Raw genomic sequence first — 56,324 nt, forward strand, 5'->3', positions numbered from 1 at the left:
GCTGATCAACAGGATCACCACCAGCATCTCCAGCAGGGTAAAGCCGCGCTGGAACATGGCGGCGTTACTCCCAATTGCCCAGGTCGGCGCTATAACCTTCGCCACCCGGTTGGCCATCCTGGCCGTAGAAGATCAGGTCGAAGGCGCCGTGCTCGCCGGGAAAACGATAGCCGAAGGCATGCCCGAACGGGTCCTTGAGGTCTGACGGTTTGGCATAGCCGCCGGGTCTGTCCACCAGCTGTTGCAGGCTGGTGGGTGGTGCGCCGACGTCGAGGGCGTAGCTGTCGATCTTCATGCTCAAGCTGGCCAGTTGCGCCTTGCCCGCGCCGTACTTGCCCTTGTCCACATTGCCGCCGACCTGGCGCACGACAATGGTGGCGACGATGCCCAGCAGCACGATCACCGCGAGCATTTCCAACAGGGTGAAACCGCTTTGGCGGCGGGGTTTTCTCATGGGTCAAGCTCCTTCATATATTGCTGGTCAGGCTCATCAGCGGCAGCATGATCGCCAACATGATCACCGCCACCAGCACCGCCATGACCACGGTCAAAGACGGCACCAGTGCGGCCAGCAGGCGGTCGATGCCGCGCTTGGCTTCGACGTCGAAGATGTCGGCCACCTTGAGCAGCATGCTGTCGAGTTCGCCGGCCTGTTCGCCGACTTCAATCATTTGCAGCGCCAGTTCGGGCAACAGCGGCTGGCTGCCAAACGCGCTGGCGAGGGTGCCGCCGCCTTTCACCGATTCCGCCGCATGCGCCACCTGAGCCTGCAACGCGCGGTTGGTGCAGACTTGCCGCGCGATCACCAAGGCGTGCAGCAACGCCACGCCGTTGCTGAGCAGCGTGCCGAGGGTACGCGTCAGGCGTGCCGCCTCGACCCGTTGCAGCAACGGGCCGATCACACGGATGCCGAGCAGGCGTCGATCGTATTGTTCCCGAAATGCTGGATTGCGCAGGCGTACGGCCCAGCACCCACCGCCGACGATCAGCCCGGCCAACACCACCAGGCCATAGGCGCCAAGGAACTCACCCAAGGCCAGAATTACTTCGGTGATCAATGGAATCGGTACGCCCAGGTCCTGGAAAATCGGCACGAACTGCGGCACCACATACGCCAGCAACAACGCCAGGGAACCGAGCACGCCCACCACCAGGAAGGCAGGATAGATCAGCGCATTGATCACCTCGCCGCGCAGCCGCTCGCTGCGTTCCAGGTAATCGCTGAGCTGACGCAGGGTACTTTCCAGCGCGCCACCGGCTTCACCGGCACGCACCATGCTCAGGTACAACGGTGAGAAGCTGCCGCCCTCTTGTTCCAATGCGGCGGACAGGGGTTTACCCGCCTTGACGTGATCGCGGATGCGTTCGATCAGTGCACGCACCTGGGGTTGGCCGGGTTGCTTGAGCAACAGTCCAAGGGAACGCTCAAGGGGCTGACCGGCACCCAGCAACGTGGCCAGTTGCTGGGTAAAACTCACCAACGCCGCGCCCTTCAACTGCCCGCGTGGGTTGCGCAGCAAGGGGCTGCCGGCAGCTTCAATCTGCAACAGCAACAGGCCGCGCTTGTGCAGGGCCGCGACGGCGGCGACTTGATCCTTGGCTTGCAGCGTACCGTTGTGCGGCACACCGTGGCTGTCCAGGGCGCGGAACTTGAACAGGCTCACGCGCCGTCCCCACGGGTAACGCGCAGCACTTCTTCCAACGAGGTAATACCCGCCAGCGCTTGGCGCAGTCCCTCTTCATACAGGGTGCGCAAACCAGCGCGGCGAGCAGCCTGTTCCAACGTGGCGGCATCGGCGTGACGCATCAACAGGCCGCGCAGTTCGTCGTTCATCACCAGCAGCTCGGTCAGGGCACTGCGGCCGTGATAGTCACCGCGATAGAGCAGGATCGGCCGTTGTTCGGTCAGACGATCCAGCCCATGTTCTGCGATCAGTTCCGGCGGCGCTTCAAAGGCCACGCGGCTGGCCGGGTCCAGGCGCCGCACCAGGCGCTGGGCGAGAATGCCGCTGACGGTCGAGGCGATCAGGTAGCTTTCCACCCCCATGTCCAGCAGCCGCGTGATACTCGCCGCGGCGCTGTTGGTGTGCAGGGTGGAAAGCACCAAGTGACCGGTCAGCGACGATTGAATGGCGATGCGGCAGGTTTCCAGGTCGCGGATCTCGCCGATCATGATCACGTCCGGGTCCTGGCGCACGATGGAGCGCAGCGCCCCGGCGAAGTCCAGGCCGATGGCGGGCTTGACCTGGATCTGGTTGATGCCTTCGAGCTGGTACTCCACCGGGTCTTCCACGGTGATGATCTTGCGCTCGGCGGTGTTGAGCCGCGACAGCGCGGTGTAGAGCGTGGTGGTCTTGCCGGAACCGGTGGGCCCGGTGACCAGCAGAATGCCGTGGGGTCGTTCCAGCAGGTCGAGGAAAGTGGCCAGGCGCTGGCCGTCGAAGCCCAGGCTCGGGAAGTCGAACTGCACGGTTTGCCGGTCCAGCAGGCGCAGCACCACCGACTCACCGAAACTGGTGGGCACCGTGGACACGCGAAGGTCGAGTTCCTTGCCCTGGATACGCAGCATGATGCGCCCGTCCTGGGGCAGCCGACGTTCGGCGATGTCCAGCCGCGCCATGATCTTCACCCGCGAAATCACCGCCGCCGACGAACTGGCCGGCGGCGCTTCGGCGTCGTGCAGTACGCCGTCGATGCGATAGCGCACCTTGAGTTGGTTTTCGAAGGGTTCGATATGGATATCCGAGGCGCGCTGCTCCACGGCGCGTTGCAGGATCAGGTTGACCAGGCGGATCACCGGCGCTTCGGAAGCCATGTCCTTGAGGTGTTCGATATCTTCCTGGGTGCCGCCCTGCTCATCGAGGTTCTCGATCAGCGTGCCCATCGCCGAGCGGCCCTGGCCGTAGTAGCGCTCGATCAGGGTATCGACTTCGTTGCGCGGGCCGATCGCCAGCCACACCGGCACCTGGCACGCATAGGCCAGGGCCTCGAACGGATAATGTTGCGCAGGGTTGGCCGCCAGTACCCGCAGGCCGTTGTGGTTCCAACCCATGGGCACCACTTGATAGTGACGCATGAAGCGTTCGGTCAGTGCAGGCAAGGGATCGAGCAACGGCGGTGCGGCGTCGGCCAGCAGCAGCGGCGCGTCGAGCAACGCGGCCCAGGCACGCGCCAGTTCGACTTCGGAGACCAGGCCCAAGCGCGTCAGCAGGCTCAGCAGGTCGTCCGTGGACAAGCGTCGGGCGCGCTCCAGATCCACCGTTTTCAGCCCGGCATGCTGCATCAGCCACGCGCACACCTGTTCGGGGTGCGGGATTTGCATCTGGCAGGCATCGATAGGCGCTGACGACATAATGTTCAGGTATCTAGTGTTGCGAGAAAGTATGGCTATTTGAAACTACGGAAACATGCCATTAGTTAGCCACAACCCCGTATAGAGTAAGCCGGGGTTATCGACTGGAAGTTATAGACCTAGTTCCTGAAGGAGGGGAATAAAATAAACATAAGCGCCAAGACACTCGCGCCAGAGCCTTAGCAGCTAATAGCCATCACTCGACTAGTTGCAATTAGCCACTTAGGCGCTTTCACGCGCGATCAAACGGCACTCCAATAAATTCAAACGCGTTACTTCATCTTCTACAGGCAGCACACCCAAACTTTCCAGGACACGCGTGGCGGCCAATACACCTATTTCCAATGCGGGCGGTTTGATCGTACTCAGGCTCGGCAGCAGCATTTCGGCGAACGGGTAATCGCCGAAACCGAGCACTGCGCACTGCTCGGGGATCTTCAGTCCGGCCCGCTGCCCAGCCAGCAAACCACCGGCCGCCAGGTTGTCATTGGCGAAGAAGATCGCATCCGGCGGCGTGGCATGGCTCATCAATACTTCCATGGCCTGTTTACCCGCTTCGAAGGGTGCGCGATCTGGGTCGGGAGAGAAGACCCAGGGCTGCACACCCAACGCGATCAAGGTCGCGGCGAAACCCTCGCCCCGCTCCATGGCGCTGAAGTCCCCGGCTGCACTGTTCTGCACGAAAGCAATGCGCCGATAACCCTGCCCATGCAGATAGCGCGCAGCGGTGACGCCCACTTCGAAGTGGGAAAACCCGATCTGCAACGGTGCGCGTTCGGGCACGTAGTCCCAGGTTTCTACCACCGGGATATCCACGTCGGCGATCATCTTTTCAGTCGCCGCGCTGTGGAAGCGGCTGGTCAGCACCAGCGCCGCCGGCGACCAGCCAAGGAACGCACGCACCGCGCTCTCTTCCTGCTCGGCGCTGAAGTAACTCGACGCCAACAACAGTTGATAGCCATGCCGGCTGAGGGTGTCGCTGAAGCCTTGGATGGTATTGGCAAAGATCGGCCCCGAGATGTTCGGGATCACCATCGCCACAATGCGCCCACGCGCCGACGCCAGCCCGCCGGCCACCAGGTTGGGCACATAGCCCAGCTCGGCCACCACCCCGGCGATGCGCTCGCGGCGCTCGGGCGACACCTGCTCCGGCTGGTTGAAGTAACGCGACACGGTAATTGCCGACACCCCGGCCTGACGGGCCACGGTGCTCAAGGTGACACGCCCGGCGCCACGGCGTTTGCGCGGTTTGTCTTCGCTCACGGGATGATCCTGTTAAAAACCAAAAAGAATATAGGACTAATTTTTCAGTATTTGACGTTCTAAACCAGACCTACCAATAATGCCGATGTTAGCGCTAACAAGGCGCGTTGTCTGCTACTCGCTCGAGCGAATGCCAAAGACATTTCACAGGCGCTGACGGTCGCAAGAACCGCAGCGGTTCAGGGCATTCTTTTCGAGCGGGCACAGCATGCACAACTTCCAACGCAGCACTTTCCTGATCCTGGCCGGGTTGACCGCCCTTCCCGCCCCCGGTGCCTTTGCGGCCGATGCGCAGGAGCCGACACTCAAATCGGTGACCGTCACCGCCACCCGCCGCGAAGAATCACTGCAAAAAGTCCCGGTGGCCGTCTCGGTCCTCGATGGCGAACAGCTGGAGCGCGACAACCGCAACGGCGTGGCGAGCATCGCGCAGCAGGTGCCGTCGCTGAACTTCCGCACCGGCGCCTCGAACAAGGACACCTCGTTGTTCGTGCGCGGCGTGGGCACCATTTCCACCTCCCCCGGCGTCGAGCCGACGGTGGCCACGGTGATCGACGGTGTGGTCTACGCCCGCCCCGGCCAGGCCACCCTCGACCTGCTCGACCTGGAACGCATCGAGGTACTGCGCGGCCCCCAAGGTACGCTGTTCGGCAAGAACGCCTCAGCCGGCGTGCTGAACATCACCAGCAAGGCGCCCACTGCTGAAACCCACGGCTATATCGACCAATCCTTCTACAGCGGCAACGAAAGCCGCACCCGGTTCGGCATCGGCGGCAGCCTGGTGCCGGATGTGCTCAAAGGTTCGATCAGTACGCTGTTCGGCAGCTACGACGGTAATGTCGACAACCAGCACAATGGCCAGGAGGTCAACGGCTACAACCACAAGGGCATTCGCGGCAAGTTGGAATTCACCCCCAACGACGACTTGAAACTGACTCTGATCGCTGACTACATGCAGTCCCACGACGACGCGCCAAATGGCGTGGTCAGCAAGTCCCTGTCACCGGCATTCGCCAACGCATTGCGCCCGGTGCAGGCGTCCAGCGACAACCGCGACATCAACACCGATACCCGCAGCCACGTGGAAGACACCAACAAGGGCCTGTCCGCCCAGTTGGACTGGAACCTCGGCGACTACACCCTGACGTCGATCACCGCCTGGCGCGGCTGGGACAACACCCAATACCAGGACGGCGACCGCCTGGGCACCGTAACGGCCGCCTTTCCCGGTACCGCCGACAAAGGCCAGTTGGAGTTCAACCAGTACTCCCAGGAACTGCGCCTGGCCTCGCCCAAAGGTGAGTTCCTGGAATATGTCGGCGGCCTGTTCTACATGCACGGCAAGGACGAAGAAACCTACCAGCGCACCCTCACGACCACCACGCGCACCGACCGTGGCATCGCCGACTACAGCACCACCAACGACAGCTACGCGGTGTTCGGCGAGACCACGCTGAACTTCACCTCGCGCTTTCGTGGCATCGCCGGTCTGCGCTACACCCACGATGACCTGAAATACGATCACCGCCGCGTCTCCACTTCGGCCACCACGGTCAGCGGGATTCAACCGGCCACGTCCAGTTCCGGTTCGGTGGACGAAGACGGTTGGTCCGGGCGCCTGGGTGTGCAGTACGACATCAGCGACAGCGTCACCAGCTACCTGACCTATTCGCGCGGCTACAAAGGCCCGGCTTACAACGTGTTCTTCAATATGCAGCCGCGTGACACCGACGCGCTCAAGCCGGAAACCTCCAACACCTGGGAAGCCGGGATCAAGGCCACCGCCTGGAACAACCGCCTGACCACCAACTTGGCGGTGTTCCACAGCGATTACGACAACTACCAGGCCAACTTTTTCGACACGGTCGCCGGGCAAGTGGTGACGCGCCTGATCAACGCCGGCAGCGTCAGCACCGAAGGCGTCGAGCTGGATTACGCCTTGCAGGCCACCCAGCAACTCAAGCTGTCCGGTGCCCTGGCCTACACCCGCGCGCGCATCGATGAATTCGCCTGCCCGGCCGGTGCCGCCGCAACCTGCAACGTGAATGGCAAGCCGCTGCCCTTCAGCCCGGACTGGAAAAGCTACGTGCGCGCCGACTACACCCTCCCGCTGGATAACGGCCTGGACATCGAACTGGGCACCGACTACAGCTGGCAGAGCGAAGTGCAGTACGACATCAGCCAGAACCTCGACACCAAACAAGGCGCCTACGGCATCTGGAACGCCAGCGTGGCCCTGGCCGACTACAGCAATGGCTGGCGCGTCGCCTTCCTGGCGAAGAACCTCGCCGACAAATCCTACTCACCGCTGCTGGCCAGCGGCGGCAACTACATCTACCGCGCCGTGCCCCGTGACGACGAACGTTACTTCGGCGTGCAACTGCGCAAGGATTTCTAAGCATGAGCCGTCAACTCAAACTCGGCGCCTTTCTCATGGCCACCGGGCACCACGTCGCCGCCTGGCGCCACCCGGACGTGCCGGCCAATGCCGGGCTGGATTTTGCCCAGTACAAGCATTTGGCACGGGTGGCTGAAGCGGCCAGGTTCGATACGCTGTTCGTGGCGGATAGTATTGCGGCGGCCACGGGTGAAATCGCCAGCCATATGGCGCGTTCGGATCACTTCGAACCACTGACGTTACTCGCGGCGTTGAGTGCGGTGACGGACCACATCGGCCTGATCGCCACGGCGACCACCACCTACAACGAGCCCTACCACGTGGCGCGCAAATTCGCCTCGCTGGATCACCTGTCCGGCGGCCGTGCCGGCTGGAACCTGGTGACGTCGGATGCCGCCGCTGAAGCGCAGAATTTCGGCCGCGATGAACACCTCGGCCATGCTGAGCGCTACAGCCGCGCCAGGGAGTTTCATCAGGTCGTGACCGGGTTGTGGGACAGCTGGGAAGACGATGCCTTCGTGCGGGACAAGGCCAGCGGCAACTACTACGACCCGGCGAAGCTGCATGTGCTGGACCATGTCGGTGAACATTTCCGCGTCAAGGGCCCGCTGAACGTGGCGCGCTCGCCGCAGGGCCACCCGGTGATCGTGCAGGCGGGTTCATCGGAAACCGGCCGTGAACTGGCGGCGCAAACGGCAGAAGTGGTGTTTACCGCGCAAACGTCGCTGGAAAATGCGCAGGCGTTTTATGCAGATCTCAAGGGGCGCCTTGAAAGATACGGGCGTGAGCCGGATTCGCTGAAAATCATGCCAGGGGTGTTCGTAGTGGTCGGCCAGACCGAGGCCGAAGCCCAGGCGAAATTCGAGGCGTTCCAGGACCTGGTCGAGCCCGAAGTGGGCGTCGCCCTGTTGGGCCGCATGCTGGGTAATTTCGACTTGTCCGGCTACCCGTTGGACGGGCCGTTGCCGGAGTTGCCGCTGACCGACAGCGGGCAACGCAGCCGTCAACAATTGCTCAGTGACCTGGCTCACCGCGAACACCTGACCCTCGCCCAGTTGGGCCGACGGATTGCCGGCGGGCGCGGGCATTACAGCCTGATCGGCACGCCCGCGCAGATCGCCGATGAGCTACAACGCTGGTTCGAAAACGGCGCTGCCGATGGTTTCAACATCCTGGTGCCGCACCTTCCGGGTGGGCTGGAGGATTTCGCCCAATGGGTCGTGCCGGAGCTGCAACGGCGCGGCCTGTTTCGCACCGAATACACCGGCGCCACCTTGCGTGAAAACCTCGGCTTGGCGCGCCCCGAAAACCGCTTCAAAAAGGATGATGCATGAAGATTCCGGCGCTGTTACTCGCCCTGCTGGCCGTCACTCAAACCGCACTGGCGGCCGACCCCACCACCTTGCGCATCGGTTACCAGAAAGGCTCTATCGCCCTGGTACTCGCCAAGGAACATGGCCTGCTGGAAAAACGCTTCCCGCATACCGACGTGAAGTGGATCGAATTCCCCGCTGGCCCGCAGATGCTGGAAGCACTGAACGTGGGCGCACTGGACGTTGGCTCGACCGGCGACATCCCGCCACTGTTCGCCCAGGCGGCGGGTGCGGACCTGGTCTACATCGGCGCCGAACCGCCCAAGCCCAGCGCCGAAACCATCCTGGTGCGCAACGATAGCCCGTTGCATTCAGTCGCGGACCTGAAGGGCAAGAAAGTCGCCTTCCAGAAGGGTTCCAGTTCCCACAACCTGATCCTGCGCGCCCTGAACAAAGCCGGCCTGAGCTACAAGGATATCCAGCCGGTGTACCTGCCACCTGCCGATGCGCGCGCGGCGTTTGAGCGCGGCAGCGTGGATGCCTGGGCGATCTGGGAGCCCTATTCATCCTTGGCGTTGAGCCAGAGCCCCAGCCATGTGCTGGCCAATGGTGAAGGCCTGGGTTTATCCGGGCCGGTGTATACCGCGCGACGCGACTATGCGAAGACCAATGGCGTGTTTGTACATGACCTGCTCGATGAGCTCAGCGCTGCCGAAGCGCTCACCCGCAGCCAGCGTGAAGACAGCTTGAAAGTGCTGACAGGGTTTATGGGGCTGCCTGCCGAGGTGATTGCGCGTTACATGGATAACCGCCCGCCTTCGCCGATCTTGCCGATTGACGACACGATCATCGCGGCGCAGCAGGCGACGGCGGATCTGTTTTATCAGAACCGCCTGTTGCCCAAGGCAATCGACGTGAAGAAAGCAGTGGAAATCAACTGAACTCCCACATTTGACCCGCGTCAGGCTTGAAAACGGGTGCTTTTTTCAACCACGCACATCGGTGTGCCGGACACCGGTTCATTGATGATCTGCACCTGCACATCAAACACCTGCCTCATCAACTCAGCAGTAATCACTGCCTGCGGCGCACCATCAGCCACCAACTTGCCGCCGTGCATCACCGCCAGGTGGTCGGCATACCGACAAGCCTGGTTGATGTCGTGCAGCACCGTGATCACGGTCTTGCCTTCAGCGGCCAGTTCGCCCATCAAGTCCATGAGTTCGACTTGATGGCTGATGTCGAGGTAAGTGGTGGGTTCATCCAGCAACACCACCGGCGCATTCTGCGCCAACACCATCGCCAGCCAGGCGCGTTGACGCTGGCCGCCGGACAGATCGGCCAGAGCGCGATCAGCCAACACGTCCAGTTCCAGACGCTGCATGGCTTGGGTCACGTGAGTTTGATCACTGCCGCTCAAACGCCCCCACAGCGAGTTATGCGGGCTGCGGCCATAGGCGACCAACTCGCGCACGCTGACGCCCTCGGGCACCGGCAGCACCTGCGGCAAGAACGCGATCTGCCGTGCCAATTCGCGGGCAGATAGGCTGGCATAGGCCTGGCCATCCAGCGTCAGTTCGCCCTGGGTCGGTTTAAGGATGCGCGCGAAGGCCTTAAGCAGGGTCGACTTGCCGCAGCCATTGGGACCGATCAAGGCGGTGACCTTTCCGGTCGGCGGCGCAAAGGACAGGCCTTGCATGATGCGCGTGGTGCCGTAGCCGATATCCAGCTCGCGTGCGTGAAGAATACTCATGTGATCAGCCCTTGAACCGTGCCAGCAACCAAAGAAAATACGGTGCGCCAATCACCGCCGTGAGCACCCCGGCGGGGATTTCGCTGGGCGCGATCAACGTGCGTCCCAACGTGTCGGCCAGCACCAGCAGCAACGCACCGATCAGCATCGCCGCCGGCAACAGGTATTGGTGGTGCCCGCCCACCAACCGCCGCGCCATGTGCGGCGCGACCAGGCCGATAAAACCGATCGGCCCGATCACACCCACGCCCAGGCTGGTCAGCAGCACCGCGCAGGCCATCGCCAGCCAGCGTGTGCGACTCAGTGGCGTGCCGAGGCTATGGGCGGCTTCATCGCCGAGGGCGATCAGGTTCAGCGGCTTGGCCAGGCACAGCCCCAACGGGATCAGCACCAGGAACGGCAACACCAGCGCCACATGGTGCCAGTTGCGGCTCCACAGGCTGCCGGTGAGAGCGAGCAACGCGGTGTTGATATCCAGCGGATGGGACAGGATCAGAAACTCGGTAACACTGGACAAAGTCACCGCAATCGCCACCCCGGACAGGGCAAACCGCACCCCGGAAAAACTCACCCCGGTGTTGTACAGCGCCAGCAGCAACGCGCCGCCCGCCCCGCCCAGGCAAGCCACCAGCGGCAGCCACACAATCGGCAAATGCGGCCAACTGATGATCGCCACGGTCAGTGCCAGCCCGGCGCCTTGGGTCACGCCGAGGATTTCCGGCGAGGCCAGTGGGTTGCGGATCACCCCCTGCACAATCGCCCCGGCCAGGCCGAAGGCTGCACCGGCAAGGATCGCGATCAAGCTGCGTGGCAGGCGGTGGTTCCAGACTTCGAAGTCGAGGGCGTCGTGGGTCAGCAGGCGGTCCAGCACGGTGTCAGGCGTGAGCCACACCGTGCCGGCACTGAGGCTGATCAACGTCGCCAGCAGCAACAGGCCGAGCAGCAGCCATAGGCGCAAGGGAGGCCGGGTCATAGGGCGCGCCTGGCAAGAAAGAGGAAGAACGGCGCGCCGATCAGCGCGGTGACCACACCCGCCGGGGTCTCCACCGGAAACGCCACGGCGCGGCTGAGCAGGTCGGCGCCCAGCACGATCACCGCCCCCAATGCCGCGCTCAGCGGGATCAGCCAGCGGTAGTCGTTCCCGAGGAACTGGCGAAGGATATTCGGCGCGATCAGCCCGACAAACCCGATCGGCCCCACCGCGCAGACGCTCGCGCCCACCAGCAACAGGCTGGCGATGAACACCTGCAAGCGCAGGCTGGCAATGCCCACGCCCAGGGAGCGCGCGGCGTCTTCGCCAAGGTTGATCAGGTTCAGGCGCGGCGCACACCACAGCGCCCACAGGCCGCCGATCAAGGTGCACGGCCACAGCAGTTGCACCTGCGCGGCGCCGACATTGGCCAGGGAACCGGCTAGCCAATTGAGCACGCTTTGCGCCTGGGCCTCGACCAGGATCACCGTGAGCCGGGTCAATGCCGCGCACAACGCCGCCACGGCCACACCGGCCAGTACCAGGCGCCCTTGGGCGGTGGTTGGTGACCAGGCGCCGCCGAGGCTGAACACCGTGACCCAGGCCAACGCGCCGCCCAGGCACGTCATCAACAACGCACCACCGGCAAACAGCGGCGCGACCAACCCGGTGGAAAACAGCGCCAAACCCAACGCCGCCCCGGCCGTCACACCAAACAAGGACGGCGAGGCCAGGCGGTTGCGGGTAATGCCTTGCATCAACGCACCGGCCAAGCCCAGGCAGGCGCCGACCAACGCAGCACACAGCGCCCGCGGCACGCGCAATTGGGCGACGATGTAGGCCATATTGCCGCCCACGCTACCCTGGTGAACCAGGCCATTCCACGCATCCGTCGCCGTGATCGTGAACGGCGACCAGCTGTACAGCGACAGCCAGAACAACCCGGCACCCAGTAGCACAATGCCGGCCGTCGCGAGACTTCGACCCATGCTTATTGGCTCAGTACGGCTTTACCGCCCTTGAGAATCGCCAGCGCGTCTTCGGCGATCTGCTCCGAGGCCAGCACACCGCGATTGCGCGCCCAGCTGTCGCCGTCCACTTCCGCGACCTGTTTATTACGCACCGCACCCAGCACTTGCCACAGCGGCTGCTTGCTCCAGTTGTCAACGATGCTCGGGCGACGGTAATGACCGACCAGCAACCAACCGGGGTCGAGGGCGAGCAGTTGCTCCAGGCTGACAAACTCGGTGGGCGCGGCGTTGGCGCGCACCGAGGGCACTTTCAGGCCAATGGCTTCGAGCACGCTACCGGCGTAGGAGTCCGGGCCGTGCACGGAGAAACTGTCTTCACGGGCGACACCAAACAACACGCTGGCGCCGGCCGGGATCTGTTGCGCGATGGCTTTGAGGTTTTCGCGGTTCTTCTGGATGCGCGCTTCCATCTGTTCGCTCTTGCCCAGCGCCTTGCCGATCAGTTCGGCGGATTTCAGGCTGCCCTGGTAATCCTCGCCACGTGACGGCAGCAACAGGGTCGGCGCGACGCTCGCCAGGTCGTTGTACAACGCCTGGTGACGGTTGAGGTCGGCAACGATCAGGTCCGGCTTGAGCCGGGCGATTTCCTCGATGCTCGGCTGCGAACGCAGGCCCACGGACTTCCATTGGCCAATGGCCTGGCGCACGCGGGGCAACACGCGGTTGGCATCGCCATCATCGGCAGCGCCAACGGGCGTTACCTCGACGGCGGCCAGGCTGTCGAGAAAGGAGAATTCCAGCACCACGACGCGCTTGGGTGCATCCGGCAGATGCACGGCGTGCTGGCCGTCGTTGAGGTCGATGGGCGCGGCGCTCAGCAGGCTTGAAGACAACGCCAACACACAGGCGGCAAGAGTGGGGATGGAGCGCAGCATTCGCATGACAAGGACCTCGGCGTTAAAACACCCCGGCTAGACAGGCTGGGGAAAACGGCGGGTACTATTCCATATCGGGGCGGCGTGATCAAAAAACATTCTCATTAACGCCGAAAATCCAGTGTGAGAGCTGGCTTGCCTGCTCCCACATTTTGATCGACGTACAGCCGTTAGAAGTCGACGGTAGCCGACAGCAGATAGGTACGCGGCGTGGACAAGGTCAGCCCCGGCTCGCTGTCATCCGACGCGCCGGCCGAGCTCCAGTAGCGCTTATCGGCGACGTTCTCCACATTCGCCCGCAAGGTGATGTGTTTGTCGTCCACCTTGAACGCGTAGCGCGCACCCAGGTCAACGCGGTTCCAGGCGTCGATTTCCTTGACGTTGGACTGGTCCAGGTACTGCGAGCTGGAGTAGATGCCACGGCTGGTCAGCGTCAGGCCTTCAAGGCCCGGCACATCCCATTCGGCGCCGAGGTTAACGTTGTACTTGGGCGTCGCCGGGGCGCGGTTGCCGTCCCAGGTGCCGTTGGTGGTGTCTTTCAGTTCACTGTCGATGTACATCACCCCGCCGAGCAGGCGCAAGCCCTTGAGCGGTTCGCCGAACACACTCAGCTCTACGCCTGAGTTCTCGCGTTTGCCATTGGGGCCGAAGAGCCGCGTGGTGGCATTGGTTTCATAGGCTGGCTGCTTGATGCGGAACACGGCGGCAGTCACCGCGAACGCGCCGGCGTCGTACTTGGCGCCCACTTCCACCTGGCGACTGATGAACGGCGGGAAGATCTCGTCTTCGTTTCGCGAGGTGGACGGCGCGATCTTGCCTTGGCTCAGGCCTTCCATGTAGTTGGCGTACAGCGACAATTTGTCGGTGGCCTTGAACAGCAGGCCGCCGGACGGCGAAACCTTTTCTTCGTCGTAGGCCGTGTCGCCTTTGACGCCGTTGCTCCAGTCATCCACCTTCACGCGCTGCCAGCGGGCACCGAGGGTGAGCAACAGGCGGTCGTCGAAGAAGCCCAGGGTGTCGGACAAGGCCACGCCGCTGAATTTGTTTTCGGTGTAGACCTTGGCGTCCTGGCGGGTAGCTGTGGACGGCGTCGGTGTTTGTACCGGGTTGTAGAGATTGCTCGGCGCCGCCCCATAGCGTGCGCCACCGTTGGTGAAGTCCATATCGAAGTAGCTGGCGGCGAGGTTGACCTCATGGGTGACTGGCCCGGTATGGAACCAGTTACGCACGCCAGCGGTGTAGGTGCGCACGTTTTCATCGCGGGTGAAATCCCGTGGCTGCACGCTGAAATCACCGGCCGCATTGGACACGGACACCGCGTGGCGCAGGAAGTCGTGGTTGCTTTTGCGCGCGCCCACGCCGCCGTAGAGCATCACGTTGTCGCTGAGGTCGTACTCGGCATTGACCGTGCCGAACGTGTCGTTGGTGCGGGCCTTGCTCCAGGATTGCGCATAATTGCGGCGCACGTCGTTAGCGCTGGGCACCGGCGCTGCGGCCGCCACCTGCACGCGCTCTTGCGGTGCATCGGTGTCGCGCTCGGTGTGGCCGATGTCGGTGGAAAGGCGCAGGCGTTCGCCACGGAAATCCAGGCCCAGCACGGCCATTTCGCGGTCGACGCTCTGGTGGTCCCAGGCGGTGTCGCCGGACTGCTTCACACCGTTGAAACGGATGCCGTACTGGTTGTCTTCGCCAAAGCGTCGACCAATGTCCACCGCACCGCCGGCCTGGCTGTCGGACGCCCAGTTGCCGGTGAACGAGTTGATGTCCTTGTCGGTGGCGCGCTTGGGCACCACGTTGATCCCGCCGCCCACGCTGCCACGCGGAGAGATGCCGTTGATCAACTGGCTCGGGCCTTTGAGGATGTCGACGCGGTCGGCCATTTCCATGTCGATGGTGTAGGTCGGCAGCACGCCATACAGGCCGTTGTAGGCTACGTCGCTGTTGAACAGGCTGAACCCACGAATGGTGAATTGCTCGTAACGCCCACCGGCCGGGTTGGTCGCGCGCACCGAAGGGTCGGCGGCGATCAGGTCGCCGAGGGTGCGGGCCTGTTGGTTCTTCACCGCATCCGCGGTGTAAGTGGTGATGCTGAACGGGGTTTCCATGAAGTCCCGCGTGCCGAGCATGCCCTGGGCCGTGCGGCGCGCCACCTGGCCGCCGGCGTAGGTGTCGCCGTCATACAGGCCGGTGGTGCCGAGGATCGACGTCGGGGCCAACTCCAGCGTGCTGCCGTCCGGCGCCGGCACCAGCATGTAGCTCTGTGCGCCCATCGGTTGCAGTTGCAGGCCAGAGCCTTGCAGCAAGCGCGCAAAGCCCTCCTCCACTCCATATTCGCCGGACAAACCACTGCTGCTGCGCCCGCTGACCAACGCCGGGTCCACCGACAGGTTGACACCCGCCAACCCGGCGAAGCGGGTGAGCGCCGCACTCAGGCTGCCGGCGGGCACCTGATAACTACGGCGGGTGGCGGTGTCTTCGGCATAGCTGACGGCAGCGAAAAACGGACTGGCGCTGAGGCTCAGCAGCAGGCTCAGTTTGAGCAAGGGACGGACGACGGGCATTGGCGGAAGCTCTCGATAGTGTTCACTTGCCTGGAATGACAGGCGAGATGAAAAAAAGGGACAGGCTCCGCCAATTTTTTTCGCTTACCACACGGCGATCGTTGAATCCGCCCTCGGCTCCGTTCCGCCGCACAATACACCACTGACCGGATCACGCAGAATGATCTGCCCGCGCCCGTAGTCGGTGAGGTCGCTGGCGATCTGCACCTGATGCCCGCGCCGTGCCAAGGCGTTGGCCAATTCGCGGGACGCGCCCTGTTCGATGCCCACTTTCATGTCGCCCAGCCATTGCCAGCGCGGCGCATCCAGCGCGGCTTGCGGGTTGAGGCCGAAATCCACCAGGTTCATCACCATCTGCACATGGCCCTGGGGCTGCATGTAGCCGCCCATCACGCCGAACGGGCCGAGAGCCTGACCGTCCTTGGTGAGAAAGCCGGGAATGATGGTGTGGAAGGTTTTTTTACCGGGCGCCAGGCAGTTGGCGTGTGCTGGATCAAGGCTGAACTCCTGCCCACGGTTTTGCAGGGCGATGCCGCTGTCGGGCAGCACCACGCCGGAGCCGAAGCCGTGGTAGTTGCTCTGGATGAACGAAACCATATTGCCTTCGGCGTCGGCCGTGGCCAGGTACACCGTGCCGCTGGCGTGAGGGTCGCCGGGTTTGGGCGGCTGGGCCTGTTCGCCGATTTGTCCACGGCGGCGCGCGCTGTAGTCATCGCTGAGCAGGTCAGCAACGGCCACGCGCATGTGCAGCGGGTCGGTGATGTAGTGCAGGCCGTCGCTGTAGGCGAGTTTCATTGCCTCCAATTGGCGGTGCCAGGTCTGCTGGCTGTCGCGGTGATCGAAGCTGAAACCTTCAAGGATTTTCAGCGCCATCAACGCCACCAAACCCTGGCCGCTGGGTGGGATTTCCCACACGTCCACCCCCCGGTAGTTGACGTGGATCGGCTCCACCCACTCGGCGCGGTAATTCTGGAGATCGCTGGCGCGCAGGTAGCCGCCGCTGGCCTTGGAATGCGCGTCCAAGCGTTCGGCCAGCGCGCCGCGATACAGGCTTTCGCAGCGGGTGGCCGCCAGCTCTTCGAGGGTACGGGCCTGGGCCGGGTTGCGAAACATCTCCCCGGCCTGTGGCGCACGGCCGTCGATCAGGAAGGTGTCGAACCAGGCGTCCAGCGCCGCGTCGCGATGGGGCGCGAATTCTTCCAGGGTGAGTTGCCATTGATAGGCAACCACCGGCGACAGCGGGAAACCGTCGCGCGCCAGGCGGATGGCCGGTTGCAGCAACTCGGCAAACGGCAACTTACCGAAACGCTGGGACAGCTCCGCCCAAGCCGACGGGCAACCGGGCACCGTGACCGGCGTCCAGCCATACAGCGGCATCTGGTCATGCCCGTCGGCCTTGACCGCCTCGATGCTCAAGGCCGCCGGCGCATGGCCGTTGCCATTCAAACCGTGCAACTGGCCCTTGCACCAGACCAGGGCAAACGCATCGCCGCCGAGGCCGCAGCCGGTGGGCTCCACCACCGTCAAAGCGGCCGCCGTGGCAATGGCGGCATCAATGGCATTGCCGCCCTTTTGCATGACCTCGATACCGGCCTGGGCGGCCAGGGGCTGGGACGCCGCGACCATGCCGCGCTGGGCAAACACACTCTGGCGCTGCGAGGGATAAGGGTACTCGTGAGCAGAAAATTTCAACATGGCAGAGGCTCTTCGATTCATTGGCCGGACTTGATGCGGTTCCATTCCCGGGTCATCAGACGCTGGATATTTTCCGGCAGGTCGGCGGAGACAAAGGTGTGGTTGATCACGTCATCGCCAGGATAAATACCGGGGTTGCCGCTGACTTTCGGGTCCATCAGTGACGTGGCGTCTTTATTCGGGTTGGCGTAGCCGACGTAGTCGCTGATCGGCGCGATCACCTCGGGGCGCAACAGGTAGTTGATCAGGGCGTGGGCATTGGCCGTGTTGCCGGCGTCCTTGGGAATCGCCAGCATGTCGAACCACAGGTTCACGCCTTCCTTGGGGATCAGGTAGCGGATGTCGATATTTTTGCCGGCTTCCTTGGCACGGCTCTGGGCCTGCATCACGTCGCCGGAATAACCGACCGCCACGCAGATATCGCCGTTGGCCAGGTCGGCGGTGTATTTCGAGGAGTTGAAGTAGGTCACCGAGGGCCGCAGCGCCATCAGCCGGGTCGAGGCCTGTTTGTAGTCGTCGGGCTGAGTGCTGTTGGGGTCCAGGCCGAGGTAGAGCATGACCTGCGGGATGATCTTCACCGGGGCATCAAGGAAGGCCACGCCGCAGCTTTTGAGCTTGGCCAGGTTGCCTGGCTCGAAGACCATCGACCAGGAATCCAGCACCGCGTCCTTGCCCAGCACGGCGCGCACTTTTTCTACGTTGTAACCGATGCCCACGGTGCCCCACATGTAAGGCACGGCGTAGCGGTTGCCAGGGTCGGCGGCTTCCAGGCGCTGCATCAGGCGCGGGTCAAGGTGCTTCCAGTTATCCAGCAAATTTCGCTGCAACGGCTGGTAGGCGCCAGCGCGGATCTGCTTGGACAGGAACTGGCTGGAGGGCACCACCACGTCATATCCCGAGTGCCCGGAAAGCAGCTTGGCTTCGAGCATTTCGTTGGTGTCGAAGATGTCGTATTGCACCTTGATGCCGCTGTCTTTCTCGAAGTTCTTCAAGGTGTCGGGGCCGATGTAGTCGGACCAGTTGTAGACCTTGACCACAGGTGTGGCAGCCTGGCTCATGGGTACAACGGCGGCGCAGCACAGGGCTGCAAACAAGCTGGATAAACGCATGGCACATTTCCTTGGAAGGGTCATAACACGCGACTGAGAAAAGCTCGGGTACGGGGATGGCTGGGGTGGCTGAAAATCTGTTCCGGTGGCCCCTGTTCGATGAGCTCACCTTGGTCGAGCACCACCACGCGGTCGGCCACTTCACGGGCAAAGCCCATTTCGTGGGTGACCACCACCATGGTCATGCCCTCCTCGGCCAGTTCCTTCATCACCTGCAGCACTTCGCCGACGGTTTCCGGGTCGAGGGCGCTGGTGGGTTCGTCGAACAGCATGGCTTGGGGTTTCATCGCCAAGGCACGGGCGATGGCCACCCGTTGCTGCTGGCCACCGGAGAGCATCGACGGGTAATGGTTGGCCTTGTCCGCCAGGCCGACCCGAGCGAGTAATCCACGGGCCTGTTCCAAGGCTTCGGCGCGGGGTGTGCCGAGTACCTGGATCGGCGCTTCGATGATGTTTTCCAACGCGGTCATGTGGGGGAACAGGTTGAAGCGCTGGAACACCATGCCGATGTCGCGCCGCTGGCGGGCAATGTTGCGCTCCGAGTCGCGTACCAGGCTGCCGTCGCTGCGCTCGCGATAGCCCATGGCGCGGCCGTTGACGCGGATGCGTCCGCCCTGGATGTCTTCGAGCAGGTTGATACAGCGGATGAAGGTGGTCTTGCCCGAACCCGAGGCGCCGATCAGCACCACCACTTCTCCGCGCCGCACTTGCAGCGAAATACCCTTGAGGATCTGCAGCGTGCCAAACGACTTGTGGATATCCAGCGCTTCGATGATCAGTTCTTCACTGTGGTGCGCCATGGTTATCGTCCCCTCAGCAGTTTCAAAGTGCTGCGCCCGAACATGCGGCTGGACGCCGGTGGCGGCGCGGAAGGCCGGTCGGACTGGCCGAAGCGCGCCTCCAGCCAACGCTGGAAGAAGCCCCAGAGCGTGGTGAGCATCAGGAAATAGATCGCCACCACCAGGTACAGCTCAAACACGCGGAACGTCGCCGAGGTGACCATTTGCGTGCTGAGCAGCAATTCCTGCACGCCGATCACGCTGACCAGGGTGGTGTTCTTGAGCATCACGTTGAACTCGTTGCCCAGCGGCGGCACGATCACGCGAAACGCCTGGGGCAGTACGATGCGCCGCATCAGCTTGGCGAAGCCCATGCCCAGGGAGCGCCCGGCTTCGTATTGGCCCTTGTCGACGGCGCCAATGCCGGCGCGGATGATTTCGGCCATGTAGGCGCCTTCGTTGAGGCCCAGGGCGATGATCGCCGCCTGGATATTGCCGGGCACGACCAGGCCGAACAGATCGATGTCCTCAAAGCGGAAAATCCCCCCGGCCGCCAGCGCGGTGTAGAGAAACACGATCTGCACCAGCAGCGGCGTGCCGCGCATCAACCACACGTAAAACCGCACTGGCAGGTGCAGCAGCGGGTTCTTCGACAGGCGCAACAGCGCCGCCGCCAAGCCCAGTACGCAGCCCAGCAACATCGCCGACACCGCGATCAGGCACGTCAGCCACAGCCCGGTGAGGTAGACCCCGCTGGGCTGCAACAGGTACTGCCAGAACACATCCCAATTGAAGTTCATTGCGGGCAACCTCAGTCGAGAGTGTCACTGCTGACATGCCATTTGTTCAGCAACGCCACATAACTGCCGTCACTGCGCATGTCGCTGATCACTTGCTGCACGGCGGCGGTGAGTTGCGGGTCGTCCTTGCGCATGCCCAAACCGGTGAGGATGCGGCTGAAGGCCGGTACACCTTCCTGGAACAGGTCCGGGGCCATCGCGGCGTAGTAGCCGGCGGTTTCCACCGTGGTGCCGTAAGCATCGACCTGGCTGATACGCAGGGCCTGGAAGGCGTCGGTGTCGGTGTTGTAGACCACCAGCTTCATCGGGGGCTTGCCGGCCTTGGTCAGGTTGTCGTTTTGGGCGTCCAGCAGGGTCTTGATGGTGGAGCCGTTGAGCACCGCCACCTTGTGCCCGGACAAGTCATCCAGGGCCTTGATGCCTTTGGGATTGCCCTTGGGCACCACCACCGACTGGCTGGAGTACATGTAGTTGACGATGTCGATCACCTGGCGCCGTTCGGGCTTGTCGAACAGCTGGTCGACGATCATGTCGCACTGCTGAGCAAGCAACGCCGGCACCAGACCGGAGAACGGAATCACCCGCCACTGCACGGGTTTGTCGCCCAGGCGCTTGGCGATCTCGAGCCCGAGGTCGACGGTGAGCCCGCGCGGCTTCTGCGCTTCATCGAAAGACACCAGGGGCGGCGAATCCATCCCCGAGCAATACACCAGTTTATCGACGCTCTTCAGGCGCTCCGGTACCTGGGGCGCGGCAATGGCCCATTGGGTACAGAGGCCGAGGGAGACAGCCACCAGCAAGGCGCGGCGTTTATGCATGACCAGACACTCCAGTTCGTTGGTTAACGGGGCAGGACTCAAAGTCAAAACACAGCAGGTCTTTCTTATTTTTTGGTTTGCAGGAATTGGATCAGCGCTGGCACGGTCCCCTCGATGTGCTCGCGCACCACTGCCTCGGCGCGGGCCGCGTCACCGGAACGGATGGCATCGAGGATCACCGCGTGTTCCTGGCGGGCGCTGAGGGGTTTCTCGCCGTGCTGCAACCACAGGCGCATGGGCGCTTCCACCAGCGAGTACAGCGCCGAGATCTGTTTCATCAAACGTGGGCGGCCACTGAGGCTGCACAGGTATTCGTGGAAAGCGCGGTGGCGGCTGACCCAGGCGGCGCTTTCATCACGGTAGTCATCCATCTCGTCGAGCATGCGCTCCAATGCGGCCAATTGGCGTTCGCCGATGCGTGCGACGGCCACGCGCACCGCCAGGCCTTCGAGGGCACTGCGCATCTCGAACACTTCGTGCAATTCATCAATATCCAGGCCGCTGACGACGGCGCCCCGGTTAGGCCTGAGGGTTACCAGACCCTGGGCATCCAGGCGACGGAAGGCTTCGCGCACCGGCATGCGGCTCATGCCGATCTCGCTGGCGATGTCTTCGGCAATCAGCCGGTCGCCCTTGCGGTATCGGCCACTGCATATGGCGTCGAGCAGAAAGTTGTAGGCCTCCTCCTCGGCGGTGAGGGGCTGGCGGTCAACGTAAGCGGGGGCAAATTGCATCGGCAGCACCTTTTGAATTTTTGTATCCAATTATCCACGAATGCAAAAAAGCAGAATGTGTGCCAACTGACCTCGCGGTGAGGCAAGTGATTGATTCGGATGAAATAGCGACGAAATATCGATCGGTGAATAGAACGCATGCGTAGGAAATTGCTACCCAATAGCTCAGAAACCGCCCCATCTGTGGGCAGAAGTAACGGTGCGTGGCGTGAATACTGCCAATACTGAGAAACATCCCACTCAAAAATAGGATCTCAGATTGATGAACTTTGCTTTAAGAAGGAACCCAGCGACGTCCTATAGGGTCGGGTGATGTGAGTACTTTCTTCTAACTGCAAGGTTGGGCCCGATGAAACAGCCATCCTTCGTCGCCATGGAGCATGCCGGTAATACTCAGCAAGCTCTGCACGCCCCCTGGCTCTCGAACAAATACCAACTGGACCTGAGCGATTTTAACGCCTGCCGGAACACCGAGTCGGGCGCGGTCTTCATCATTGCCTCCGGACCATCGGCTAAATCGTTTCCCATCGAGAAATTTGCGCATGTGCCAATGATCACGATGAACGGCGCCATTTCGATGTTTCTCGATACTGGCGTTAAGCCGTACTTTTACGCCTGTACGGACAGAAGTTTCTCCGAACAACAGCCGGAACTGTTCAAGCAGGCAATGGCGATCAGCCAAAGGGTTGCGCTGTGGGAAGATCACGCACGCTCCTCTCATGCTCGACCGACTGGACGGCTGTACCCATTATCCAAAGCCCAGCGGCCCTCCTGGCTGGAATCTGTTCGAGGCAAACACAGTGCGCTGGTCGTCAATCATCCCTTGCTGCCTAGCCGCGAAAGACCGCTGGGATTCAGCAAAGACATGAGCGAGGGCTTTTTTGACGCTCGAACCGTGGCCTATCTGGCCATACAGCTGGCATTCCATGTCGGATTTACTCAGGTTTTTCTGGTGGGCGTTGATCTGGACGAGCGCTCAGGCAGGTTTTACGAAAGTGCTGATTCCACCCACTCACCCTGCGGGCTCGATCAGCACTACTTCACGCGCATACTGCCGTCGTTTGAATTGATGTCCGATAAGGTCATGTGTGATGACTTCAGGGTTTACAACCTGTCTGACATCTCACGAATTCCGGACAGTGTTGTTCCTCATGCCACCCTGGCGGATGTTGAAGGAATGCTCGTGTAAAACTGCGAAAGCTCGGAAAGACAAAGGAAGTCCACTACCGACTGAGTGGGCCCCCGTGTTGATGGTGCATCGATCAACCTCTACAAATGGCAGATACAAGAAGCCCGGCGCTGGGCCGGGCTTCAATGTGACACCGTCAGAGCCTAACGATGCTTGTTCTTGTGTTTGTGCTTGTTGTTGCCTTTGTGCTTCTTGCCGTCTGATCGATGACCACTCTCATCATCTGCCAGGTTATTCCCCAGCGCGCCGCCTGCGGCACCACCTACACCGGCGCCAATAGTCGACCCCGTTGTGCCTCCGAGACGATTACCAATCAGCGAGCCGCCGGCTGAGCCGATACCACCACCTAGCGCGGCTTCCGCTCGGTTGCCCCTTTGAGCCCCGACAGCACTGCCAGCGGCACCACCAACGCCTGCGCCTACCGCCGCGCCCGTCGAGCCACCGAGCTGTTGACCTACGATATTACCAAGGGCACCACCAACGCCGCCTCCAAGGGCTGCTGTGCCATCTCCGGCTGCCATCGCTCCTTGCGAAATGAGGGCGCCCAAAATCAGGACGGGCAGTGTCATTTTCATTCTGTGAACCTCTATGGGTTGTCAGCAGGCGCTCACGGTTTGAAACACGCCTGGAAATTGGATGAGAACAGATGACTGAAGTTCTATACCGACTGCACCCTGGGGCGAATGGTTGTAACAAGGTGTGCCGTGATGGTGCGGGGGGGGGGACGATCCTGAGGGGTGAATGTGGTTTTTTCCGGGCATGAAAAAGCCCAACCTGCAAAGATTGGGCTAAGACATTGAAAAATATGGTCGGGACGGAGTGATTCGAACACTCGACCCCTAGCACCCCATGCTAGTGCGCTACCGGACTGCGCTACGCCCCGACTAGGCGTGTTACTGGGTTTGCTTCTTGACGAAGCGATCCGGAATATACCGCAAGCTTTTGAAATGTGGAAGTATTTTAAAAGCTTGAATCACTTCTTCAACACCACCAGCACATCTTCGAGTTCGGCGATCATCTGGCGGATCATTTGCTTGTATTGGGTAGTGTCGTCTTTGGCTTCATCACCGGACATACGCTGGCGCGCGCCGCTGATGGTGAACCCTTGGTCGTACAGCAACGCGCGGATCTGTCGGATCATCAGCACATCCTGGCGCTGATAATACCGACGGTTCCCGGTGCGTTTGACGGGGTTGAGTTGAGGAAACTCCTGCTCCCAATAGCGCAGCACGTGCGGTTTTACCGCACAGAGCTCGCTGACTTCACCAATGGTGAAGTAGCGTTTGCCTGGGATGACGGGTAGCTCGTCGTTATGACTTGGTTCCAGCATAAGCCTCAACTCGGGCCTTCAACTTCTGCCCTGGACGAAAGGTGACCACACGGCGAGCCGTGATCGGGATTTCTTCTCCCGTTTTTGGATTGCGGCCAGGCCGCTGGCGTTTGTCCCGCAGGTCAAAGTTGCCGAAACCGGACAATTTGACCTGTTCGTTGTCTTCCAGAGCGTGTCTGATCTCTTCAAAAAACAGCTCAACCAATTCCTTGGCCTCGCGCTTGTTCAGACCCAACTCTTCGTACAGACGTTCCGCCATCTCAGCTTTCGTCAAAGCCCCCATACGTCACTTCCTTAACGTGGCGTTCAACCTTTGTTCGAGCGAGGTGAGGATATTTTGTGTCGTGGTATTCACCTCATCGTCATTAAGAGTGCGCGATGGATGCTGCCAGGTCAAGCCAACTGCAAGGCTTTTTCTATGCGGATCAATACCTTTACCCTGATAGACGTCAAATAGCCTGAGGTCTGTCAGCCATTCCCCTGCATTTTCACGGATTACATCCAGAACAGCAGTGGCGGCCACTTCACGGTCGGCGATCAAGGCCAGGTCACGGCGCACTTCAGGGAAGCGCGACAACTCGCTGAATTTAGGCATCTTGCCAGAAGCCACTTCAGCCAGAACCAACTCGAACACGAAGACCGGACGGTCGAGACCGAGGGTTTTCGACAATTCAGGGTGAATGGCGCCGACGAAACCGACCAAGCGACCTTCACGCTCGATGCGTGCCGTCTGGCCTGGGTGCAATGCAGGATGGCTGCCCGGCACGAAAGTGAAGACGTCCAGAGCACCGGCAAAGCCCAGTACCGCTTCCACGTCAGCCTTGACGTCGAAGAAGTCCACAGCGTCGCGACCCTGTGCCCAGCCTTCCGGCAGACGGCTGCCGCAGACCACACCGGCCAGCATCGGCTCTTGCTTCAGGCCGTCCAACTGACCGACGAAACGCAGGCCGCTTTCAAACATGCGCACGCGGTCTTGCTGACGGTTCAGGTTATGGGAAAGGGCTTTCACCAGGCCTGGCCACAGCGAAGAACGCATGGCCGCCATGTCGTTGGAGATCGGATTGGCCAGCAACAGCGGTTCGACGCCTGGGTTGAACAGTTCGAACTGCTTCGGATCAATGAAGCTGTAGGTCACCGCTTCCTGATAACCACGGGCAACCAGCAGGCGACGCAGCTCAGGCAGGTGCGCACGAGCCTCGGCCTTTGGTTGTGGCGCCAGGCGCGCTTGCGGGTAACGGACCGGCAGGCGGTTGTAGCCGTAGAGACGGGCCAGCTCTTCGATCAGGTCGACTTCCAGGCTGATATCGAAGCGATGGCTTGGTACTTCAACGTGCCACTGCCCTTCCCCACTCGAGGAAATAGCCAGGCCGAGAGCCGACAGCAGTTGCTCGATTTCAGCCGGCTCGATGACCAGGCCAAGCATCTGCTCAACGCTTTTGGCACGCAGGGTGATCGGTGCAATAGAGGGCAGGAACTGTGCGTTAACAGTTTCGGTGATCGGGCCGGCTTCGCCACCGGTGATTTCCAGCAGCAGGCCAGTGGCGCGCTCCATGGCTTCACGGGCGAGGTTCCAGTCCACACCGCGCTCGTAGCGGTGAGAGGCATCGGTATGCAGGCCGTAGGAACGGGCCTTACCGGCGATGGCGATCTGGTCGAAGAACGCGCTTTCAAGGAACACATCGCGAGTGGTCGCGGATACGCCGCTGTGCTCGCCACCCATCACGCCGGCAATCGCCAGGGCGCGGGAATGGTCGGCGATGACCAGGGTGTCGGCACGCAGGCTGACTTCCTGACCGTCGAGCAGTACCAGCTTCTCGCCTTCTTCTGCCATGCGCACGCGGATGCCGCCGTTGATTTCGGCGAGGTCAAAAGCGTGCAACGGTTGACCCAGCTCCAGCATCACGTAGTTGGTGATGTCGACGGCGGCGTCGATGCTGCGTACGTCGGCACGGCGCAAGCGCTCAACCATCCACAGCGGCGTTGGCTTGGACAGGTCGACGTTGCGAATCACACGACCCAGGTAACGCGGGCAGGCGTTTGGTGCCAGCACTTCGATCGGGCGTACTTCGTCGTGCACAGCAGGCACGGCGGCAACCACTGGACGGGTGACCGGGGCGTTGTACAACGCGCCGACTTCACGGGCCAAACCTGCCAACGACAGGCAGTCGCCACGGTTCGGGGTCAGGTCGACTTCGATGCTGGCGTCTTCCAACTCTAGGTAGACGCGGATGTCCTGGCCCACTGGCGCGTCGGCCGGCAGCTCCATCAAGCCATCGTTGCCCTCACCGACTTGCAGTTCTGCCTGGGAGCACAGCATGCCGTTGGACTCGACACCACGCAGCTTGGCCTTCTTGATCTTGAAGTCGCCTGGCAGCTCGGCACCGATCATAGCGAACGGGATCTTCAGGCCCGGACGCACGTTTGGCGCTCCGCACACGACCTGGAAGGTTTCCGCGCCATTGCCGACCTGGCATACACGCAACTTGTCGGCATCGGGGTGTTGTTCGGTGCTCAACACCTCACCCACGACCACGCCACTGAAAACACCGGCGGCCGGCGTAACGCTATCGACCTCAAGGCCGGCCATCGACAGACGGGCAACCAGCGCGTCGCGATCTACCTGCGGGCTTACCCAGCCACGCAGCCATTGTTCACTGAATTTCATCCTGCTCTCCTAAAGATTCGTTACGACTAGCGAAATTGCGCGAGGAACCGCAAGTCGTTGTCGAAGAACAGACGCAAGTCGTTCACACCGTAACGCAGCATGGCCAGACGCTCAACGCCCATGCCGAAGGCAAAGCCCGAGAATTCTTCCGGATCGATGCCGGACATGCGCAGCACGTTAGGGTGAACCATGCCGCAGCCCATCACTTCCAGCCAGCCGGTCTGCTTGCACACGCGGCAGCCTTTGCCGCTGCACATCACGCATTCCATGTCGACTTCAGCGGACGGCTCGGTGAACGGGAAGAACGATGGACGGAACCGTACCGCCAGCTCCTTCTCGAAGAACACCCGCAGGAATTCTTCGATGGTGCCTTTGAGGTCGGCGAAGTTGATGTCGCGATCAACCAGCAGGCCTTCGACCTGGTGGAACATCGGCGAGTGGGTGATATCGGAGTCGCTGCGGTACACACGGCCTGGGCAGACAATGCGGATCGGCGGCTTGGTCGCTTCCATGGTGCGGACCTGTACCGGCGAGGTATGGGTGCGCAACAGCATGTTCGCGTTGAAATAGAAGGTGTCGTGCATCGACCGGGCCGGGTGGTGGCCTGGGATGTTGAGCGCCTCGAAATTGTGATAGTCGTCTTCGACCTCAGGGCCTTCGGCAATGCCGTAGCCGATGTGGGTGAAGAACTGCTCGATACGTTCCAGAGTCCGGGTGATCGGATGCAGGCCGCCCGAGGCCTGGCCGCGACCAGGCAAGGTGACGTCAATGGACTCGGCGGCGAGTTTGGCCGCGAGATCAGCCTCCTCCATTGTCGCCTTGCGCGCATTGAGCACCTCTGTGACACGCTCCTTGGCGACGTTGATCAGCGCACCGACTTGCGGGCGCTCTTCAGCCGGCAAATTCCCCAGGGTCTTCATCACCTGAGTCAATTCACCTTTCTTGCCAAGGTAGTGAACCCGGATTTGCTCCAGGGCATTTACATCTTCAGCGCTTTGCACAGCCTCAAGAGCTTGGGCAACGAGCGCGTCCAGGTTTTCCATGTACAGACTCCAGATACAAAATAGGGGAAGAGCTTGAAGGCTCTTCCCCTATTTAAGACGTTTACCACCTTGGGCTACAGACGTAGCCCAGGGTGATTGTCGGGGGTACTTAAGCCAGAGTGGCTTTAGCTTTCTCGACAATCGCAGCAAACACCGCTTTTTCGTTCACTGCCAGTTCGGCCAGAACCTTACGGTCGATCTCGATGGAAGCTTTTTTCAGGCCAGCGATGAAACGGCTGTAGGACAGACCGTTAACACGTGCACCAGCGTTGATACGAGCGATCCACAGAGCGCGGAACTGACGTTTTTTCTGACGACGGTCGCGGTAGGCGTATTGGCCTGCCTTGATTACCGCTTGCTTGGCGACACGGAATACGCGTGAACGCGCGCCGTAGTAGCCTTTAGCAAGTTTCAGAATTTTTTTGTGACGTTTACGGGCAATGACGCCACGCTTTACACGAGCCATGAGTTACTTCCTCTATTCTTGATCCAAAAATTAACGAAGGCGCAGCATGCGCTCGACTTTTGCCACGTCAGACGGATGCAGCAAGCTGCTACCGCGCAGTTGACGCTTACGCTTGGTCGACATTTTGGTCAGGATGTGGCTCTTGAAAGCGTGCTTGTGCTTGATACCGTTAGCAGTTTTCAGAAACCGCTTAGCAGCACCACTTTTAGTCTTCATCTTTGGCATGTTCGGATACTCCGCATTCAGTTGATAAACATAATCAGAAGGCCTGCCGTGCCCTGTTGATTACTTCTTCTTTTTCGGGGCGATGACCATGATCAGCTGGCGTCCTTCCATCTTAGGATGCTGTTCAACGGAACCGTACTCCAGCAGGTCAGCTTCAACCCGCTTGAGGAGTTCCATGCCCAGCTCCTGGTGGGCCATCTCACGGCCGCGGAATCGCAAGGATACCTTGGCCCTGTCCCCATCACTCAGGAAACGTACCAGGTTGCGCAGTTTTACCTGGTAATCCCCTTCCTCCGTCCCTGGACGAAACTTGATTTCTTTTACTTGAATCTGCTTCTGGTTCTTCTTCGCCGCAGCAATCTGCTTCTTCTTTTCGAAGATCGACTTGCCGTAGTCCATCACCCGGCAAACAGGCGGGACTGCGTCGGCAGAGATTTCCACCAGGTCCAATTTGGACTCTTCAGCGATACGAAGCGCTTCATCAATCGAGACGATGCCAATCTGCTCGCCGTCAGCGCCAATTAACCGAACCTCGCGTGCCGAGATATTCTCGTTGATCGGGGCTTTCGGTGCAGCTCGTTTATCTTGTCTCATTTCACGCTTAATAATAATTACTCCGAATCTGGGCGACCACGCCGGGAAACCGCTTGCGCGAGGAACTCAGCGAACTGGGCGACGGGCATCGAGCCCAGGTCAGCACCTTCACGAGTACGCACAGCGACAGTCTGCATCTCGACTTCCCGATCTCCGATAACCAAAAGATAGGGAACCTTGAGCAAAGTATGCTCGCGGATTTTAAAGCCGATCTTTTCATTTCTCAAGTCGGACTTGGCACGAAACCCGCTTTCGTTGAGAGTTTTTTCAACTTCGGCGGCAAAATCTGCCTGTTTATCAGTGATATTCATGATCACTGCCTGGGTCGGAGCCAACCACGCAGGGAATGCACCCTCGTAGTGCTCGATCAGGATCCCGACGAACCGTTCGAACGAGCCGAGGATCGCCCGGTGCAGCATAACTGGGTGTTTACGGCTGTTGTCTTCGGACACGTATTCGGCGCCCAGACGGATCGGCAGGTTAAAATCGAGCTGCAGGGTACCACACTGCCAGACGCGGCCAAGGCAATCTTTCAGCGAGAACTCGATCTTCGGACCGTAGAACGCGCCTTCGCCCGGCTGCAGATCGTACGCAAGGCCCGCACTGTCGAGCGCAGCGGCCAGTGCAGCTTCGGCGCGATCCCACAGCTCGTCGGAGCCAACGCGTTTTTCCGGACGAGTGGACAGTTTCATCTCGACTTCGGTAAAGCCGAAATCGCGATAAACATCCATGGTCAGCTTGATGAACGCGGCGGATTCGGCCTGCATCTGCTCTTCGGTGCAGAAGATGTGGGCGTCGTCCTGGGTAAAACCACGCACACGCATGATGCCGTGCAGCGCACCCGATGGCTCGTTACGGTGGCAGGCACCGAACTCAGCCAGGCGCATCGGCAACTCGCGGTAGCTCTTCAGGCCTTGGTTGAACACCTGCACGTGGCACGGGCAGTTCATCGGCTTGATGGCGTAGTCGCGGTTTTCCGACTGGGTGGTGAACATGTTGTCGGCGTAGTTGGCCCAGTGCCCGGACTTCTCCCAGAGGCTACGGTCAACAACCTGGGGCGTCTTGATTTCCAGGTAGCCGTTCTCACGCTGAACCTTGCGCATGTACTGCTCGAGCACCTGATACAGGGTCCAGCCGTTCGGGTGCCAGAACACCATGCCCGGCGCTTCTTCCTGGAGGTGGAACAGGTTCAAGCGCTTGCCGATCTTGCGGTGGTCGCGTTTTTCGGCTTCTTCGATGCGCTGGATGTAGGCCGCCAGCTGCTTCTTGTCAGCCCAGGCGGTGCCGTAGATCCGTTGCAGTTGCTCGTTCTTCGCGTCGCCACGCCAGTAGGCGCCGGACAGCTTGGTCAGCTTGAACGATTTGAGGAAGCGCGTATTCGGCACGTGCGGGCCACGGCACATGTCGACATATTCTTCGTGGTAGTACAGGCCCATGGCCTGCTCCTCCGGCATGTCTTCCACCAGGCGCAACTTGTAGTCTTCGCCACGGGCGGTGAACACGTCGATGACTTCGGCGCGCGGCGTGACTTTCTTGATCACGTCGTAGTCTTTTTCGATCAGCTGGTGCATGCGCTGTTCGATCGCAGCCAGGTCGTCCGGAGTGAAAGGACGCTCATAGGCGATGTCGTAATAGAAGCCTTCTTCGATGACCGGGCCGATCACCATTTTCGCGGTTGGATACAGTTGCTTGACCGCGTGGCCAATCAAGTGCGCGCAGGAGTGGCGAATGATCTCCAGCCCCTCTTGATCCTTGGGCGTGATGATTTGCAGGCTGGCATCGCTGGTGATCAGGTCGCTGGCGTCGACGAGCTTGCCGTCGACCTTGCCGGCCACGGTGGCCTTGGCCAGGCCTGCACCAATGGATGCGGCGACCTCAGCTACGGAAACCGAATGATCGAATGAACGTTGACTGCCGTCGGGAAGAGTAATAGTTGGCATGGCGCCTCCTCTCCTAGTGGTGACCCCTACCAAAGGTCACGTGGGTTGGGATGAGCCAGTACAAGATCCAATACCAGGCCGTTCAATGATGAACGCCTGCCTTACAGCGGCAGGAGCCTTTCGGCCAACCGATAATCGAACCAGAGTGACTGGAGTGAGCTAAAAAGAACATGGCAAGGCGGCATTGGGCGCGCCTGGAAATAGCCAGGCCGAAGATGCTAGCACAGATGAACGGTCATCGTGCCGCCGCTATCTTGCGTAAATACAAATTCCGCCCTTTATAGCTGCAAAAGTGAACTTGGGCTGTACGCCAGCCCTCAAACCCTCCGAGAATCGCCGTTCGTCCTCGACCCAAAGGAGCATCCTCATGATGCGTTTTACCTCTACCCTCGCTCTCGCCGCTTCCCTGACCCTCCTCTCCCTCGGTGCGCAAGCTGCTGCCCCGTCGAACTGGCCAGCCGGTGCCCGCGACAGCTTCGTCAGCGACTGCAGCGCCGCCGCCAGCCAGAACGTAGACGTCAAAACTGCCAAAGCCCATTGCGAATGTGGCGCCGACAAGATCAACGCTGAACTGAGCACTGCCGAAATCAAAGAACTCATGACGAACCAGAACGCCAGCCCGGAGCTTAAAAACAAAGCAGTCGCGGCTATTTCGTCCTGCAAAGTCGTGAAGAAAAAGTAAGATTTGCGGCTGATCACACAGCTGTTTTGCCAGAAAAATGGCCCGAAAACTGCCATTTCTCACAAATTACACAGGTTTTACGGCTTTTTTTACCAGCTGATATTTCGAGCTTAAGCCCCGTAAATCGGGGCTTTCAGCCGACCAAGGCACTAAACGCAACGCTATTGATTAGCAAACAATGCCTTGGGGGGGCTCCCAAGCCGAACATTTCGACTATGATAGCCCGGTGTGCCCAGTTGGCCTGAGCAGCACAGCACTACTGAAAATATATGTTTCTTGGAGATACACCATGTCTAATCGCCAAACCGGCACCGTTAAATGGTTCAACGATGAAAAAGGCTTCGGCTTCATCACTCCTCAAGGTGGCGGTGACGACCTGTTCGTACACTTCAAAGCTATCGAAAGCGACGGTTTCAAAAGCCTGAAAGAAGGCCAAACCGTTTCCTTCGTGGCTGAGAAAGGCCAAAAGGGTATGCAAGCTGCACAGGTTCGCGGCGAGTAATTCTCCGCTGAGCTAAAAAAACCCCGTCCATGTGACGGGGTTTTTTATGGGCGCTGCACAAGCCTGGAGCGACTTAGCCGCAATTGACTCGCGTGATCACCAGGTTGTCGTCAGTGTTCAGGTTCAAGCGGTCGGAGCGATACTCCAGGGTGATCATGTCGTTAGGCTTGAGGATGCGTGCGTTCTGCGCACCGGCACGGGTACGCGCCTGCTCCAGCAATTGGGGCGAAGCTTTCTGGCCGATCGTGAATTCGGCGGCCTTCGACTCACAGCGGCTATGACCGGCATCGGCCACGGCGGCGTCTTTGGCTGGCTCAGAGGCACCCGGGGTGCTGCAACCCGCCAACGCGAGTGCTGCCAACAAAGTACCGAATGATGCGAGCTTCCAAGGCATGAAGCCTCCTATGATAAAAAATGGACAGAGATCGTGCGACAGCGATTGGGCGGATTGGTTTCAAGACGTAAACCGCCGCAGGGCAAGTCTGCCTGACTCTCGACAGGCATTCGCCCGGTCAATCGTGACCAGATATGAACGAAATCAGTAGATATCGATGTAGTCAAATTCCGGCGTCGGCCAATTCTGTTTCAGCGCATTGAAAATCTGGGTCACCCAGACCTCGTCACTGGCAGCCACATTTCCCACGTACCCTGAGCCTTTTGCCCAAGTTTCCAGGCGAAACAGCAGCCCGTCGATGTCCACACCGCCTACAAGCTTCCCCGAGGAGATATAGGCGATTCCAGCCTTGGTCACCCGCAACTGGGTATGTTCGTCGTCGCTGGCACTGGCGAGCAATTGGCGCACATTGGCCAATGTCAGGTCCTCGGGGTTGTTCAAATCGATCTGCACGTGGTGTCCCCGGCAATTAAACAGGCCGACAGTGTCGCACAGCGTTGCCGTGATTCCGAATCGCCTCATGCCTAAGTATCAGTGCCAAACGCGATACAAAATGGTTAACTGGCTCGGTTAGAACCGCGTTCCAGCGCACTGCCCAGTACTTCTAGCCTCGCGAGACCGTCATGACCACCGTAACGCTCCAAGCCGACATCAAAGCTAAGTGGCCCCAAGGGCAAAGCTCCTACAGCCCCGGTAGCCCCGAGGAATTGGCAATCATTGGTATCGACCTGCTGGTCAAGGAACTGGGCACGCAGGCGGCGCAAGCGTTCATCGGCCAGATATTCGAGAAATACCCGGCCGATCACATGGGGGCACACGACCCCGAGCGCGAATAAGAACCGGCCGGCGAGCGCCGACCGGTAAAGCCATTACTTCAGACGTGCCAGGCGCTCGGTCAACAGATCGAAGAAGCCCTGGGCGTCGCCATTCTCAACCCAGAACACATTCTTTTCCCGCTTCAGGCCGTCGTACCAATCGACGATGGTCTGGCCGAAGGTTGGACCTTCACGGCTATCCACCACCATGTTCGCCTGACGCCCACTGAACAGCGACGGTTTGAGCAGGTAGGCGATAACGGTTGCGTCATGCACCGGGCCGCCAGGAATACCATAGTGTTCCATATCGCCCTTGACGTATTCGTTAAGAATATCGCCCACCACCTTGCTCGCGTTGTTCTTGATGTCAGCGATCTTTTTCAGGCGTGCTTCGCTGGTCAACACCTTGTGGGTGACGTCCAGCGGCAGGTAGGTCAGCTTGACACCACTCTTGAGCACAATCTCGGCGGCAACCGGGTCGGCGAACAGGTTGAATTCCGCCACTGGGGTGATATTGCCACCATTGAAGTGTGCGCCGCCCATCACCACGACCTCCTTGATGCCTTGGGTGATTTCCGGTGCCTGGGTCAGTGCCAGCGCCAGGTTGGTCTGCGGGCCGAGCATGGCGATGGTGATGCTGTGCGGCTTGGCGGTGCTCAGGGTCTTGATCAGGTAGTCAACGGCATTGCCGTCCGCCAGGCCCTTCTTGGGCTCATGCACGGTGACACCGGAAATACCTTCCTTGCCATGGATGTTCTCCGCGTAGATCGGCGTGCGCAGCAGCGGGGCTGGTGCACCGGCATACACCGGGATTTCCTCGCGCCCTGCCCACTCGCGGGCCAGGCGTGCGTTGCGAGAGGTCTTGTCCAGGCGCACATTGCCGGCGACGGTGGTCAACGCACGGATATTCAGCTCATCGGGGGAAGCCATGGCGAACAGCAAGGCCACCACATCATCAGCGCCTGGGTCAGTGTCGATGATCAGATCGATCTTTTCCGCCGCCTGGGCGCTTGCAGCAGTGAGTGCGGACAAAAGCAGAACACTCCGGAACAGGTTTTTCAGGGTTGGGAGACCACGTTGCATAAAACACTCCTTGTCGTTGAGAACGCTAGAACGTTACGCCGGACACCAGCGCGATATTGCAGTAAGGCTGGCATTCGCCGGTGCGCACCACGGCGCGCGCCTTGCGGCTGAGTTGCTTGAATTCTTCATGGCTGACCAGGCGCCGCTCACCGAGGGCGGTCTGCTCTGTGAGCGTGTTGAGTTCGGCCAGCGCCGGCGGTTGCTTGAGCAGGATTTCTTCGGCCAGCACATGACTCTCCACCTGCATTTCACTGAGCACGATACGCAAGGTGCTGATGAAATCCGGGATGCCCTGGGTCAACGCCAGGTCAATCAGCTCGACGCCCGGCGGCACCGGCAGGCCGGCATCGCCAATCACCAGAATGTCGCCATGCCCCAGCGAAGCGATGACACGCGACAGGGCAATATTAAGCAGAGGTGTCTTTTTCATGAGGGCACAAAACCTTGTACGTCGTGCAGCGTTGGAATAGAGGGTTGCGCGCCGGCACGGGTGACCGACAGTGCCGCCGCGACCTGGCCAAAGCGGATGGCCTCAGCCTCGCTTTTGCCGTTGGCCAGTGCCGCGGCGAAACCGCCGACGAAGGTGTCGCCCGCAGCCGTGGTGTCGACCGCCTTGACCTTCGGCGCCTGCAGGTGCTCGAAGCGCTGGCCGTCGGTAAACAGCGCGCCCTGGGATCCCAGGGTGATGATCACTTTACCGGCTCCGGCCTGGATCAGTTGGGTCGCTGCCACCTTGGCGCTGTCAATCGAGTCGACTGTCACGCCGCTCAGTGCCGTGGCTTCGCTTTCATTGGGAATGAGGTAGTCGATCGACGCGTACCACTCAGCCGGCAAGGGAACGCTGGCCGGAGCTGGATTTAGGATCACCGTCTTGCCCAGCTCACGGCCGCGCTGGAGGGTGTAGCCCACCGTATTCATCGGCACTTCCAGTTGGCAGACGATCACGTCGGCCGCTTGCAGCACCGCGTCAAACGCCTGCAACGAGGCAGGTGTCAGTTCGCCGTTACTGCCGGCTACGATCACAATCGCGTTCTGGCTGCTGTCATCCACCACGATCAAGGCCACGCCACTGGAGCCCTCCACCGTGCTGACAGCCTGGCAATCAATGCCCTCCACCAGCAATGCGTCACGCAATTGGGTGCCATAGGCGTCGGTGCCCACACAGCCGATCATCGAAACATCAGCGCCCAGCCGCGCCGAAGCGACCGCCTGGTTCGCGCCCTTCCCGCCAGGCACGGTGGAAAATGTCTGCCCGATGAGCGTTTCACCGGCACGCGGCAGCCGGCTGGCGCGGGTCACCAGGTCCATGTTCAAGCTGCCTACTACCACTACTTTTGCTGGCATACATCAGTACTCATCAATTCGGTTCAGCGGTATTGGGCGAATGTACCGGCGACGGGCGCCGTCGACTCACGCAATACAATGCTCGGCGTCACGATGCGTTGATCGATCGGCATGTGGGGTGTCGCAATTCTTCGCAGTAACAGCTCGGCTGCCGTCTCGCCCAGTTGCACGATCGACTGTCCGACCGTCGTCAACGCCGGGTAGACGTAACAGCCCATTTGAATGTCATCAAAACCAATCACTGACAGCTCGCCCGGCACGCGGATATTGCGCTCGGCTGCTGCGCGCAGCACACCGAAACCGATCATGTCGTTGCTGGCAAAAATCGCGCTGGGCGGATTGTGCGCCAATAACTGGACGGCGGCGGCATAACCGCCGGTGCTGGTGAAGTCGCTCTCCTGGGTGCGATTGGCTGCCACGTCGACACCCGCCTCTCGCAGCGCGCGGTGATACCCCGCCAGACGCATCTGCGCGACACGGGTATGGGCCGGACCGCCGATGCAGGCGATGTCTCGGTGGCCCAGTTCGAGCAAGTGTCGGGTCGCCAGGTAGGCGCCCTCCTCGTGGTCGATACGCACCAGATCCACGTCAATGCCATCCAGCGCCCGGTCGACGATCACCATGGGCGTACGCACCGCGCTCAAACCGGCGGCAAGACCGCTGTCGTCGCCGCCCACCGAGGTCACGATCAAGCCGTCGATGCGTTTTTCCAGCAACACGCGCAAATAGTTACGCTGTTTTTCGGCGTTGTCGTCGGAGTTGCAAAGAATCACGCAGTAGCCATTACGCTCACAGTAATCCTCGATACCCCGGGCCAATTCCGCGAAATACGGATTGAGGCTGTTGGGCACCAGCAAACCGATAGTGGCTGTGGTCTTGGCCTTGAGCGAACGCGCGACGGCGCTGGGCACGTAGTCGAGCTGCTTGATCGCCGCTTCGACCTTGATACGTACCGGCTCGCTGACCGGGCGCGTCTTGTTCACCACATGGGACACCGTGGTGTAGGAAATACCTGCAAGCGCTGCCACATCCTTGATCGTTGCCATGGTTCAGCCTCGCCGACTGGCGCGCTGGCTGCGGTAGGTATCGAGGACCACGGCAATCACGATCACGGCACCGGTAATGATGCGCTTCGTGGGCTCCGTGGCACCGATCTGCGCCAGGCCGGCGGCCAATACCGAAATAATCAACACACCAAAAAAGGTACTGATCACCGAGCCGCGCCCGCCCATCAGGCTGGTGCCGCCGATCACCACCGCGGCGATCACTTGCAACTCCAGGCCGGAGCCCGCATTCGGGTCCGCGGCTTCCAGGCGCGAAATCTGGAACAGCGCCGCCACACCAGCCAGCAGGCCCATGAGGCTGAACACCAGGATCTTGTAGGGCTTGGGATTGATCCCCGCCAGGCGTACGGCCTCTTCGTTGGTGCCGATACCGATCAGGTAACGACCAAACACGGTACGCGTCAATACAAGCTGTGCGGCGATGATCACCAGTAGCGCGATGATGAACGATGGCGAGATACCGAAGGCAATCGGATTGGACAGCCAGGCAAATGAATCACCGATGTAGGCAGTGCGCGAACCGGTCATCTGGTACGCCACGCCACGGGCCATTTCCAGCACGCCAAGGGACACGATGAATGACGGAATGCGCCAGGCCACGGTGATCGAACCGGTGATGGTGCCCGCCAACGCCGCGCAACCCATGCCCAGCACAGCGGCCGGCAACACGCTCCAGCCCCAGCCGAGAATCGCCACGCTGACGGCCGACGCCGCCAGGGCCAGCACCGAGCCCACCGACAGGTCGATGCCGCCGATAATGAGGATGAACGTCATGCCCACTGCCAGCACCATCAAGTCTGGAATCTGGTTGGCCAGGGTGCTGAAGGTGTCATAGGACAGGAAGTGGTCGCTGAGCACCGAGAACAGCGCGATCATCGCCAGCAAGGCGCCCGCCAGGCCCAGGTAAGTACCCAGGCCGTAGAAGTTGCCGCCAGTCTTGCCGGGGGAAGTTGTGGTTTTCATGGGGTATCCCTAAGCACTGCGTCGTTGAGCAGCGCATCACGTTTCTGATAGCCGGCAAAGGCGGCGGCGAGCAATTCGTCCTGGGTCCAGCTGTCGCGCTCGAAAGTCTCGATCAAGCGCCCGGCGGACAACACGCCGATGCGGTCGCAAATCAGCATGAGTTCGCGCAGGTCACTGGACACCACCACCAGCGCTTTGCCCTGGCGGGTCAATTCGCCCAGCAAGGCATAAATATCGAATTTGGCACCGACGTCGATACCACGGGTCGGCTCATCGAACAGCATCACCGAGCAATCGCGCTCCAGCCAGCGGCCGATCACCACCTTCTGCTGGTTACCACCGGACAACTCGGAGACCAACTGCGCCGGGCTGGAACTGCGGATGCGCATGGCATCGATCTGGCGCTTGGCCAGCGCAGTTTCATTGCGGCTGTTGACCACGCCGCCACCGGAAATTTCTGGCATGTTGCCCAGGGCAATGTTGGCGCTGATCGATTGAGTCAGCAGCAGGCCTTCGCCCTTGCGGTCCTCGGTGATCAGGGCAATGCCGTGGCCCACCGCATCGACAGGCGAGCGAATGCTCACCACTTGGGCCGGCGAGCCAAGCGCAACGGTGCCGCTGTCGGCCAGGTCGGCGCCGAAGATCAGGCGCAACAGTTCAGTACGACCGGCACCGATCAGGCCGGAAATGCCGTAGATCTCGCCCGCACGCACTTCAAAGGACACATCGCGGACTTTGTCCGAGCGGGTCAGGCCTTTCACCGTCAGCGCCGGGCCGCCAATGGTGCGCGGGCCCAGGTCGATGTGCTCGCCCAGTTCGCGTCCAACCATCAAAGTGACCAGTTGCTCGCTGTTGTAGTTGGCCATCGGCTCGACACAGACCAGCTTGCCGTCACGCAATACCGCGATGCGTTGGGCTACACGGGCCAGCTCTTCCAGCCGGTGTGAAATGTAGATGATCGCCACGCCCCGGGCCTGCAGGCGGGTGATTTGTTCAAACAGCATCTCGACTTCACGGGCGGTGAGCATGGCCGTGGGTTCGTCGAGGATCAATACATGGCAGTCGCCGATCAGGTTACGGGCGATCTCGACCATTTGCTGATGGCCAATGCCCAGGCTGCCGACCAGTGTATCCGGGTCGATAGCATCCAGGCCGACCTGGGCCATGGCCTCGATCGCAGCCTTGCGCAGTTGCTTGCGGCTGATCCAGCCACAATGGCTGGGCAGGTTATCCAGGAACAGGTTTTCGGCGACGGTCAGCGTCGGCAGCAGGTTGAGTTCCTGCATGACCATGCGCACACCCAGCTCTTCGGCCTGGGTGCGGCTGCCGGGGCGGTAGTCCTGTCCATTGAACTGCATATGCCCGGTGGTCGGCGTGACCAGCCCGCCGATGATCTTCGACAAGGTGCTTTTGCCGGCACCGTTCTCACCGGTCAGCGCCAGCACTTCCCCGCGATTGAGCGTCAGGGTGATGTCGGACAGAACCGGCTGGGCATAGGTCTTGCCGATACCGCTGACCGAGAGGACAGCGTTCGGGGCGGAAGATGACATAGGAAAATCTCCAGGCGCCCGCTCAGGACGAGCGAGCGCTGTTGGGTACTGCCAGGATTACTTCTTGAGGACGAGTTCGACCGGGGTTTCGATCACGCCGTCCTTGGAGTCGACTTTCTCACCCTTGACCAGCTTGAGCGCGTTCTGGATACCGAACACGGCTTGCTGGGCAGCGGCCTGGTCAGCGGTCGCGAGTACGCGGCCGTCTTGCAGCATCGGCTTGATGGCTTCGATGTTGTCGTAGCCCACGACCAGCACTTTGCCAGCCTTGCCTGCCGCGCGTACGGCGGAAACAGCACCCAGGGCCATGTTGTCGTTACCGGCCAGCAGGGCCTTGAGGTCAGGGTATTCACTCAACATGGCGGAAGCGACTTTCTGGCCCTGGTCGATTTCCCAGTTGCCCGATTGAGTGGAGACGATCTTCATGCCGGCAGCGTCCATCGCATCCTTGTAGCCTGCGGTACGTTGCTGGGCGTTGGTGGTCGTCGGCACGCCTTCGATGATGCCGACCTTGTCACCCGAGGCCAGTTGCTTGGCCAGGTAGTCGCCCACCAGCTTGGAGCCTTTGCGGTTGTCCGGGCCTACGAATGGAATATCGAGGTTTTTGCTTTTGAGCACGTCCGGGTCCAGGCGGTTGTCGATGTTGACGACTTTGATACCGGCATCCGAAGCCTTCTTCAGCACGGTGACCAGCGCCTTGGAATCGGCGGGTGCGATGACGATGGCATTGACCTTGGCGAGGATCATCTGATTGACGATATCGATCTGCGCGCTGGTATCGGTTTCGTTCTTGATCCCGTTGGTGATCATGTCGAAATCGGCGGCGTGTTCTTTCTGGTACGTCTTGGCACCGTCTTGCATGGTGACGAAGAATTCGTTGGCGAGGGATTTCATGACCAGGCCAACCTTGGGTTTGGCGGCGTCATCGGCAAATGCAGAGGAGAGAGGCAGGGCAGCGGATGCGGCAGCAAGCACAGCGACAGCAAGAAGACGTCCGGCAAATGGCAGCTTCATGGGTTCACTCCGATCTTATGATTATTGTGAGCAACGCTTGCACCGAAGATCGCTTCGGCAGCCCTCCCACCCGGGTGGCTGATACGAGCTGTCACAGTACTCAGGGAGCACCCCGTGAAACATCTCGCAAACGTTTGCGTTATTCAAACTATGAGAACCTTGTCGAGATTTGTCAACGGTTGAAAACAGCCTTTCATCTACGCCCTCCCTCGCACCTGACGATAGGCGCCGTTAAACATCGCACGCTCCCAGTCGTTCTCTAAAACGACAGGCTATGGCGCATTATTCATGCAAACCCCAAGGGTCGGCGTTCAACTTTTTCGGACAACCGAACGCAATAAGGTCCGATGTTCGGAAAGCCGGACACCGACCTGACACCGCCCCATCTAAACTCAAATTAAATTGTTATAAATCAATAAGTTATTTTATAACTTCGAACACAATCAGCCTGGTACAGATCCTGCTCTACCCCATCACCTCGTGGCATTCAGAACCGCCCGGGTGTTCTAGATGAACCTGCTACAGCACTCATCAAAAACCAGAGAGAAAAATAATGAAATCTGCACTGAAAAACTTTGTTCCGGGCGCGTTAGCCCTTCTGCTGCTGTTCCCCGTTGCCGCCCAGGCAAAGGAAGTAGAATCCAAGACCAAACTGTCCAACGTGGTGATCCTCGCCACCGGCGGCACCATTGCCGGCGCTGGCGCCAGTGCGGCCAACAGTGCCACCTACCAAGCGGCCAAAGTCGGTATCGAGCAATTGATTGCCGGTGTTCCTGAGCTTAGCCAGATCGCCAATGTGCGCGGCGAGCAAGTGATGCAAATTGCGTCCGAAAGCATCAACAATGAAAACCTGCTGCAACTGGGTCGCCGCGTTGCCGAACTGGCCGACAGCAAAGACGTGGATGGCATCGTGATCACCCACGGTACCGACACCCTGGAAGAAACCGCCTACTTCCTGAACCTGGTGGAAAAGACCGACAAGCCCATCGTGGTGGTCGGATCCATGCGCCCAGGCACCGCGATGTCGGCAGACGGCATGCTTAACCTGTACAACGCCGTAGCCGTGGCCGGCAGCAAAGACGCACGCGGCAAAGGCGTGCTGGTCACCATGAACGACGAGATCCAGTCGGGTCGCGACGTCAGCAAGATGATCAATATCAAGACCGAAGCATTCAAGAGCCCATGGGGCCCGCTGGGCATGGTGGTTGAAGGCAAATCCTACTGGTTCCGCTTGCCAGCCAAGCGTCACACCATGGATTCGGAATTCGACATCAAAAACATCAAGAGCCTGCCTGACGTTGAAATCGCCTATGGCTATGGCAACGTGAGCGACACCGCGGTCAAAGCCCTGGCCCAAGCTGGCGCGAAAGCCATCATCCATGCCGGCACCGGTAATGGCTCGGTGTCCTCCAAGGTGGTCCCTGCCCTGCAGGAACTGCGCAAGCAAGGCGTTCAGATCATCCGCTCTTCCCACGTGAATGCCGGTGGTTTCGTTCTGCGTAACGCCGAACAACCGGACGACAAGTACGACTGGGTGGCTGCACACGACCTGAACCCACAGAAAGCCCGCATCCTGGCGATGGTTGCCCTGACCAAGACCCAGGACAGCAAAGAGCTGCAACGGATGTTCTGGGAATATTGATCCCCAGTGACACCTCGGCAGGGGCGGTTCTATCCGCTCCTGCCCTCCCCGCTTAAAACTCCTTCGCCCTACGCCTAATTACCCGATTTGCTGTCAGACGGACTTCTTGAAATCTAATTAGTTGCGAAAACGCCTACAGTTAAATACTGTATGTGCGTACAGCTTATTAAGGAATACTCCGTGGCAAAGCCCTCTTCCACAACTCCAACCCCACCCGATGCCTACGCACGCCTCGCCGTTCGCGTACAAAAGATCATCAATTCGACCAATGCCCAGAAAGCCAAGGCGGCGTTGATCTTCCGTTTGCCGGACGAGCCAGAGGATGAATGGGCGCGTTTGCTGGAGGAAATCGCTGAAAACGACAACGTCACCCTCGCTTATCGCGACGACGGCGGTGTGCAGATTTTCTGGGTTGTGCCGAAGGAAGATTGACTCAATGAGTGTCCGTTTTATCGCGGGGTGTTGCCTGTTTTTTGCCGTCACCGCTCACGCCCAGGCGCCCCGAACCTTCAGCGAAGCCAAGAAAGTCGCCTGGAAGCTTTACGCCCCACAATCCACCGAGTTCTATTGCGGCTGCAAGTACACCGGCAACCGCGTGGACTTGAAGGCCTGCGGCTACGTACCACGCAAAAACGCCAACCGCGCCGCACGCATTGAGTGGGAACATATCGTTCCGGCCTGGCAGATCGGGCATCAGCGCCAGTGCTGGCAAGACGGCGGGCGCAAGAACTGTACGCGCCACGACGACGTGTTCAAGCGCGCCGAAGCCGACTTGCACAACCTGGTGCCGAGCATTGGCGAGGTTTATCCGAGAGAGAATCTATTTATAAGAAACGTTGACACCCTGCTTAGGACACGTTGACACGACCTAAGCCACTGATTAGCTTAGGTTTATGAAGCCATTCCGCTTCAACGTCCTGGGGTGCGATGGGTGAACGTTAAGAAGGTAGTGGGCATTGGCTGGTCAGGTGGTGCGATCAACAGCTTCGTGATTCTCGAGGATGGGCCCCTCACCGAAAGCAGTATCGTCCCTGCCCCAACGCTTTACTTGATACACATGGCGCAGGACGGGCAGCTCTCAAATTCCATCCGATCCAGCGCACACGACCTGAGAAGCTTCTTCGAGGCATTGCGAGCTCATGGGCAAGACTGGAGGAAGCTGACCGACACGGATATGTCAGGCTACCTCTACGGCCACTTGAAGACTGCCAGGTCGTGTACCGACAAGACGACTAATCGTCACATTTCCACGCTAAAGCAGTTCTACGCGCACGCATGGCAGATTGGCATGCTCGATGCTCCAGCGGCCTTCACCTACAACTACGTCTCGACGGAGCAGAAGGTTCAGGGTGACAGCGAGAAAAAAGTCAACTTTGACCTATACAACAAGTACATCGAGAAGGGCATCTTCAGCAGCCTGCTGAGCAACGTCAAGGCTAAGTCTCCTTTTGAAAAGGAGCGGGACGAGCTGGTACTTCACCTTGGCTACTATTGCGGACTCCGCTGTGCCGAGGTGACAGATCCGCGAAATTTGCAAACGGCTGATCTGAGGAAACGGATTGCGGTGGCAGTCCAGAGTAATGACAAGACCATAACCGTGCCGATCATAGGAAAGGGAGATAAGCTTCGACAGGTTGACTTCCACCCCAAAGTCTTCAAAAAAATTAAGACATTTTTAGAAGGTCGACGCAAGCCTGAATATGTTGCAGACGGATCTCTTATATGCAAGAGAGATGGAGCTTCGTTGTTTGAAGGGCATGCCACTAATATTTTCAAATCTGCCAGAGTCTTGGCTAGCGCGAATATCGAGAACGTGATAGATGAACTTCACACGAAAGATCCTCATCTGCACTTCATAACCAAACCCAACTTTCTGAAGTTGACCTTCCATGCGTTGAGGCACACATACGCTACCAACTTAGTTGACTTCTGCTACAAAAACGGATACGACCCTTGGCAGTACGTTCCAGAACAAATGGGGCATGAAGACGTAGCGACTACTAAAGACTATGTAGTCTTCGATGGTAAACTTCAGCGACGTGAAAAGGTTAGGCGTGCATTAAACGATGAACACAATGATTGATACCTCTGAGTTTGTAGCAGAATCTGCGGCAGGCCTATCCTCGCTCGCGCCTAACCCGATTCTGAATTTTAGTCCATCAGATACTTTCGCAATCGTTGCGGTACCGAGCGGCAAGGGAAAAAATATCAATCATCGTCGTGTGGAAATTCCAGAGCAGTTCCATAACTGCCCGATTTTCCGTGCGCTGTTGCAATATTTCAATACCGCTGAATGCAAAAAGAACTCACTCAGCGATAACTACAGCAGAGCATTGAGGTTCAGCAGCCTTGCAGATTGGGCCATAGCAGAATACCCCGATGCGCAGATGCTGCCAGCGGCGGTAATGCAAGACTACACTCGATACCTGCGCACTGTTCAAAACGTTCAGCAAAATACCATTTGCGCCTATATGTCGGCGTACCGTACAGCTTTTGATAGCTTTCTTGATGCTACATATGGCAAGCCAGAATCATCAGACGCAGCCACGATTGTACGAGAAGCTATTGTATATATTCCTTCAGTGTCCAACCGATCCGGCAAAGCAACCCCGAGCTTAGGTCAGGTTACGAATCAACCCGAGAAAGATGAGTTAAAAATTGTTAGGTCGACAATTTATTTTTGCTGTCAGTACCTCAGGGTAATGAATGAACAGCGCATGGAGCTGCTTGGCAATAAAGATGTAATGCGCCAAGTCGCTAAGATGCTTAACAAATGTGGCAATGATTACGATCAGCTTAGGTACAGCACGTTCAAGACTGACCGTAGCACCGTTTACAAGGTATTGGCTGGCGCCATCCTGAAAAGTGACAACCTGTTGTTGAAGGAGCGACTTCTTCATAACAGAACTGATTTTGCTTACGCTCAAATCGAGGGAAGTGCGCCCCTGACAATCGAAGAAGCTAACAGGCTAATAAAATTAGGCCTTCGGCATACTGGCGCGTTGGACATTTATCCTGAGAACAACGACCACAAGCTGTATTTCCACAACATCGATTACCTTTTCCTTTTAAAGCATACCCCTAGCGAGGAGATGGCATTCGCATGGCTTCTAGCGACTGACCGGGTTCAGCTGACGGGTGTCAAAGAAATGCTGCAAGGCGATCTGAGGATCACTCCGAGCGTAGCATCCCCGATTTTTTTGAAGCACCGGAGTGAGCAATCCGTTCGCGATGTGCCTATGCACTTCCGTAAATCCATGCAGTACCAAGCCTATTGCGAATTTGACGAGCTGAAAAAAAGCTTTCATCGGCGTTTCCCGGAGTCTGGAGAATTTATGTTTGATCTCCCGGTCACGGGCAACCTTCAAGGTGTTGACAGCGTGCTGTATCGGCCCCTGGCTATGGCCGCCTTTCAGCAATCGCTCAATTACCAAACGTTGTACGACGCTGATTCAGAAATTGAGCTATTCGCAGACATATTGCGCCGCGTATCTCTGAATAATCGTCCTATCTGGAACAACAAAAAGCGGCGACATGAAAATGCTGCGATTGGTATCACGGGCCAAAACCCCACCCCCGTCAAACGGCAAACAATCAGTATCACAGCGATCGCCCAATCACGTGCAATTTTGGACGTAGACGGTGCAAACCCAGGGAATGAAGGTTTTGAAAAATATTCCCAAGAGGTTGTAGGAGCCGACGCTACCGCTCACTCTCCGGGCGTGAAAGAAGCTGTGTACATGCATTCCAGCGAAACAAAATATCGCCTAAATAAACGAGCGTTATTTGCGACACACGTCGGCCATCTTATGGTTGAAGATGCGCGCAAGATTCAAGCAGCTATACGCGATGAAGCACTCATAAGTGTGGCACAGCTTAAAGTCATGCTTGGCTGGGCCCAAGTTAAAAGCGATAGCGGCGAGCTTGAGGAATTCGACGAGCTGCTGCTATCTGCCCAACGTGCTGGCTATACGATTTCGCCTTTCGGACAGCTTGAAAGAGACAGCAAGACATTCATCATCACCAACGCTATTACTGCCGCACTGCTAATCGGGTATAGGGATGAGTGCATCAACCAGCTTAAAAAGTCGTCTATTGAAGATGAGTTGAAAGCGTTTTCTATTGCAATGCAGGCAGCGTACGTAGAAGACGCCCTTGACCGGTTTGACCAACAAACCATTGCCAAGGGAAAAGACATGCTTAAGAAACACACTTTCCCTACCCCGGTTATCAGGTAAGCAACCATGCAGAATCAAGCACCCTCTTCTCCGCTGTTTACTATGGCGGTAGATGATCCAGCGAAACTCAATAAATACGGTGATGAAATATTTCAGATTCAGGATCCTCTCACGGGATCGTTCTTTGACGTCAGCTTCGCGTGGAAATGCTCCATGATGAAGAGGCTGTATGCCCAAATGTATTTCATGGCTGGGGATATTTCTCGAGGTTATGCAGACGACAAAGGCCGTATTGTTGTAAGTAGCCTTTCAAGTGCGCGCCAAGAAATCGCGTACCTACGTGAGGTGTGTGAGTATTGGGAGGCTAAATTTCCAGATCGAACGCTCCAATCTCTTTCAAGGCTTGAGATCCAGCTGATGATCCGCGCCCTTATGGTTAGAAAAGAGAATAACGAGGACGGAGGTCTTATTCTGGGCGTATCAACCATGACAATGCTCTGTAAGATCCTCGAACGAACTTACACCATGCTCCATTCTGGAAAGCTCGTAGACGGTGTCGTTTACCGAATGACTGGCCCGTTCAAAAAAAGCACAATGGAGCCGTTGCTCCACGAGTTGGAAGTGGATTACGCAACATGGATCAAAGGCGGGAGCTACGGCTCGATCCCCATGACCTGCGCGTCGCTGATGCTTGCCGAAGCCATTAGCCAAATAGAATCAGACGAAGCAAAGATGGCGGCGATTTTTTTCACTCAGTGGCGCGAGCAGAAAACCAAAGTAACCAGTTGGTTTGGTGAGAAAGACAGGCTAGCACTCTATCGAAGAATGCAGTCTCCGGACTACGTGTTGTCCCGATTCGAACGGGGCTGGGCGCCTTCTGCGGTTGAATTTGGAACTGCAATTGATGCAGCAACCAAAACCCATCACGCTACATTGCCCTGGAAGACTCAGGGCGAGCTCAGTGACTTTTGCGCAGAGCTCACAAAGGCCGCGCTAGTTGTTATCACGCTGCTGAGTGGCTTTCGGATCATCGAAATTAACGGAATGCGGCTCAAAGACTACGAGCAAGAACCAGATGGATCCTGGTGGTTCACATCTGAAAACCCGAAAACAGAGTCAGGGTTCCCGCACCCACGGTCTTTGCACGGGATCGCGGCTGATGCAGCAACGCTCATGAAAACCTTGTCGGCGGTGGATACGGATGACTTCAACCTACCGCTACTACATAGGGCTTACAGATCTGAAGCATTCTTTGTTGCGCGAGGTATTGGCAAATTCAGCGACGAGCATTGGCTGGCGGATGCAGGATATACCACCAACGCGTTGAGGATTTGGTTCAAGGCATTCTATAAAACCTACGTGGTGGAGAAATATCCTGAAGCAGGTCAAATTCACGATGAAGTGTCACCCCACCAGGCGCGTCATACATTTGCCGAATTTGCCCTCCGCAGGTTTGATGGCAATGTCATGGAGAAGATTCGTGAGCATTTCCGTCACTCCTATGGCTCATTCCATACGCGGCGCTATACCCGTGAGAAGCTGAGCGAGTCCGTTCGAATCAGTATGGAACGCGACTACGCCAAAGAAGTTATGGGCCGGATCACGCATGGCAAGCTTGACGACCGCTTCTACGGGCCAGCTGCCAAACGCATTGATATTGAAATGGCAGAAATTTCCGTGCTCACCGGCGCCGAATTCGATGACCGTCTTAGCGCATTAGCTAATGAATTTGAGCGGTTCACCGCGTTCGAGTGGGGCTACTGCGCTTTGCGTGCAAACGAACAACATATTGCCAAGTGCCACGACCCTAAAACTGGTACCCCTAACGTCGACCAGCGTAGCGCCCCGGAAGTCTGCGCCGGCTGCCCACATAGCATGAACAACAACCTGCAGAAGCTTGAACTCGAGCGCACGGCAATCTCTCACCAATTCATTGCAGAAAATCATCCCCTCAAAGCACTGGGAAATATGAGCGGAGAAGTCGTTCGGAAAATTGAGCGTCGCTTGGAAGAGAAGGCAGTGGCATGAAATTCAGCCTCGATAAGTATTCAAATGCCGTCGCTGCGCCTGAAGAGCCCGCGTGGGTCACATCAGAAACAAAACGAAAACTTTATCAGCACGTATGCAAGGCGTTTGATCGTATCAAGGGACAGATGGAGGCAGGGGACAATCTCGGTATCAAAGACCGAAGGATTGTGGCTCGCAATATTGCCAAGGACAGTGGCGTTCATGACAGCCTACTGAACAAGCGCCGTCAGCCTGAAATCAGTGAATTGATCGGGCAGAAAAATATTGAGCTCGAAGAATTGTGGGAGAGCTTCTCAGCGACAAAATATACGTCAGGAAAAAAGCGAACCAAGGAGGTAATACAAAATGAGCTTCGCTCCCAGACGTCGGAGATTGACCGTCTTACCAACCTTCGCCTTTCTGAGGCACTCACTGCGGCCATTGGTAACCACATGGTCGATAGCCATAAAAGCCTCATAACCACCATCGAATATCTGAAGGCTGAAAACGCTGAGCTTCAGATCCGCAATGGTGAACTGAGCAAACAGCTTCGTCAGATGATGAAGACCCTGAATACCATCAAAAGCTAGTCACTCCAAAATTTCGTTATTGAGTTCACAATGCTTAAGCTTGTCCTCTCCATATCTGCTTGTCTTTTGCTTTCCTGCGCGAACGCGTTTGCTGCCACAAAAATTGGTACCTGGAACCTCGAACATCTCAGCATTCGGGATACAAAGGATTTTAAGGCGATAGCAAAGGTTGCACAGAAGGTCGATTTCCTTGCCGTCCAGGAGCTGATGAATGAAGAGGCTCTGGGCGCATTAGCAAAGGAGCTGACCAAACAAACCGGTAAACAATGGAGCTTCATGGCATCTCATGCGGTTGGTCGCTCCTCATACAAAGAAATGTATGGTTTCGTGTGGAGGGATGACGCAGTAGCTTATGAGGACGGCGCCGTCACATACCTCGACCGCGATGACACATTTGAGCGAGAACCCTACTCTGCTCGATTCAAATCCCTCACTGACAACTCGTATTTCGTTGTGGCCACGGTGCACATCCTTTATGGCAAAAGCCAAAAAGATAGGACGTTGGAAATTGTGGCGCTTTCGAATTATTGGTTGTGGCTGAAGGAAACGTATCCGGGCGATAACCAAATAATGCTGATGGGTGATTTCAATACCCCACCAACCTCCCCTGCCTGGAACAGCTTGGATTCGAGCGCCAAGCCTCTTGTATTGAACGGTGCCTCAACGCTTTCCACAACCGACGGGAAATTTGCCAACCTGTACGACAACATATTTGTAAGCAAGGATTCAACAATCAAGATCAATTCGGTTCATGTGTTCGACTACCCCAAATATCTCGGGCTTACACACGCTCAGGGACGAGGAAACATATCTGACCATGCACCGATATTTCTGAATGCTGATCTGAGCAAAAAGGGAAAAGGCGTACCGGTAATCGCGATCAGCCAGGCAAAGACCAAAGCTGCGTCAGCTCAAGCAGGAAATAACAAAAAAGCAGTCAACGTTGCGATTATCGGTAATCGGAAAACATTGGTTTACCATCGCCCTGGGTGCCCTTCCTATGATGCTGTATCAGAAAAAAATCGGGTGGCCTTCAACAGTGAGGCCGATGCGGTTAGCCAAAATTTTCGCCTGGCGGGCAACTGTAAAAAGACGTAATAACAAGCCATGGAGACTACCTAAGATGAGCTAGGGGATTCCAGCTCATCGCGGAAGATGCTCAACCTACAACACGATAAGGTGGTCGAAGAATGAGATGGTTCGCGTGCGTCTATGGATGGGCTTTTAGAGATAAAAGGTCAGACAGGGAACGCAAGAGGGAGCGTGAATTCATAGATGCTGCGAACAAGCTTAAGACGCTCGCGGTAACCGATCGCGGCGGGATGTCTATCGACCCGAACGAGATCCGTAATCAGATCCTGGAGAGCCGAGAAGCATTAAGGCATCTTGTAGATCCGTCACATAAAAAACCCATTAGCGAACAGCAAATCCGACGTAGCGATGCCGAACTAAACGTAGTCGACATCGTTGATTACATCCAAGTCGTATCCTGGCGCCGCCTCAACTCAAAATCGGCACTCCGCTACATCTGCCTACAGTCCATGAATGAAGACAAATTCGCCATTGCGGCCGTTGAATTTTTCACCGCTGGGGAACAGATTTCAGACCCTACTTCGATCGTGCATAGGGTTGCTCAGCGGCTTATGATCGCTGAACAAGGCGAGCCACTTATTTGGTTCAACTCACTCAAGGAAGCAATGAACGCCCACGATGCCAGCATTTAGGTCATCGGCCAGGTAGGTTGGGCACCCAACCTCCAGCTACGATCTGTGCCGCTTCAAATAAACCTTTTCGAGGGTACTGTTTTGGAAGCTGTTGGCTTGCTTCAAGAAGCTTCTCTTGCAACCAGGATGCATCCAGCGCTGAAAATGAGAAGCCCATCGACTCGAACTGAAGTTCGAAGCCACCGTCCTCAATGGTTCGAACCGCAACAAAGATACCTGCGCCGATCGCACCTTCAAGAAACTCAAGGCTAGCATTCTCGACAGGTACAGCACCTTCGGCGCTGAACTGCCATGCGCCACACGACAAACGATATTTCCTGGTGAGCAACTCTTCTTCACGCACCGCGGCTGTCGTGGTTTTACCATCGGTTTGTTCAGCGATTGACAGAGCTTCAGACAAGTAAAAAGCGATCTCTCTCGCGACCTCCGCGCTGACCTCCATCCAATCAAACTCGAACTCTACTTTTACAAATCCATCGCCAATGGCTGCGACACGGCATTCATAACGCTCGTCAAAGTTGCGCCCGCGCCAGCAAAGAAAGTCGCGCTTGAAACCAATGCCTTCCAACATCTGCATTTACCTTTTCAGCTAAATACAAACATAAACGGTCTGTAGTTCAAAAAACTTTAGCGGACATGAAAAATAATTATGACAACGTTGCCGTGATGACATGAGTGTTCGTGGAATTCTCTGTGCGCGCCCTTCGGGACGGCTGTCGTGAACCGAGCCGCTAACGCGTCTCGGCCCGGAGGGCTTCCATCCTCGCGCCACAGCCTGACGGCACGCGCGCTCCGCTTACGTCGTTGTACGAGCTGTAATCTGACCGTTCACGCTCTAGACTGCGGATCCTCACTTTTTATGAACAACGGACTGCGCATGTCTGAAATTGAAAACGATAATGTCGAAGAGAAGGCAAAACCTGATGATCTTTATCAAACCGCAGAGCAATATTACTCGATGGTAAAAGCCCATCGACGTCGCAAGCGTGCGGCTAGATTTCGAGAGATGAATCCTTTGGCGTGGTACTTCGATGAATTCCCCGCACAGGACATGTATAAGAGTCCGTTATCGAATCAGCGCTCAACTCGGCAGGAAGTCAGATATCACTGGCTAAGGCAGCGCACAGGCTGGATCTTCTGGTCTCAGTTGAAGACTACCACTGCGGTGCGATTTGCCGCCTTTGGAGGATTGATCAGTGCATTCTATCAGGCCGCACCTGGCATGCATGGTGAGGCCGGTGACGCAGGAGCTCCCTTCAGGTGGCTTTTGTTAGCAGGCCTGACCTACCTCATCGCTGTGCTTTGGTATGAAATCTGGTGCCCTCTTTTGTTGAAACAGGCCCTTTCCTCCAAGCCTGGTTTACTCGAAAATCAATCCAGTGTGTGGCTTCGTACGTTGGTTGAGGATGAGCTGCGACGCTGGTGGAGCAAACGCAACTGGTGGCCACATCCTGACTTGCTGGATGAGGAGAAGTCCGAAGATCGGACGGCGATCGCAATTATGTCAGGATATGGTGTTCCTGCATTCGCAGGGTTTGATGCTTATGCATGCGCTCACATTGAGCGGGCGCTCTTCGAGTATCGCAACCTACGGAAAGTCACTATGTGGCGAAAGGGCGATCGCTCTTCGCATATGGAGGAGTTCTCACCGCAATACATCTACGAGGGTAACCGCCCCTTAATGCGTCGTTTGACCATCAGCTCTCTCAATGAATACGACATCCAGGACAATCCCAAATCAAAGGTGGGAGATCTGGTGGTGGGCTGGTACAGGTGCCCTATCAGCATATCTTCGCATCTTGAGAGTCGAAGCACCGTCAACATACGGCACGAAGCTGAAGGATTGGATCACTTGTTCGCAGATCATGCTGGAGCTATAGCGTTTGCTCAAACGATTGCAGTTTGGCAAAACACGATGCACCCAATCCGTCGTCTCATCCTAATGGTTCTGTATTTAATGAGTGGAATCTTTTTCGCGTGGTTTGTAGTCCTTCAACTACAAATCATTCTCCCGAAAATGTTTTGAGCCAATCTCTGTCGCTCGCTGACCGGCGGCTCTAATACTGTTGTGCGCGCCCTTCGGGACGGCTGTCGTAAACCGAGCCCCTCGCCAAGGCTCCGTCTCGGCCCGGAGGGCTTCCATCCTCGCGCCTCGGCCTTTCGGCCTGCGCGCTCCGCTTGCATTCAGATACCCAGCCGATTTCTGGTATCACAGCCGCCGAAGCATTTGATGCTTCTCATCGCCCCCTGTTGGCAGAGAAAATTCAGATTACTAACCATCTCATGCCAAGCGCTGATGTCATCGCCTGGACAATCCACCTCCCTGGCGATTACTTGCTGCACCGTAAACCTTCTGTCTAGGCTCTAAGTGCAAAATCGTCTTGCTCATAGTGGACGCCCGTAATGGTATGTATCACTAAGCTACCAGGCACAAAAGCTATCTGAGTGCCCAATGTCTCCTTAGGCCCCAGAACCATGTACCCACCATTGCTAGGTTGCACGATAGAGGCTTCCCGTGAAGCAACATGCGAGAACAGTACGATGTTCTGCCCCCCAGGCTTTTGAACCGACTTGAAGATGACTCCGTCAAAACGAGGACAATGTTGTGTCGCAAGGTACTCTGCGATGACCTGAGTTATCAGATAGCTTCTTCCGGAGCCCGGCAGGACTGGAACCGTAATTTGGTCGTGCAAGACTCGAAGAAATTCTCGTCGCCCGGCTTTGAGGAAGTAATTAGGCTCAAAAAAGCTAGGATGTGCACCCAGATCGGCCTCAGCAAAGCGCCCAAAGTCCAATACCCTGAGGGCCCCGTTAATGCGGAATTCTCCGCTTATAACATCGCTACCTACTGGCGGTCGGAGCTCGGCCACACAAGTGTTACGTTCGAAAGCACCATAGAACGCAGGAACCCCCACAGGGTTCATTCGTCCATCTCTGGCCTTTTCTTTCGGAGGGGCTCCCAGATTACGGTCAGGATCAGCAGAAATTGAGTCGATTTCTTCAGACGAAGCACATGGACGAGCTCGGAAAATTGGCGGCGAGGTATCCGGTGCTAGCAGCCTTACAACGGCACTCTCTTGGATTGAACTTGAATAGCTGTCTAGTCCGTCGAACAGCCAACCCAGAAATTTTCGTGCGCCATCGTTGAAGAAACGATTGCCATGCAGCATCCCTTCCTGAAACTCGACCCACTGACGACCGATGCTATCGGGCAGAAATGGCTTTCGGACGTAATTGGTGTCTCCGCTATAGGAGTAACCCTCAAGGTCGTTGCAGATGGCTTGGACTATAGGCTCTTCGTTGTCGCAACATAGAACCTCGCTCACCCAAAACTCGGGATCCTCTCCGTCCTGAGAGCGGTCTTGGCCAAAGCGCCGGTAGTAGTCCCCCTCACATATGTAGCCGTCCAATACAGTTTTTACCATGTCGGAGATATTTGAAAAGGGAAGGCATCTGCGCTTTATCCCACACAGCGCACACAACATGGATGAACCTTCACTCTTGATCTGGCACTCCAGATACGACTCTATAACGCATTTGTAACAGATGAACTTCTCCATAATGCAGCAAGATTCCTTTTACCAGCACCGAAACTGATCCGGTTTTTGAGCAATAAAACCGGAGATCACTGTCCTTTTTTCAGGGTTATAGGCTTACTAAGTAGCGGGCTTGCTCATTATTCTTCTATGCAGTTCTTTAAGATCGTCGCAATCAGTACGACTGGACTCAGTGAGTAGTTCAAGAAGCTCGTTATTACCCATCCAATGCCCCGTATGGTCTACCCCACGTTGGAGTTGCACGAGTTGCTGGTGAGTGAGCTTTGCAGACCAGGCGCGGAAGCTCATCTCGACTTTCTCTCGGGTCTCGTGGCACTTAGGGCACAACGCCCGAAGCGAACTGATTGGGTATTCCCAAGGCCGAAATCCATTGCTCATACGGGCGTAGTAACAATGGTGAGCTTCAAGCCTGCCGGTAGCCCCGCAATCTTGGCATTTATGCTCAGCCACGCGCTTCACAAGGTCGGCTTTTCTTTTCCAGCGGGGATCAAAAAGGAGCTGCGAGTACGTGGATCTTGCCGATGTCGGAGTGAAGTCGTAGCCCTCGATTGGATAGATTCCCAGATTCCAGCTATGGCCCATTTCGTAGTAGAAGCCAAAGCTTTCGAAGATGTCTTCGAACTCTGTGAGATCCCCCCCGAAATTTAGCATGTGGTGAATGCTGCTGCCGTCGAACACCAAAACGTGCACGGCGTCGTTTAGCCAGCTTTCCCCTCGCGACTGCCAATCTGCAGGCGAGAGGAAAAATGCGTCGCCCAAAAGCCCTTCACGTACCAGCCAATCTTCAAATGCTAACAGCAGTCGGCGCAGATTTTCTTCCATGCAAAGCTTCCATATCTCAGTGGTCGCTTTCCCTAGCAGGGGAAAGCTCTTCCAGCCCGAAGGCGTAAGTGAGAATAACGTTTCTTACCTAGATGAGAGCTGACGAATCAGAAGAAAAGCGCGACGTTTCGTTCCTTCTAACGGAGACGTTGGTTAGAGATCAATTAGGTCTTTGATAGCCAGGCGCAAACATGGAGCTCTCCACCCCATAGAGAGCTAGAGGATCTTGGAGCCATAAACGATAAGCCTTGTCCGCAATGCTGTGATCTGGAGAACAATCTACGTGGTACTGCTGCAGGACGTATCCAGCCATAGCGGCGCGCACACGCAGTTTAAGTACCCCTTCATGCATCTCATAGTCGCGTTTCACAATCTCAGTAGAATCTTTATCGGGATGCGGCACTAAGGGCAATTCAAGCATGCGATTCCATTGATCATCATGCTTCGGTGTTTCTTCGTCTCGGGGTTTATCTCCCATATGGATCTCGGCGTGCCCGATTCGTGTCAGCACGAAATCCCCGAATTTTTTGCGCTTTCGATCAAATGCTCGAACGTGCCACCGCAGGCCGTCACAACCTATAGCAAATGGTACGACTTCCCGCTCAGACTGACCTGAACCAGAAGTGTAGGTAATCTTCACCACGCGCTTAAGGCGAATTGCCCTTGTGATGGGGGCGAGAATTTCTACCTTAGGTCGACTAAGGAGCGACACCGATTCGTGTGGTATGAGCGGTTTCTCATCTGAGTCCATGCCATACCCAAATCCCTGCGAAAGTGCAGTGAGTACTCGCTCGGGTGAATGAACAACCAGCGGGGAAAACGCTTCTCTAATCACATAGAGTTTTGTCACCGAGTCGAGCTCGGTATTGCCAGGTGCAATCTCCCGATACAGTCCGAAGTCTCGAGTTGCAGCTGCCCCTCCTACCCCAAACCGCTCCATGAGATCCGTCCGCGAGACAACCCCTGTGAAATACAGGCGGAAATCAATGTAAGCCAGACGCTCCCTCTGCGCTTGGCTGTACTCGCTCAAATCAATCATGTGCTCTCCGTCTAGCTGTCTAATTTATTACCGCCTTACCGCTTTGCCACCTTATCCATCAACCCCACCAGTGGTCAGTGGTCGGCGATGATTTACCAGTAATCATAGCACGAGATGATTTGACGTAATCAAAATGATGATGATATGATTTTGATATGGGCACGATAGATATGCTTATGCAGCATCTCTGGTGATGCAAGAAAGACGGTTAGAGATCATCAGGAAACACCAGAAACAAAAAGGCCGATCAAGTTCGTACCTTGACCGGCCTTCGGGAAAAGACGTCTGAACAGGCTCCAGATGTCTCTCGCGCTTTGTTGAGAAGCGTTGCGATGGTAGCCCCTGTGGGTTTCTTTCGCAAGGTAGCGAGTTCTGTATTCGAGCCTACCTCAGCAGGAGACACTCCATGTCCCAGATTGAGATGTTCGACAAGCCCGATGGGGAAGGTGAG

General features: G+C 58.0%; 55 protein-coding genes, 1 tRNA gene and 1 pseudogene (2 of these 57 running past the window's edge). 18 read left to right on the forward strand and 39 right to left on the reverse strand.

Going from position 1 to position 56,324, the window contains the following annotated elements; translation table 11 throughout:
- The 5 genes from ACP7EW_RS02790 to ACP7EW_RS02810 form a co-directional block, all read right to left on the reverse strand.
- Positions 1-57, reverse strand: the start of a protein-coding gene (locus ACP7EW_RS02790) for a pilus assembly FimT family protein (protein ID WP_426131794.1). It extends 369 nt beyond the left edge of the window; 57 of the gene's 426 nt are visible here — the first part of the coding sequence; it begins with the start codon at positions 55-57; the stop codon falls past the left edge of the window.
- Positions 58-64: 7 nt separating this feature from the next.
- Positions 65-454 (reverse strand): type II secretion system protein GspG, encoded by a 390-nt coding sequence (locus tag ACP7EW_RS02795; RefSeq protein ID WP_016978124.1) that lies wholly within the window; start codon positions 452-454, stop codon positions 65-67.
- A gap of 13 nt (positions 455-467) precedes the next feature.
- Complete coding sequence (gene gspF, locus ACP7EW_RS02800) at positions 468-1,664, reverse strand: type II secretion system inner membrane protein GspF (protein WP_269131306.1); 1,197 nt, start codon at positions 1,662-1,664, stop codon at positions 468-470.
- Positions 1,661-3,322 carry a type II secretion system ATPase GspE gene (gene gspE / locus ACP7EW_RS02805; protein WP_426216366.1) on the reverse strand — a complete coding sequence of 554 codons (1,662 nt, stop codon included), beginning with the start codon at positions 3,320-3,322 and terminating at the stop codon, positions 1,661-1,663. Before gspE ends, gspF begins: the two co-directional genes overlap by 4 nt.
- 252 nt (positions 3,323-3,574) lie before the next feature.
- Positions 3,575-4,615 carry a LacI family DNA-binding transcriptional regulator gene (locus tag ACP7EW_RS02810; RefSeq protein ID WP_426215144.1) on the reverse strand — a complete coding sequence of 347 codons (1,041 nt, stop codon included), beginning with the start codon at positions 4,613-4,615 and terminating at the stop codon, positions 3,575-3,577.
- Between the two features lie 208 nt (positions 4,616-4,823).
- Here ACP7EW_RS02810 and ACP7EW_RS02815 point away from each other — a divergent pair, with 208 nt between their 5' ends.
- The 3 genes from ACP7EW_RS02815 to ACP7EW_RS02825 are packed head-to-tail and all read left to right on the forward strand — an operon-like array spanning position 4,824 to position 9,267.
- Complete coding sequence (locus ACP7EW_RS02815; protein ID WP_426215146.1) at positions 4,824-7,013, forward strand: TonB-dependent receptor; 2,190 nt, start codon at positions 4,824-4,826, stop codon at positions 7,011-7,013.
- A gap of 2 nt (positions 7,014-7,015) precedes the next feature.
- Complete coding sequence (locus ACP7EW_RS02820) at positions 7,016-8,347, forward strand: LLM class flavin-dependent oxidoreductase (RefSeq protein ID WP_426215148.1); 1,332 nt, start codon at positions 7,016-7,018, stop codon at positions 8,345-8,347.
- A complete protein-coding gene (locus ACP7EW_RS02825; RefSeq protein ID WP_426215150.1) occupies positions 8,344-9,267 on the forward strand; it encodes a sulfonate ABC transporter substrate-binding protein in 924 nt (307 codons plus the stop codon). The genes ACP7EW_RS02820 and ACP7EW_RS02825 overlap by 4 nt, the downstream gene beginning before the upstream one ends.
- 20 nt (positions 9,268-9,287) lie before the next feature.
- Here the strand turns inward: ACP7EW_RS02825 and fecE are convergent, their stop codons facing one another.
- From fecE to ACP7EW_RS02880, 11 genes are all read right to left on the reverse strand, one after another.
- Positions 9,288-10,079 carry a Fe(3+) dicitrate ABC transporter ATP-binding protein FecE gene (gene fecE / locus ACP7EW_RS02830; protein ID WP_426215152.1) on the reverse strand — a complete coding sequence of 264 codons (792 nt, stop codon included), beginning with the start codon at positions 10,077-10,079 and terminating at the stop codon, positions 9,288-9,290.
- Between the two features lie 4 nt (positions 10,080-10,083).
- Complete coding sequence (locus ACP7EW_RS02835) at positions 10,084-11,052, reverse strand: iron chelate uptake ABC transporter family permease subunit (protein ID WP_426215154.1); 969 nt, start codon at positions 11,050-11,052, stop codon at positions 10,084-10,086.
- On the reverse strand, positions 11,049-12,038 hold the full coding sequence (gene fecC, locus ACP7EW_RS02840; protein WP_426215156.1) for an iron-dicitrate ABC transporter permease FecC: 990 nt from the start codon (positions 12,036-12,038) through the stop codon (positions 11,049-11,051). The genes ACP7EW_RS02835 and fecC overlap by 4 nt, the downstream gene beginning before the upstream one ends.
- 2 nt (positions 12,039-12,040) lie before the next feature.
- Positions 12,041-12,955: a Fe(3+) dicitrate ABC transporter substrate-binding protein gene (locus tag ACP7EW_RS02845; RefSeq protein ID WP_426216368.1), complete on the reverse strand. Its 915-nt coding sequence runs from the start codon at positions 12,953-12,955 to the stop codon at positions 12,041-12,043.
- 170 nt (positions 12,956-13,125) lie between these two features.
- Positions 13,126-15,516, reverse strand: coding sequence for a TonB-dependent receptor (locus tag ACP7EW_RS02850; protein WP_033901711.1), 2,391 nt, complete (start codon positions 15,514-15,516; stop codon positions 13,126-13,128).
- Positions 15,517-15,600: 84 nt separating this feature from the next.
- Entirely contained in the window at positions 15,601-17,211 is a 1,611-nt protein-coding gene (locus ACP7EW_RS02855; RefSeq protein ID WP_426215158.1) for a gamma-glutamyltransferase family protein, read from the reverse strand.
- A 17-nt stretch (positions 17,212-17,228) separates the two neighbouring features.
- Positions 17,229-18,320 carry a polyamine ABC transporter substrate-binding protein gene (locus tag ACP7EW_RS02860; protein WP_426215160.1) on the reverse strand — a complete coding sequence of 364 codons (1,092 nt, stop codon included), beginning with the start codon at positions 18,318-18,320 and terminating at the stop codon, positions 17,229-17,231.
- A 20-nt stretch (positions 18,321-18,340) separates the two neighbouring features.
- Complete coding sequence (locus tag ACP7EW_RS02865; RefSeq protein ID WP_033901714.1) at positions 18,341-19,120, reverse strand: amino acid ABC transporter ATP-binding protein; 780 nt, start codon at positions 19,118-19,120, stop codon at positions 18,341-18,343.
- A 2-nt stretch (positions 19,121-19,122) separates the two neighbouring features.
- Complete coding sequence (locus tag ACP7EW_RS02870) at positions 19,123-19,899, reverse strand: amino acid ABC transporter permease (RefSeq protein WP_010209179.1); 777 nt, start codon at positions 19,897-19,899, stop codon at positions 19,123-19,125.
- Positions 19,900-19,910: 11 nt separating this feature from the next.
- Positions 19,911-20,717, reverse strand: coding sequence for an ABC transporter substrate-binding protein (locus ACP7EW_RS02875; RefSeq protein WP_426215162.1), 807 nt, complete (start codon positions 20,715-20,717; stop codon positions 19,911-19,913).
- A 65-nt stretch (positions 20,718-20,782) separates the two neighbouring features.
- Entirely contained in the window at positions 20,783-21,451 is a 669-nt protein-coding gene (locus tag ACP7EW_RS02880; protein ID WP_426215164.1) for a GntR family transcriptional regulator, read from the reverse strand.
- Positions 21,452-21,800: 349 nt separating this feature from the next.
- Here ACP7EW_RS02880 and ACP7EW_RS02885 point away from each other — a divergent pair, with 349 nt between their 5' ends.
- A complete protein-coding gene (locus ACP7EW_RS02885; protein ID WP_426215166.1) occupies positions 21,801-22,640 on the forward strand; it encodes a lipopolysaccharide biosynthesis protein in 840 nt (279 codons plus the stop codon).
- A gap of 143 nt (positions 22,641-22,783) precedes the next feature.
- On the opposite strand, the gene ACP7EW_RS02890 is transcribed toward ACP7EW_RS02885, so the two are convergent.
- The 10 genes from ACP7EW_RS02890 to thrS all read right to left on the reverse strand — a co-directional run bounded on the left by ACP7EW_RS02890 (position 22,784) and on the right by thrS (position 30,903).
- Positions 22,784-23,215: a hypothetical protein gene (locus ACP7EW_RS02890; RefSeq protein WP_314534335.1), complete on the reverse strand. Its 432-nt coding sequence runs from the start codon at positions 23,213-23,215 to the stop codon at positions 22,784-22,786.
- Positions 23,216-23,446: 231 nt separating this feature from the next.
- Positions 23,447-23,523: transfer RNA gene (locus ACP7EW_RS02895), tRNA-Pro, on the reverse strand.
- 90 nt (positions 23,524-23,613) lie between these two features.
- The gene (locus ACP7EW_RS02900) at positions 23,614-23,970 is read right to left on the reverse strand and encodes a MerR family transcriptional regulator (protein ID WP_010209127.1); all 357 of its coding nucleotides are present in this window, start codon (positions 23,968-23,970) and stop codon (positions 23,614-23,616) included.
- Positions 23,951-24,253, reverse strand: a complete 303-nt coding sequence (gene ihfA, locus ACP7EW_RS02905; RefSeq protein ID WP_002553164.1) for an integration host factor subunit alpha — start codon at positions 24,251-24,253, stop codon at positions 23,951-23,953. The genes ACP7EW_RS02900 and ihfA overlap by 20 nt, the downstream gene beginning before the upstream one ends.
- A 3-nt stretch (positions 24,254-24,256) precedes the next feature.
- The gene (gene pheT, locus ACP7EW_RS02910) at positions 24,257-26,635 is read right to left on the reverse strand and encodes a phenylalanine--tRNA ligase subunit beta (protein WP_426215168.1); all 2,379 of its coding nucleotides are present in this window, start codon (positions 26,633-26,635) and stop codon (positions 24,257-24,259) included.
- Between the two features lie 26 nt (positions 26,636-26,661).
- Positions 26,662-27,678 carry a phenylalanine--tRNA ligase subunit alpha gene (pheS, locus tag ACP7EW_RS02915; protein ID WP_177076672.1) on the reverse strand — a complete coding sequence of 339 codons (1,017 nt, stop codon included), beginning with the start codon at positions 27,676-27,678 and terminating at the stop codon, positions 26,662-26,664.
- A gap of 109 nt (positions 27,679-27,787) precedes the next feature.
- The gene (gene rplT, locus ACP7EW_RS02920; RefSeq protein ID WP_003174975.1) at positions 27,788-28,144 is read right to left on the reverse strand and encodes a 50S ribosomal protein L20; all 357 of its coding nucleotides are present in this window, start codon (positions 28,142-28,144) and stop codon (positions 27,788-27,790) included.
- A 30-nt stretch (positions 28,145-28,174) separates the two neighbouring features.
- Positions 28,175-28,369, reverse strand: coding sequence for a 50S ribosomal protein L35 (gene rpmI / locus ACP7EW_RS02925; protein WP_002553160.1), 195 nt, complete (start codon positions 28,367-28,369; stop codon positions 28,175-28,177).
- Positions 28,370-28,429: 60 nt separating this feature from the next.
- Complete coding sequence (gene infC / locus ACP7EW_RS02930; protein WP_169850653.1) at positions 28,430-28,981, reverse strand: translation initiation factor IF-3; 552 nt, start codon at positions 28,979-28,981, stop codon at positions 28,430-28,432.
- Complete coding sequence (thrS, locus tag ACP7EW_RS02935; RefSeq protein ID WP_033901721.1) at positions 28,981-30,903, reverse strand: threonine--tRNA ligase; 1,923 nt, start codon at positions 30,901-30,903, stop codon at positions 28,981-28,983. The genes infC and thrS overlap by 1 nt, the downstream gene beginning before the upstream one ends.
- A 367-nt stretch (positions 30,904-31,270) precedes the next feature.
- Between thrS and ACP7EW_RS02940 the strand changes: the two genes are divergently transcribed.
- Together ACP7EW_RS02940 and ACP7EW_RS02945 are read left to right on the forward strand one after the other, a co-directional pair.
- A complete protein-coding gene (locus ACP7EW_RS02940) occupies positions 31,271-31,585 on the forward strand; it encodes a hypothetical protein (RefSeq protein ID WP_016978147.1) in 315 nt (104 codons plus the stop codon).
- Positions 31,586-31,874: 289 nt separating this feature from the next.
- On the forward strand, positions 31,875-32,087 hold the full coding sequence (locus ACP7EW_RS02945; RefSeq protein ID WP_003234260.1) for a cold-shock protein: 213 nt from the start codon (positions 31,875-31,877) through the stop codon (positions 32,085-32,087).
- 73 nt (positions 32,088-32,160) lie between these two features.
- Here the strand turns inward: ACP7EW_RS02945 and ACP7EW_RS02950 are convergent, their stop codons facing one another.
- On the reverse strand, positions 32,161-32,481 hold the full coding sequence (locus ACP7EW_RS02950; RefSeq protein WP_025857833.1) for an I78 family peptidase inhibitor: 321 nt from the start codon (positions 32,479-32,481) through the stop codon (positions 32,161-32,163).
- A gap of 144 nt (positions 32,482-32,625) precedes the next feature.
- Positions 32,626-32,934, reverse strand: coding sequence for a hypothetical protein (locus tag ACP7EW_RS02955; protein WP_426215170.1), 309 nt, complete (start codon positions 32,932-32,934; stop codon positions 32,626-32,628).
- Positions 32,935-33,104: 170 nt separating this feature from the next.
- On the opposite strand from ACP7EW_RS02955, the gene ACP7EW_RS02960 reads away from it, so the two are divergent.
- Positions 33,105-33,317, forward strand: coding sequence for a hypothetical protein (locus ACP7EW_RS02960; protein WP_010209115.1), 213 nt, complete (start codon positions 33,105-33,107; stop codon positions 33,315-33,317).
- A gap of 33 nt (positions 33,318-33,350) precedes the next feature.
- Here the strand turns inward: ACP7EW_RS02960 and ACP7EW_RS02965 are convergent, their stop codons facing one another.
- Genes ACP7EW_RS02965 through ACP7EW_RS02995 form a run of 7 tightly spaced genes read right to left on the reverse strand, consistent with a single transcriptional unit; the run spans position 33,351 to position 40,314 of the window.
- Entirely contained in the window at positions 33,351-34,379 is a 1,029-nt protein-coding gene (locus tag ACP7EW_RS02965; protein WP_426215172.1) for a nucleoside hydrolase, read from the reverse strand.
- A gap of 25 nt (positions 34,380-34,404) precedes the next feature.
- Positions 34,405-34,809 carry a D-ribose pyranase gene (gene rbsD / locus ACP7EW_RS02970; RefSeq protein WP_426215174.1) on the reverse strand — a complete coding sequence of 135 codons (405 nt, stop codon included), beginning with the start codon at positions 34,807-34,809 and terminating at the stop codon, positions 34,405-34,407.
- Positions 34,806-35,723 (reverse strand): ribokinase, encoded by a 918-nt coding sequence (gene rbsK, locus ACP7EW_RS02975; RefSeq protein WP_426215176.1) that lies wholly within the window; start codon positions 35,721-35,723, stop codon positions 34,806-34,808. Before rbsK ends, rbsD begins: the two co-directional genes overlap by 4 nt.
- 23 nt (positions 35,724-35,746) lie before the next feature.
- Positions 35,747-36,769 (reverse strand): LacI family DNA-binding transcriptional regulator, encoded by a 1,023-nt coding sequence (locus ACP7EW_RS02980; protein WP_426215178.1) that lies wholly within the window; start codon positions 36,767-36,769, stop codon positions 35,747-35,749.
- A 3-nt stretch (positions 36,770-36,772) separates the two neighbouring features.
- On the reverse strand, positions 36,773-37,750 hold the full coding sequence (locus tag ACP7EW_RS02985) for an ABC transporter permease (RefSeq protein ID WP_010209107.1): 978 nt from the start codon (positions 37,748-37,750) through the stop codon (positions 36,773-36,775).
- A complete protein-coding gene (locus ACP7EW_RS02990) occupies positions 37,747-39,300 on the reverse strand; it encodes a sugar ABC transporter ATP-binding protein (RefSeq protein ID WP_016978156.1) in 1,554 nt (517 codons plus the stop codon). The genes ACP7EW_RS02985 and ACP7EW_RS02990 overlap by 4 nt, the downstream gene beginning before the upstream one ends.
- A gap of 57 nt (positions 39,301-39,357) precedes the next feature.
- Positions 39,358-40,314 (reverse strand): sugar ABC transporter substrate-binding protein, encoded by a 957-nt coding sequence (locus ACP7EW_RS02995; RefSeq protein ID WP_010209103.1) that lies wholly within the window; start codon positions 40,312-40,314, stop codon positions 39,358-39,360.
- A gap of 553 nt (positions 40,315-40,867) precedes the next feature.
- Here ACP7EW_RS02995 and ACP7EW_RS03000 point away from each other — a divergent pair.
- The 9 genes and pseudogenes from ACP7EW_RS03000 to ACP7EW_RS03040 all read left to right on the forward strand — a co-directional run bounded on the left by ACP7EW_RS03000 (position 40,868) and on the right by ACP7EW_RS03040 (position 50,455).
- Entirely contained in the window at positions 40,868-41,956 is a 1,089-nt protein-coding gene (locus ACP7EW_RS03000; protein ID WP_016978158.1) for an asparaginase, read from the forward strand.
- 180 nt (positions 41,957-42,136) lie between these two features.
- Positions 42,137-42,388 carry a DUF1654 domain-containing protein gene (locus ACP7EW_RS03005; RefSeq protein ID WP_426215179.1) on the forward strand — a complete coding sequence of 84 codons (252 nt, stop codon included), beginning with the start codon at positions 42,137-42,139 and terminating at the stop codon, positions 42,386-42,388.
- A gap of 4 nt (positions 42,389-42,392) precedes the next feature.
- Positions 42,393-42,761: pseudogene (locus ACP7EW_RS03010) on the forward strand (endonuclease); the annotation flags it as partial.
- 126 nt (positions 42,762-42,887) lie between these two features.
- The gene (locus ACP7EW_RS03015) at positions 42,888-44,039 is read left to right on the forward strand and encodes a tyrosine-type recombinase/integrase (RefSeq protein WP_426215181.1); all 1,152 of its coding nucleotides are present in this window, start codon (positions 42,888-42,890) and stop codon (positions 44,037-44,039) included.
- Entirely contained in the window at positions 44,032-46,194 is a 2,163-nt protein-coding gene (locus ACP7EW_RS03020) for a hypothetical protein (RefSeq protein WP_426215183.1), read from the forward strand. Before ACP7EW_RS03015 ends, ACP7EW_RS03020 begins: the two co-directional genes overlap by 8 nt.
- Before the next feature lie 6 nt (positions 46,195-46,200).
- The gene (locus tag ACP7EW_RS03025) at positions 46,201-48,162 is read left to right on the forward strand and encodes a hypothetical protein (protein WP_426215185.1); all 1,962 of its coding nucleotides are present in this window, start codon (positions 46,201-46,203) and stop codon (positions 48,160-48,162) included.
- On the forward strand, positions 48,159-48,731 hold the full coding sequence (locus ACP7EW_RS03030) for a hypothetical protein (RefSeq protein ID WP_426215187.1): 573 nt from the start codon (positions 48,159-48,161) through the stop codon (positions 48,729-48,731). The genes ACP7EW_RS03025 and ACP7EW_RS03030 overlap by 4 nt, the downstream gene beginning before the upstream one ends.
- A 30-nt stretch (positions 48,732-48,761) precedes the next feature.
- Positions 48,762-49,829: an endonuclease/exonuclease/phosphatase family protein gene (locus ACP7EW_RS03035; RefSeq protein WP_426215189.1), complete on the forward strand. Its 1,068-nt coding sequence runs from the start codon at positions 48,762-48,764 to the stop codon at positions 49,827-49,829.
- Positions 49,830-49,921: 92 nt separating this feature from the next.
- Entirely contained in the window at positions 49,922-50,455 is a 534-nt protein-coding gene (locus tag ACP7EW_RS03040) for a hypothetical protein (RefSeq protein ID WP_426215191.1), read from the forward strand.
- Between the two features lies 1 nt (position 50,456).
- Here the strand turns inward: ACP7EW_RS03040 and ACP7EW_RS03045 are convergent, their stop codons facing one another.
- Entirely contained in the window at positions 50,457-51,026 is a 570-nt protein-coding gene (locus ACP7EW_RS03045) for a hypothetical protein (RefSeq protein ID WP_426215193.1), read from the reverse strand.
- A gap of 306 nt (positions 51,027-51,332) precedes the next feature.
- Between ACP7EW_RS03045 and ACP7EW_RS03050 the strand changes: the two genes are divergently transcribed.
- Positions 51,333-52,481: a hypothetical protein gene (locus ACP7EW_RS03050; protein ID WP_426215194.1), complete on the forward strand. Its 1,149-nt coding sequence runs from the start codon at positions 51,333-51,335 to the stop codon at positions 52,479-52,481.
- Between the two features lie 331 nt (positions 52,482-52,812).
- Here the strand turns inward: ACP7EW_RS03050 and ACP7EW_RS03055 are convergent, their stop codons facing one another.
- From ACP7EW_RS03055 to ACP7EW_RS03065, 3 genes are all read right to left on the reverse strand, one after another.
- Complete coding sequence (locus tag ACP7EW_RS03055) at positions 52,813-54,015, reverse strand: RES family NAD+ phosphorylase (protein WP_426215196.1); 1,203 nt, start codon at positions 54,013-54,015, stop codon at positions 52,813-52,815.
- 96 nt (positions 54,016-54,111) lie between these two features.
- Complete coding sequence (locus tag ACP7EW_RS03060) at positions 54,112-54,834, reverse strand: HNH endonuclease (protein WP_426215198.1); 723 nt, start codon at positions 54,832-54,834, stop codon at positions 54,112-54,114.
- A gap of 160 nt (positions 54,835-54,994) precedes the next feature.
- Entirely contained in the window at positions 54,995-55,873 is an 879-nt protein-coding gene (locus tag ACP7EW_RS03065) for a helix-turn-helix transcriptional regulator (RefSeq protein ID WP_426215200.1), read from the reverse strand.
- 406 nt (positions 55,874-56,279) lie between these two features.
- Between ACP7EW_RS03065 and ACP7EW_RS03070 the strand changes: the two genes are divergently transcribed.
- Positions 56,280-56,324, forward strand: the beginning of a protein-coding gene (locus ACP7EW_RS03070) for a hypothetical protein (protein ID WP_410239493.1). The gene runs 102 nt beyond the window's last position; 45 of the gene's 147 nt are visible here — the first part of the coding sequence; it begins with the start codon at positions 56,280-56,282; its stop codon lies off the right edge, out of view.

It is taken from the genome of Pseudomonas sp. DWRC2-2 (assembly GCF_049897885.1).
Taxonomy (GTDB): Bacteria; Pseudomonadota; Gammaproteobacteria; order Pseudomonadales; family Pseudomonadaceae; genus Aquipseudomonas; species Aquipseudomonas azotoformans_A.

Excerpts from the sequence above, each read along its gene's own strand:
- ACP7EW_RS02795 (WP_016978124.1), bottom strand. The coding sequence starts at position 454 with ATGAGAAAACCCCGCCGCCAAAGCGGTTTCACCCTGTTGGAAATGCTC.
- gspE (WP_426216366.1), bottom strand. The coding sequence starts at position 3,322 with ATGCAAATCCCGCACCCCGAACAGGTGTGCGCGTGGCTGATGCAGCAT.
- ACP7EW_RS02815 (WP_426215146.1), top strand. The coding sequence starts at position 4,824 with ATGCACAACTTCCAACGCAGCACTTTCCTGATCCTGGCCGGGTTGACC.
- ACP7EW_RS02820 (WP_426215148.1), top strand. The coding sequence starts at position 7,016 with ATGAGCCGTCAACTCAAACTCGGCGCCTTTCTCATGGCCACCGGGCAC.
- ACP7EW_RS02825 (WP_426215150.1), top strand. The coding sequence starts at position 8,344 with ATGAAGATTCCGGCGCTGTTACTCGCCCTGCTGGCCGTCACTCAAACC.
- fecE (WP_426215152.1), bottom strand. The coding sequence starts at position 10,079 with ATGAGTATTCTTCACGCACGCGAGCTGGATATCGGCTACGGCACCACG.
- ACP7EW_RS02835 (WP_426215154.1), bottom strand. The coding sequence starts at position 11,052 with ATGACCCGGCCTCCCTTGCGCCTATGGCTGCTGCTCGGCCTGTTGCTG.
- fecC (WP_426215156.1), bottom strand. The coding sequence starts at position 12,038 with ATGGGTCGAAGTCTCGCGACGGCCGGCATTGTGCTACTGGGTGCCGGG.
- ACP7EW_RS02845 (WP_426216368.1), bottom strand. The coding sequence starts at position 12,955 with ATGCTGCGCTCCATCCCCACTCTTGCCGCCTGTGTGTTGGCGTTGTCT.
- ACP7EW_RS02850 (WP_033901711.1), bottom strand. The coding sequence starts at position 15,516 with ATGCCCGTCGTCCGTCCCTTGCTCAAACTGAGCCTGCTGCTGAGCCTC.
- ACP7EW_RS02855 (WP_426215158.1), bottom strand. The coding sequence starts at position 17,211 with ATGTTGAAATTTTCTGCTCACGAGTACCCTTATCCCTCGCAGCGCCAG.
- ACP7EW_RS02860 (WP_426215160.1), bottom strand. The coding sequence starts at position 18,320 with ATGCGTTTATCCAGCTTGTTTGCAGCCCTGTGCTGCGCCGCCGTTGTA.
- ACP7EW_RS02865 (WP_033901714.1), bottom strand. The coding sequence starts at position 19,120 with ATGGCGCACCACAGTGAAGAACTGATCATCGAAGCGCTGGATATCCAC.
- ACP7EW_RS02870 (WP_010209179.1), bottom strand. The coding sequence starts at position 19,899 with ATGAACTTCAATTGGGATGTGTTCTGGCAGTACCTGTTGCAGCCCAGC.
- ACP7EW_RS02875 (WP_426215162.1), bottom strand. The coding sequence starts at position 20,717 with ATGCATAAACGCCGCGCCTTGCTGGTGGCTGTCTCCCTCGGCCTCTGT.
- ACP7EW_RS02880 (WP_426215164.1), bottom strand. The coding sequence starts at position 21,451 with ATGCAATTTGCCCCCGCTTACGTTGACCGCCAGCCCCTCACCGCCGAG.
- ACP7EW_RS02885 (WP_426215166.1), top strand. The coding sequence starts at position 21,801 with ATGAAACAGCCATCCTTCGTCGCCATGGAGCATGCCGGTAATACTCAG.
- ACP7EW_RS02890 (WP_314534335.1), bottom strand. The coding sequence starts at position 23,215 with ATGAAAATGACACTGCCCGTCCTGATTTTGGGCGCCCTCATTTCGCAA.
- ACP7EW_RS02900 (WP_010209127.1), bottom strand. The coding sequence starts at position 23,970 with ATGCTGGAACCAAGTCATAACGACGAGCTACCCGTCATCCCAGGCAAA.
- ihfA (WP_002553164.1), bottom strand. The coding sequence starts at position 24,253 with ATGGGGGCTTTGACGAAAGCTGAGATGGCGGAACGTCTGTACGAAGAG.
- pheT (WP_426215168.1), bottom strand. The coding sequence starts at position 26,635 with ATGAAATTCAGTGAACAATGGCTGCGTGGCTGGGTAAGCCCGCAGGTA.
- pheS (WP_177076672.1), bottom strand. The coding sequence starts at position 27,678 with ATGGAAAACCTGGACGCGCTCGTTGCCCAAGCTCTTGAGGCTGTGCAA.
- rplT (WP_003174975.1), bottom strand. The coding sequence starts at position 28,144 with ATGGCTCGTGTAAAGCGTGGCGTCATTGCCCGTAAACGTCACAAAAAA.
- rpmI (WP_002553160.1), bottom strand. The coding sequence starts at position 28,369 with ATGCCAAAGATGAAGACTAAAAGTGGTGCTGCTAAGCGGTTTCTGAAA.
- thrS (WP_033901721.1), bottom strand. The coding sequence starts at position 30,903 with ATGCCAACTATTACTCTTCCCGACGGCAGTCAACGTTCATTCGATCAT.
- ACP7EW_RS02940 (WP_016978147.1), top strand. The coding sequence starts at position 31,271 with ATGATGCGTTTTACCTCTACCCTCGCTCTCGCCGCTTCCCTGACCCTC.
- ACP7EW_RS02945 (WP_003234260.1), top strand. The coding sequence starts at position 31,875 with ATGTCTAATCGCCAAACCGGCACCGTTAAATGGTTCAACGATGAAAAA.
- ACP7EW_RS02950 (WP_025857833.1), bottom strand. The coding sequence starts at position 32,481 with ATGCCTTGGAAGCTCGCATCATTCGGTACTTTGTTGGCAGCACTCGCG.
- ACP7EW_RS02960 (WP_010209115.1), top strand. The coding sequence starts at position 33,105 with ATGACCACCGTAACGCTCCAAGCCGACATCAAAGCTAAGTGGCCCCAA.
- ACP7EW_RS02965 (WP_426215172.1), bottom strand. The coding sequence starts at position 34,379 with ATGCAACGTGGTCTCCCAACCCTGAAAAACCTGTTCCGGAGTGTTCTG.
- rbsD (WP_426215174.1), bottom strand. The coding sequence starts at position 34,809 with ATGAAAAAGACACCTCTGCTTAATATTGCCCTGTCGCGTGTCATCGCT.
- rbsK (WP_426215176.1), bottom strand. The coding sequence starts at position 35,723 with ATGCCAGCAAAAGTAGTGGTAGTAGGCAGCTTGAACATGGACCTGGTG.
- ACP7EW_RS02980 (WP_426215178.1), bottom strand. The coding sequence starts at position 36,769 with ATGGCAACGATCAAGGATGTGGCAGCGCTTGCAGGTATTTCCTACACC.
- ACP7EW_RS02985 (WP_010209107.1), bottom strand. The coding sequence starts at position 37,750 with ATGAAAACCACAACTTCCCCCGGCAAGACTGGCGGCAACTTCTACGGC.
- ACP7EW_RS02990 (WP_016978156.1), bottom strand. The coding sequence starts at position 39,300 with ATGTCATCTTCCGCCCCGAACGCTGTCCTCTCGGTCAGCGGTATCGGC.
- ACP7EW_RS02995 (WP_010209103.1), bottom strand. The coding sequence starts at position 40,314 with ATGAAGCTGCCATTTGCCGGACGTCTTCTTGCTGTCGCTGTGCTTGCT.
- ACP7EW_RS03000 (WP_016978158.1), top strand. The coding sequence starts at position 40,868 with ATGAAATCTGCACTGAAAAACTTTGTTCCGGGCGCGTTAGCCCTTCTG.
- ACP7EW_RS03020 (WP_426215183.1), top strand. The coding sequence starts at position 44,032 with ATGATTGATACCTCTGAGTTTGTAGCAGAATCTGCGGCAGGCCTATCC.
- ACP7EW_RS03025 (WP_426215185.1), top strand. The coding sequence starts at position 46,201 with ATGCAGAATCAAGCACCCTCTTCTCCGCTGTTTACTATGGCGGTAGAT.
- ACP7EW_RS03030 (WP_426215187.1), top strand. The coding sequence starts at position 48,159 with ATGAAATTCAGCCTCGATAAGTATTCAAATGCCGTCGCTGCGCCTGAA.
- ACP7EW_RS03035 (WP_426215189.1), top strand. The coding sequence starts at position 48,762 with ATGCTTAAGCTTGTCCTCTCCATATCTGCTTGTCTTTTGCTTTCCTGC.
- ACP7EW_RS03040 (WP_426215191.1), top strand. The coding sequence starts at position 49,922 with ATGAGATGGTTCGCGTGCGTCTATGGATGGGCTTTTAGAGATAAAAGG.
- ACP7EW_RS03045 (WP_426215193.1), bottom strand. The coding sequence starts at position 51,026 with ATGTTGGAAGGCATTGGTTTCAAGCGCGACTTTCTTTGCTGGCGCGGG.
- ACP7EW_RS03050 (WP_426215194.1), top strand. The coding sequence starts at position 51,333 with ATGTCTGAAATTGAAAACGATAATGTCGAAGAGAAGGCAAAACCTGAT.
- ACP7EW_RS03055 (WP_426215196.1), bottom strand. The coding sequence starts at position 54,015 with ATGGAGAAGTTCATCTGTTACAAATGCGTTATAGAGTCGTATCTGGAG.
- ACP7EW_RS03060 (WP_426215198.1), bottom strand. The coding sequence starts at position 54,834 with ATGGAAGAAAATCTGCGCCGACTGCTGTTAGCATTTGAAGATTGGCTG.
- ACP7EW_RS03065 (WP_426215200.1), bottom strand. The coding sequence starts at position 55,873 with ATGATTGATTTGAGCGAGTACAGCCAAGCGCAGAGGGAGCGTCTGGCT.